This window comes from uncultured Arthrobacter sp. (genome assembly GCF_964021775.1).
Taxonomy (GTDB): Bacteria; Actinomycetota; Actinomycetes; order Actinomycetales; family Micrococcaceae; genus Arthrobacter.
In genome coordinates, this window is sequence record NZ_CAXHZI010000004.1 from 226,338 (window position 1) to 281,793 (window position 55,456).

General features: G+C 68.2%; 54 protein-coding genes (1 of these 54 running past the window's edge). 30 read left to right on the forward strand and 24 right to left on the reverse strand.

Annotated features, from left to right (window positions below; all coding sequences use genetic code 11):
* Positions 1–165 precede the first annotated feature (165 nt).
* Complete coding sequence (locus tag ABIN76_RS06275) at positions 166–1,260, forward strand: Gfo/Idh/MocA family oxidoreductase (RefSeq protein ID WP_346958850.1); 1,095 nt, start codon at positions 166–168, stop codon at positions 1,258–1,260.
* Positions 1,261–1,430: 170 nt separating this feature from the next.
* Here ABIN76_RS06275 and ald read toward each other — a convergent pair whose 3' ends face one another.
* Positions 1,431–2,549, reverse strand: coding sequence for an alanine dehydrogenase (gene ald, locus ABIN76_RS06280; RefSeq protein ID WP_346958851.1), 1,119 nt, complete (start codon positions 2,547–2,549; stop codon positions 1,431–1,433).
* Between the two features lie 244 nt (positions 2,550–2,793).
* Here ald and ABIN76_RS06285 point away from each other — a divergent pair, with 244 nt between their 5' ends.
* On the forward strand, positions 2,794–4,014 hold the full coding sequence (locus ABIN76_RS06285) for a helix-turn-helix domain-containing protein (RefSeq protein WP_346958852.1): 1,221 nt from the start codon (positions 2,794–2,796) through the stop codon (positions 4,012–4,014).
* Positions 4,015–4,042: 28 nt separating this feature from the next.
* Here the strand turns inward: ABIN76_RS06285 and ABIN76_RS06290 are convergent, their stop codons facing one another.
* From ABIN76_RS06290 to ptsP, 3 genes are all read right to left on the reverse strand, one after another.
* Positions 4,043–4,312, reverse strand: coding sequence for a hypothetical protein (locus ABIN76_RS06290; protein WP_346958853.1), 270 nt, complete (start codon positions 4,310–4,312; stop codon positions 4,043–4,045).
* Between the two features lie 74 nt (positions 4,313–4,386).
* Positions 4,387–4,824, reverse strand: a complete 438-nt coding sequence (locus tag ABIN76_RS06295; RefSeq protein WP_346958854.1) for a helix-turn-helix domain-containing protein — start codon at positions 4,822–4,824, stop codon at positions 4,387–4,389.
* A gap of 42 nt (positions 4,825–4,866) precedes the next feature.
* A complete protein-coding gene (ptsP, locus tag ABIN76_RS06300) occupies positions 4,867–6,552 on the reverse strand; it encodes a phosphoenolpyruvate--protein phosphotransferase (RefSeq protein WP_346958855.1) in 1,686 nt (561 codons plus the stop codon).
* A gap of 176 nt (positions 6,553–6,728) precedes the next feature.
* Between ptsP and ABIN76_RS06305 the strand changes: the two genes are divergently transcribed.
* Genes ABIN76_RS06305 through ABIN76_RS06315 form a run of 3 tightly spaced genes read left to right on the forward strand, consistent with a single transcriptional unit; the run spans position 6,729 to position 10,628 of the window.
* The gene (locus tag ABIN76_RS06305; protein WP_346958856.1) at positions 6,729–7,457 is read left to right on the forward strand and encodes a TetR/AcrR family transcriptional regulator; all 729 of its coding nucleotides are present in this window, start codon (positions 6,729–6,731) and stop codon (positions 7,455–7,457) included.
* A 58-nt stretch (positions 7,458–7,515) separates the two neighbouring features.
* A complete protein-coding gene (locus ABIN76_RS06310; protein WP_346958857.1) occupies positions 7,516–9,480 on the forward strand; it encodes a PTS mannitol transporter subunit IICBA in 1,965 nt (654 codons plus the stop codon).
* Positions 9,480–10,628: a mannitol-1-phosphate 5-dehydrogenase gene (locus ABIN76_RS06315; RefSeq protein WP_346958858.1), complete on the forward strand. Its 1,149-nt coding sequence runs from the start codon at positions 9,480–9,482 to the stop codon at positions 10,626–10,628. Before ABIN76_RS06310 ends, ABIN76_RS06315 begins: the two co-directional genes overlap by 1 nt.
* Before the next feature lie 192 nt (positions 10,629–10,820).
* Here the strand turns inward: ABIN76_RS06315 and ABIN76_RS06320 are convergent, their stop codons facing one another.
* On the reverse strand, positions 10,821–12,287 hold the full coding sequence (locus tag ABIN76_RS06320; protein ID WP_346958859.1) for an amino acid permease: 1,467 nt from the start codon (positions 12,285–12,287) through the stop codon (positions 10,821–10,823).
* Positions 12,288–12,539: 252 nt separating this feature from the next.
* Between ABIN76_RS06320 and ABIN76_RS06325 the strand changes: the two genes are divergently transcribed.
* Together ABIN76_RS06325 and ABIN76_RS06330 are read left to right on the forward strand one after the other, a co-directional pair.
* Positions 12,540–13,013 carry a MarR family transcriptional regulator gene (locus ABIN76_RS06325; protein ID WP_346958860.1) on the forward strand — a complete coding sequence of 158 codons (474 nt, stop codon included), beginning with the start codon at positions 12,540–12,542 and terminating at the stop codon, positions 13,011–13,013.
* Positions 13,014–13,094: 81 nt separating this feature from the next.
* Complete coding sequence (locus tag ABIN76_RS06330) at positions 13,095–14,321, forward strand: MFS transporter (protein ID WP_346958861.1); 1,227 nt, start codon at positions 13,095–13,097, stop codon at positions 14,319–14,321.
* A gap of 138 nt (positions 14,322–14,459) precedes the next feature.
* Here the strand turns inward: ABIN76_RS06330 and ABIN76_RS06335 are convergent, their stop codons facing one another.
* From ABIN76_RS06335 to rraA, 3 genes are all read right to left on the reverse strand, one after another.
* On the reverse strand, positions 14,460–15,899 hold the full coding sequence (locus ABIN76_RS06335) for a sugar porter family MFS transporter (RefSeq protein ID WP_346958862.1): 1,440 nt from the start codon (positions 15,897–15,899) through the stop codon (positions 14,460–14,462).
* Positions 15,900–16,035: 136 nt separating this feature from the next.
* Positions 16,036–17,688 (reverse strand): MDR family MFS transporter, encoded by a 1,653-nt coding sequence (locus tag ABIN76_RS06340; protein ID WP_346958863.1) that lies wholly within the window; start codon positions 17,686–17,688, stop codon positions 16,036–16,038.
* Between the two features lie 157 nt (positions 17,689–17,845).
* The gene (gene rraA, locus ABIN76_RS06345; protein ID WP_346958864.1) at positions 17,846–18,331 is read right to left on the reverse strand and encodes a ribonuclease E activity regulator RraA; all 486 of its coding nucleotides are present in this window, start codon (positions 18,329–18,331) and stop codon (positions 17,846–17,848) included.
* A gap of 104 nt (positions 18,332–18,435) precedes the next feature.
* Here rraA and ABIN76_RS06350 point away from each other — a divergent pair, with 104 nt between their 5' ends.
* From ABIN76_RS06350 to ABIN76_RS06375, 6 genes are all read left to right on the forward strand, one after another.
* Positions 18,436–19,770, forward strand: coding sequence for an MFS transporter (locus ABIN76_RS06350; RefSeq protein WP_346958865.1), 1,335 nt, complete (start codon positions 18,436–18,438; stop codon positions 19,768–19,770).
* 127 nt (positions 19,771–19,897) lie between these two features.
* On the forward strand, positions 19,898–20,494 hold the full coding sequence (locus ABIN76_RS06355; protein ID WP_346958866.1) for a TetR/AcrR family transcriptional regulator: 597 nt from the start codon (positions 19,898–19,900) through the stop codon (positions 20,492–20,494).
* A 239-nt stretch (positions 20,495–20,733) separates the two neighbouring features.
* Positions 20,734–21,939, forward strand: a complete 1,206-nt coding sequence (locus ABIN76_RS06360; RefSeq protein ID WP_346958936.1) for an NADP-dependent malic enzyme — start codon at positions 20,734–20,736, stop codon at positions 21,937–21,939.
* Between the two features lie 372 nt (positions 21,940–22,311).
* On the forward strand, positions 22,312–22,647 hold the full coding sequence (locus tag ABIN76_RS06365; RefSeq protein ID WP_346958867.1) for a hypothetical protein: 336 nt from the start codon (positions 22,312–22,314) through the stop codon (positions 22,645–22,647).
* 121 nt (positions 22,648–22,768) lie between these two features.
* The gene (locus ABIN76_RS06370; RefSeq protein WP_346958868.1) at positions 22,769–23,266 is read left to right on the forward strand and encodes a DUF456 domain-containing protein; all 498 of its coding nucleotides are present in this window, start codon (positions 22,769–22,771) and stop codon (positions 23,264–23,266) included.
* A gap of 40 nt (positions 23,267–23,306) precedes the next feature.
* The gene (locus ABIN76_RS06375) at positions 23,307–24,272 is read left to right on the forward strand and encodes a hypothetical protein (protein WP_346958869.1); all 966 of its coding nucleotides are present in this window, start codon (positions 23,307–23,309) and stop codon (positions 24,270–24,272) included.
* Positions 24,273–24,298: 26 nt separating this feature from the next.
* On the opposite strand, the gene ABIN76_RS06380 is transcribed toward ABIN76_RS06375, so the two are convergent.
* Positions 24,299–24,955: a LysE family translocator gene (locus ABIN76_RS06380; RefSeq protein WP_346958870.1), complete on the reverse strand. Its 657-nt coding sequence runs from the start codon at positions 24,953–24,955 to the stop codon at positions 24,299–24,301.
* Between the two features lie 105 nt (positions 24,956–25,060).
* Here ABIN76_RS06380 and ABIN76_RS06385 point away from each other — a divergent pair, with 105 nt between their 5' ends.
* Complete coding sequence (locus tag ABIN76_RS06385) at positions 25,061–25,516, forward strand: Lrp/AsnC family transcriptional regulator (protein ID WP_346958871.1); 456 nt, start codon at positions 25,061–25,063, stop codon at positions 25,514–25,516.
* 9 nt (positions 25,517–25,525) lie between these two features.
* Here ABIN76_RS06385 and ABIN76_RS06390 read toward each other — a convergent pair whose 3' ends face one another.
* Positions 25,526–25,984: an Lrp/AsnC family transcriptional regulator gene (locus ABIN76_RS06390; protein WP_346958937.1), complete on the reverse strand. Its 459-nt coding sequence runs from the start codon at positions 25,982–25,984 to the stop codon at positions 25,526–25,528.
* Between the two features lie 328 nt (positions 25,985–26,312).
* Here ABIN76_RS06390 and gluQRS point away from each other — a divergent pair, with 328 nt between their 5' ends.
* On the forward strand, positions 26,313–27,209 hold the full coding sequence (gene gluQRS / locus ABIN76_RS06395) for a tRNA glutamyl-Q(34) synthetase GluQRS (RefSeq protein WP_346958872.1): 897 nt from the start codon (positions 26,313–26,315) through the stop codon (positions 27,207–27,209).
* Positions 27,210–27,218: 9 nt separating this feature from the next.
* On the forward strand, positions 27,219–27,836 hold the full coding sequence (locus ABIN76_RS06400; RefSeq protein WP_346958873.1) for an HD domain-containing protein: 618 nt from the start codon (positions 27,219–27,221) through the stop codon (positions 27,834–27,836).
* Here the strand turns inward: ABIN76_RS06400 and ABIN76_RS06405 are convergent.
* The 6 genes from ABIN76_RS06405 to ABIN76_RS06430 form a co-directional block, all read right to left on the reverse strand.
* Positions 27,833–29,161: a GNAT family N-acetyltransferase gene (locus ABIN76_RS06405; protein WP_346958874.1), complete on the reverse strand. Its 1,329-nt coding sequence runs from the start codon at positions 29,159–29,161 to the stop codon at positions 27,833–27,835. The two genes, ABIN76_RS06400 and ABIN76_RS06405, sit on opposite strands and share 4 nt — an antisense overlap.
* 191 nt (positions 29,162–29,352) lie before the next feature.
* Positions 29,353–30,918: an amino acid permease gene (locus tag ABIN76_RS06410; protein ID WP_346958875.1), complete on the reverse strand. Its 1,566-nt coding sequence runs from the start codon at positions 30,916–30,918 to the stop codon at positions 29,353–29,355.
* 26 nt (positions 30,919–30,944) lie between these two features.
* Complete coding sequence (locus ABIN76_RS06415) at positions 30,945–32,360, reverse strand: aspartate ammonia-lyase (protein ID WP_346958876.1); 1,416 nt, start codon at positions 32,358–32,360, stop codon at positions 30,945–30,947.
* A gap of 11 nt (positions 32,361–32,371) precedes the next feature.
* The gene (locus tag ABIN76_RS06420) at positions 32,372–33,412 is read right to left on the reverse strand and encodes an asparaginase (RefSeq protein ID WP_346958877.1); all 1,041 of its coding nucleotides are present in this window, start codon (positions 33,410–33,412) and stop codon (positions 32,372–32,374) included.
* Between the two features lie 71 nt (positions 33,413–33,483).
* Positions 33,484–34,191, reverse strand: coding sequence for a FadR/GntR family transcriptional regulator (locus tag ABIN76_RS06425; protein ID WP_346958878.1), 708 nt, complete (start codon positions 34,189–34,191; stop codon positions 33,484–33,486).
* Positions 34,192–34,356: 165 nt separating this feature from the next.
* The gene (locus ABIN76_RS06430; protein WP_346958879.1) at positions 34,357–34,854 is read right to left on the reverse strand and encodes a DUF305 domain-containing protein; all 498 of its coding nucleotides are present in this window, start codon (positions 34,852–34,854) and stop codon (positions 34,357–34,359) included.
* 501 nt (positions 34,855–35,355) lie between these two features.
* Between ABIN76_RS06430 and ABIN76_RS06435 the strand changes: the two genes are divergently transcribed.
* Together ABIN76_RS06435 and ABIN76_RS06440 are read left to right on the forward strand one after the other, a co-directional pair.
* Positions 35,356–35,691 carry a metalloregulator ArsR/SmtB family transcription factor gene (locus tag ABIN76_RS06435; RefSeq protein WP_346958880.1) on the forward strand — a complete coding sequence of 112 codons (336 nt, stop codon included), beginning with the start codon at positions 35,356–35,358 and terminating at the stop codon, positions 35,689–35,691.
* Positions 35,688–36,830, forward strand: a complete 1,143-nt coding sequence (locus tag ABIN76_RS06440; RefSeq protein WP_346958881.1) for a cation diffusion facilitator family transporter — start codon at positions 35,688–35,690, stop codon at positions 36,828–36,830. The genes ABIN76_RS06435 and ABIN76_RS06440 overlap by 4 nt, the downstream gene beginning before the upstream one ends.
* Here the strand turns inward: ABIN76_RS06440 and ABIN76_RS06445 are convergent.
* The 3 genes from ABIN76_RS06445 to ABIN76_RS06455 form a co-directional block, all read right to left on the reverse strand.
* The gene (locus tag ABIN76_RS06445; protein ID WP_346958882.1) at positions 36,816–37,772 is read right to left on the reverse strand and encodes an L-lactate dehydrogenase; all 957 of its coding nucleotides are present in this window, start codon (positions 37,770–37,772) and stop codon (positions 36,816–36,818) included. The genes ABIN76_RS06440 and ABIN76_RS06445 overlap by 15 nt on opposite strands.
* 22 nt (positions 37,773–37,794) lie before the next feature.
* Positions 37,795–38,538 carry a glucose 1-dehydrogenase gene (locus ABIN76_RS06450; RefSeq protein WP_346958883.1) on the reverse strand — a complete coding sequence of 248 codons (744 nt, stop codon included), beginning with the start codon at positions 38,536–38,538 and terminating at the stop codon, positions 37,795–37,797.
* A 173-nt stretch (positions 38,539–38,711) separates the two neighbouring features.
* Positions 38,712–39,329: a uracil-DNA glycosylase gene (locus ABIN76_RS06455; protein ID WP_346958884.1), complete on the reverse strand. Its 618-nt coding sequence runs from the start codon at positions 39,327–39,329 to the stop codon at positions 38,712–38,714.
* Positions 39,330–40,100: 771 nt separating this feature from the next.
* On the opposite strand from ABIN76_RS06455, the gene ABIN76_RS06460 reads away from it, so the two are divergent.
* Positions 40,101–41,417 carry a hypothetical protein gene (locus ABIN76_RS06460; protein WP_346958885.1) on the forward strand — a complete coding sequence of 439 codons (1,317 nt, stop codon included), beginning with the start codon at positions 40,101–40,103 and terminating at the stop codon, positions 41,415–41,417.
* Here the strand turns inward: ABIN76_RS06460 and ABIN76_RS06465 are convergent.
* The gene (locus ABIN76_RS06465; protein WP_346958938.1) at positions 41,395–42,774 is read right to left on the reverse strand and encodes a DUF222 domain-containing protein; all 1,380 of its coding nucleotides are present in this window, start codon (positions 42,772–42,774) and stop codon (positions 41,395–41,397) included. The two genes, ABIN76_RS06460 and ABIN76_RS06465, sit on opposite strands and share 23 nt — an antisense overlap.
* Before the next feature lie 165 nt (positions 42,775–42,939).
* On the opposite strand from ABIN76_RS06465, the gene ABIN76_RS06470 reads away from it, so the two are divergent.
* A complete protein-coding gene (locus tag ABIN76_RS06470) occupies positions 42,940–43,464 on the forward strand; it encodes a hypothetical protein (protein WP_346958886.1) in 525 nt (174 codons plus the stop codon).
* A gap of 26 nt (positions 43,465–43,490) precedes the next feature.
* On the opposite strand, the gene ABIN76_RS06475 is transcribed toward ABIN76_RS06470, so the two are convergent.
* The gene (locus ABIN76_RS06475; protein WP_346958887.1) at positions 43,491–45,068 is read right to left on the reverse strand and encodes an amidohydrolase family protein; all 1,578 of its coding nucleotides are present in this window, start codon (positions 45,066–45,068) and stop codon (positions 43,491–43,493) included.
* 359 nt (positions 45,069–45,427) lie between these two features.
* On the opposite strand from ABIN76_RS06475, the gene ABIN76_RS06480 reads away from it, so the two are divergent.
* The 10 genes from ABIN76_RS06480 to ABIN76_RS06525 all read left to right on the forward strand — a co-directional run bounded on the left by ABIN76_RS06480 (position 45,428) and on the right by ABIN76_RS06525 (position 53,182).
* Positions 45,428–45,808 (forward strand): hypothetical protein, encoded by a 381-nt coding sequence (locus ABIN76_RS06480; protein WP_346958888.1) that lies wholly within the window; start codon positions 45,428–45,430, stop codon positions 45,806–45,808.
* Complete coding sequence (locus tag ABIN76_RS06485) at positions 45,805–46,860, forward strand: zinc-dependent alcohol dehydrogenase family protein (protein ID WP_346958889.1); 1,056 nt, start codon at positions 45,805–45,807, stop codon at positions 46,858–46,860. Before ABIN76_RS06480 ends, ABIN76_RS06485 begins: the two co-directional genes overlap by 4 nt.
* The gene (locus ABIN76_RS06490) at positions 46,857–47,306 is read left to right on the forward strand and encodes a flavodoxin domain-containing protein (protein WP_346958890.1); all 450 of its coding nucleotides are present in this window, start codon (positions 46,857–46,859) and stop codon (positions 47,304–47,306) included. Before ABIN76_RS06485 ends, ABIN76_RS06490 begins: the two co-directional genes overlap by 4 nt.
* Complete coding sequence (locus tag ABIN76_RS06495; protein ID WP_346958891.1) at positions 47,303–49,078, forward strand: DUF4389 domain-containing protein; 1,776 nt, start codon at positions 47,303–47,305, stop codon at positions 49,076–49,078. The genes ABIN76_RS06490 and ABIN76_RS06495 overlap by 4 nt, the downstream gene beginning before the upstream one ends.
* 135 nt (positions 49,079–49,213) lie before the next feature.
* Positions 49,214–50,050 carry a DUF4397 domain-containing protein gene (locus ABIN76_RS06500; RefSeq protein WP_346958892.1) on the forward strand — a complete coding sequence of 279 codons (837 nt, stop codon included), beginning with the start codon at positions 49,214–49,216 and terminating at the stop codon, positions 50,048–50,050.
* A 399-nt stretch (positions 50,051–50,449) separates the two neighbouring features.
* Positions 50,450–50,905 carry a class F sortase gene (locus tag ABIN76_RS06505; protein ID WP_346958893.1) on the forward strand — a complete coding sequence of 152 codons (456 nt, stop codon included), beginning with the start codon at positions 50,450–50,452 and terminating at the stop codon, positions 50,903–50,905.
* A 50-nt stretch (positions 50,906–50,955) separates the two neighbouring features.
* Positions 50,956–51,414: a sigma-70 family RNA polymerase sigma factor gene (locus tag ABIN76_RS06510; protein ID WP_346958894.1), complete on the forward strand. Its 459-nt coding sequence runs from the start codon at positions 50,956–50,958 to the stop codon at positions 51,412–51,414.
* On the forward strand, positions 51,384–51,530 hold the full coding sequence (locus ABIN76_RS06515; protein WP_346958939.1) for a sigma factor-like helix-turn-helix DNA-binding protein: 147 nt from the start codon (positions 51,384–51,386) through the stop codon (positions 51,528–51,530). Before ABIN76_RS06510 ends, ABIN76_RS06515 begins: the two co-directional genes overlap by 31 nt.
* Positions 51,517–52,323 carry an anti-sigma factor domain-containing protein gene (locus ABIN76_RS06520; RefSeq protein ID WP_346958895.1) on the forward strand — a complete coding sequence of 269 codons (807 nt, stop codon included), beginning with the start codon at positions 51,517–51,519 and terminating at the stop codon, positions 52,321–52,323. Before ABIN76_RS06515 ends, ABIN76_RS06520 begins: the two co-directional genes overlap by 14 nt.
* Before the next feature lie 79 nt (positions 52,324–52,402).
* A complete protein-coding gene (locus tag ABIN76_RS06525; RefSeq protein WP_346958896.1) occupies positions 52,403–53,182 on the forward strand; it encodes an SDR family oxidoreductase in 780 nt (259 codons plus the stop codon).
* A 15-nt stretch (positions 53,183–53,197) separates the two neighbouring features.
* Here ABIN76_RS06525 and ABIN76_RS06530 read toward each other — a convergent pair whose 3' ends face one another.
* From ABIN76_RS06530 to ABIN76_RS06540, 3 genes are all read right to left on the reverse strand, one after another.
* On the reverse strand, positions 53,198–54,295 hold the full coding sequence (locus ABIN76_RS06530) for a sulfite oxidase (RefSeq protein ID WP_346958940.1): 1,098 nt from the start codon (positions 54,293–54,295) through the stop codon (positions 53,198–53,200).
* A 129-nt stretch (positions 54,296–54,424) separates the two neighbouring features.
* The gene (locus tag ABIN76_RS06535; RefSeq protein ID WP_346958897.1) at positions 54,425–55,279 is read right to left on the reverse strand and encodes an SDR family oxidoreductase; all 855 of its coding nucleotides are present in this window, start codon (positions 55,277–55,279) and stop codon (positions 54,425–54,427) included.
* Between the two features lie 3 nt (positions 55,280–55,282).
* Positions 55,283–55,456: the final stretch of an aldo/keto reductase family protein gene (locus ABIN76_RS06540; RefSeq protein WP_346958898.1), read on the reverse strand. Its footprint extends 831 nt past the window's final position; only the last 174 of its 1,005 coding nucleotides appear in the window; the start codon falls outside the window, past its right edge; it ends in the stop codon at positions 55,283–55,285.

A 55,456-nucleotide genomic window follows, 5' to 3' on the forward strand; every position in this document is an offset into this window, starting at 1 on the left:
CACATCTAGCGGCTTTTCGGGCGACGCTCCCTCACCTCGTGTGGGAGCGTCGCCCGAACTGTTTCCGGATCTGAGGGAGCGTCGGCATGTTTGGCGCCGGATCTGGGGGAGGGTCGCCTGATTTGTTGCCGGACCTGAGGGAGCGTCGGCGGGTAGCGTGGAGCCATGACCTCCGAACCCGCCAGCTCGTCCCGCAGCCGCACCGCGCCGGCGCCCATCCGCACCGCGGTCGCCGGCTTCGGCCTCTCCGGCAGTGTGTTCCACGCGCCGCTGATTGCCGCCAACCCGGCTTTTTCGCTCGACGTCATTGCCACCTCCGACGCCGGCAGGAAGGCGGCCGCTGCCGCCAGCTACCCGTCGGCCAGGATTGTCGACACCCCTGCCGCGGTCCTGGAACTCGCCGGTGAGCTGGACCTGCTGGTGCTGGGAACACCGCCGGCCACCCACTACCCCCTGGCCAAGGCTGCGCTGGAGGCGGGGCTCGACGTCGTCGTAGACAAGCCCTTCACAGTGCGCAGCGCCGAGGGCGCGGAACTGGTGGAACTCGCCGCGCGGCGTGGCCGGGTGCTCACTGTCTTCCAGAACCGGCGCTGGGACGGGGACTTCCTGACCGTCCGGACCTTGCTGGCCGGCGGTGCGCTGGGCACTGTCACGCGGTTCGAATCACGCTTTGAGCGCTGGGCGCCGACGGTCACAAAAGCGTGGAAGGCGGCGGCCACCCCCGACGACGGCGGCGGGGTCCTGTTCGACCTCGGCACCCATCTGCTGGACCAGGCGCTGCAGCTCTTCGGCCCCGCCGCCGTGGTCCACGCCGAACTGGCGGCCCGCAGGCCCGGCGAACGGGCGGACGACGACGTGTTCGTCGTTCTGCGGCACGACTCCGGGGTCACGAGCCACCTCTGGATGAACCTGCTCTGCGCCCAGCAGGGTCCGCGCTTCCGGGCCGTGGGCAGCGACGGCGGCTTCACCAAACACGGCGTCGACCCGCAGGAGCCCTATCTGGCCGCCGGCGGGGGCCCGCTGGACGCCGGCTACGGGGTGGAGGACCCGGACTGGGCCGGGCTGCTGGGCCGCGATGGCCACCTGGACCGCCTGCCCACCGAACGCGGCGCGTACCCCGAGTTCTACCGGATCCTGGCGGAAAAAATCGCCGACGGCGGCGCGTCCTCGGCCCTCCCCCTCCCGGTGGATCCCGCTGGCCCGGTGGAAGTCCTCAAAATAATCGAAAAGGTGCGGGAACTGGCCGCTAAGGGGGCTTAACGCACGCAACGCTGGACGACAGACATCCGGCAGCGTGCGTCAAAGCGACGAAGTGGGCCCACACCGTTCGGGTTCCCTGGCCGAGCTTGCGAGGCGAGGGGAACGGTGGGGAGCAGCACGCAGAGGATGTGTGTCGTCCAGCGCAGCAGGACGATGCCGGGATCGGCTAGTTACGCGGAGACCAGCTCATGCCAGTCGGCGACGAGGGGCAGGTTGTGCGCCTCGGAAACCGACTTGTGGGCGACGCGGCCGCCGGCGATGTTGAGGCCGGCAGCGAGAGCGGCGTCGCGCTCGAACGCGGCCTTGACGCCCAGGTCGGCCAGCGACACCGCGTAGCGCAGCGTGACGTTGGTCAGGGCGTAGGTGGAGGTGTTCGGCACCGCGCCGGGCATGTTGGCGACGCAGTAGAAGATCGTGTTGTGGACCTTGTACGTCGGTTCCTGATGGGTGGTGGGGTGCGTGTCCTCGAAGCAGCCGCCCTGGTCCACGGCGATGTCCACCAGCACGGAGCCGGGCTTCATCCGGGAGACGAGTTCATTGGTGACCAGCTTCGGGGCCTTCGCGCCGGGGATCAGCACGGAGCCGACCACGAGGTCGGCGTCGACGACGGACTTCTCGATCTCGTAGGCGTTGGAGGCAACCGTCTTCAGGCGGCCCTGGTACTGGGCATCGAGTTCGCGCAGCCGGTTGATGTTGATGTCCAGGATGGTGACGTCGGCGCCGAGGCCCAGGGCCATGGCGGCGGCGTTGGTACCGGCCACGCCGGCGCCCAGGACAACGACCTTGGCCGGGCGGACGCCCGGGACGCCGCCGAGCAGCACGCCCTTGCCGCCGGCCGGAGCCATCAGCGAGGTGGCGCCGACCTGCACGGACAAACGGCCGGCCACCTCGGACATCGGGGCCAGCAGCGGCAGCGACCGGCCCTCCTGCACGGTCTCGTAGGCGATGGCCGTGACGCCGGAGTTGATGAGCTCCTGGGTCAGTTCCGGCTCGGCGGCCAGGTGCAGGTAGGTGAAGAGGATCAGGCCCTTGCGGAAGCGGTGGTATTCGGCCTTGACCGGCTCCTTGACCTTCATGACCATGTCGGCGCGGGCCCAGACGTCGTCGGCCTCGGCGACGATCTCGGCACCGGCAATGGCGTATTCCTCGTCCGTGATGCCGGAGCCGAGGCCTGCGCCGCGCTCCACCAGGACGGTGTGGCCGTGGTGGCGGAATTCGTGCACGCCGGCGGCCGTGATGGCCACGCGGAATTCGTTGTTCTTGATCTCTTTGGGGACACCGATGATCATTTTTTGGCTCCAGGAGTGGCGGCCGTGCGGGCCGGGGTGTGCGGGGAAGTCGTAATTCCAGAATAGATCCGGCTGTGAGGCAGGCGACAGCGGCGGCGGTCCGGAAGCCCCGCCCGCCCGCGTGGTTCCGGGGTTCTGCCAAACCTCCGTGCGACAAATGTCGAGTGCGGAAACGTCAGGTGTCGCCTGATGTCCGTTGCGGCCCTGTTCGTCGCCGCGGCCGTCCGGGCAGTAGTGTGGCAGCATGCAGCAGCAGGACGTGGAGCAGCTCGTGGAGCGCGTGGCCCTCAGGCTTGGCCGCGGCCTCTCGCTCGAAGACCTCGACGGCGTCCTGCTCGCCTACAGCTCCAACCAGTCCCACGCGGACCGGGTCCGGGTGAACTTCCTGCTCAGCAAGCGGGTTGCGGCGGACGTCAGCGCCTGGCAGCTCTCGCACGGCATCGCGACGGCGGTGCGCCCCGTTGTCGTTCCAGCCAACGAGGAGCTGGGAATGCTCGGACGTGTGTGCGTCCCGTTGCTGGTCCGCGGGTTCCGGGTGGGCTACCTCTGGGTGCAGCTCGACGCCGAGGAACCCACCGCGGGCACCGTCCTGGCCCAGCTGCCGGACGTGGCGCGCGAGTTGGAGGAGCTCTCCGCCCTGCTCCTGGACTCGAACACCGCCGAATCCGAGTTCCGCCGCCGGCGCGAGCAGGAGTTCCTCGCTGCCTGCCGGGGCGAGGCGAACGCGGTGGCCGCCGTCGCGGGCTGGAAGGAAGTGCAGGGCCGCGGGCCGTGGCAGTTGGTCACCGTCCTCGACGCCGACGGCTGGGCCGAGGGCTCGGACCCGATCGCGTCCACGCTGATCCACCGTTCCGCCGCGCTGCAGGCGACCATCGGCGTGGACGCGGCCCTGTTCAGCGCCGGGACCGAGACGCACGCGGTGGTGCTGTTCAAGGAATCTACCGGCCGGGCCGACCACGCCCAGGTGCTGGTCCACTACCAGCTGGAACTGGCCAAACGCGCCGGCCGCCCGGTCCGCCGGATCATCCTGGGCACCTCCGAAGGCTTCTCCCGGCCGCGTGAACTTGCTGAGGCGTACCGGCAGTCCCGCCAGGCGGCGCAGGCCGCCGCCGTCGACCCCCAGCTCGGCGAACTGGTGGACTGCCGCGCCACCGGCCTCTACCAGTTGCTGGCCTCGGCGGGCGGCGGCGCGGGCGCCTGGGCGGACGCGGGTTCCGTATACTTCCGGATGCTGGAGGACCATGACCGCAACGGTGAACTCCTGCCGGTACTGGAACTTTTTTACGACAACGACAGCTCGGTCCAGGAGGTAGCGGCCAAACTGCACCTGCACCGCAGCAGCATCTACAACCGGCTGGGCCGGATCCGCCAGGTGCTGGGCATCGATCCGCTCAAGGGAATGGTCCGGTTGGAACTGCATGCGGCGCTGAAGGCGCGCCGCTGGGCCGAACGGCCGAGGATCTAGGTTGCCGAGGATTTGGGTGGCCGCGGGCCTAGCAGTCGTCGCGGACGGCGGAATCCTGCTCGCTGTCCGGGCGGGTGGCCAGCGGCCGCGCCGCGTCCCGCGGTGTGTTCCGCGCTCGCTCCGCGTCCCGCCGGTGGCGTGATAGCCGGCTGTCGGTCCACAGGGCCACGGCCACGAACGCGACGCAACTGGCCATGAAGGCCGCCGTGTTGTTCAGCCCCATCACGGTTCCGAGGATGCCCGTGAGCACCATGGCGGCGATGCCGGCCAGGATGTGCCACCCTCTGAACTTACCCACAATTCAAGCGTAACCCCGGCCTCTGCCACGTTTCCGCGCCGGGCCCGGATCGTTGTTTGATCCTTATCACGCCGTCACGAAGCATCCGCGCCGCCGTCATCTTCACCGCCGCCGGCCGCCGCGGGGGAGGCGTTTTCCGCGGCCGTTTTCTTCTTCTGGGTTTCCAGCCAGGCCATGATGTCGGCCAGCCGGATCCGGCGGTGCGTGCCGCGGTATTCGACCGGGATCTCGCCCCGGTCAGTCATGTTCCGCAGATAGGTATGCGAGATGCCCGCCAGCTCGGCCGCCTTCGAGGTGGTGAGCATTTCTTCCACGCTGCTGACCGTGACCGATTCGCCCCGGCTGAACCGGCCCAGCAGGTCCACGACGGCGTCTCTCGCCGCGGGCGGAAGCCGGTGCACGGTGCCGTCCACAAAAACCGTGATGTCATTGCTGCCGTCGAGCGCGTACTGGAGCTTTTGTGCATCCTCGGCCGGGAGCCCTGCGGTCACCCGGGGAGCAATCAGTGTCATGGAGTGCATCCTAGCGCCCCGGGTGTGCGCCACGCCCTCCGGTTACAGGCCCAGTTCTTCCAGCACCGGCAGCTTGGCCCGGACCCAGGCCCGCGCCTCGGTGGCACTCGGCGCGGACAGGGCCAGCTTGGCGAGCTCCTGCGCCTCGGCCAGGGTCACGGTCTTCAGCACCGCGGCCACGGCCGCGATGGAACGTGCGGTCATGGACAGGGTGGTGACGCCCAGCCCGGTCAGCACGACGGCGAGGGCCGGATCCGCCGCGGCCTCGCCGCACACACCGACCGGCTTGCCGTGGCCCTCCGCGGCGGAACCCTCCACGGTGAGGCCCACGAGCCGCAGCACCGCCGGCTGCCACGGGGTGTTCAGCGCTGCCAGCGGTCCCAGCTGCCGGTCGGCGGCCATGGCGTACTGGGTGAGGTCGTTGGTGCCCAGGCTCGCGAAGGACACCTCCCGCAAGATGGCCTCCGCCGTCAGCGCGGCGGACGGCACTTCGACCATGACACCGGGGGTCTTGATCCCGGCCGCCGCGCACAGGGACGCGAACCGGGCGGCCTCCTCCGCCGTCGAAATCATCGGCGCCATCACCCAGACGTCCGCCTCGGATTCCTGCTCGGCCTGAGAGATCGCCTGCAGCTGGCGTTCCAGCACCCCCGGCGTGGTGAAGTCGGTCCGGAAGCCGCGGACGCCCAGGGCCGGGTTCGGCTCGGTGGCATCGGTCAGGAACGGCAGCGGCTTGTCCGCGCCTGCGTCCAGGGTGCGGAGCACCACCTTCTTGCCGGGAAAGGCGTCGAAGACACCCTTGTAGGCGGCGGCCTGCTCCTCGACGGAGGGCTCGGTATCCCGCTCGAGGAAGCAGAACTCGGTCCGGAACAGGCCCACGCCCTGGGCGTTGAGACCGGCGGCGGCCACCGCGTCCTTCGCGCCGCCGACGTTGGCCAGCAGTGGAACCAGGTGGCCGTCCGCCGTTGCGCCGTTGCCGTCAAAGTCCGCCAGCAGCGACGCGGTGGCGGCCCAGTGCTCCGCGGCGGCGCGCTGGGCCTCGTCCGGCTCCGCCGTGATGGTGCCGGCGGCGCCGTCGACGTAGACCTCCGTGCCGTCCGGCAGGGCGTCCACGCCGGCCGCGGCGACGACGGCGGGCAGGCCGAGGGACCGGGCAATGATGGCGGTGTGGGACTGCGGGCCGCCGCCGGCGGTGAGCAGTGCGAGCACCTTCTCCGGATCGAGCGTCGCGGTGTCCGCCGGAGCCAGGTCCTCGGCAATCAGGATGAACGGGCTGGTGGAAGAGGGGATGCCCGGGGCGGGAACACCGCGCAGTTCGGCCACGATCCGGGCCCGCACGTCCAGCACGTCGGTGGCGCGCTCGGCCATGTAGCCGCCGAGGTTGTGCAGCATTTCCGAGACGGAGGCCCCGGCTTCCCAGATGGCGCGCTGGTTGGACGTGCCGCGGCCGATCAATTTGGCGGCGGACTTCAGCAGCATGGTGTCCGTGGCCATCAGCGCCGTGGCTTCCAGCACCGCCTTGCCGTCGCCGCTGACCGTCTCGGACCGGGCCTTGAGCTCATCGTGCACGGCCTTGGCCGCCGCCTTCAGTGCCGCCGTCGCCTCCTCGGCGGAGACACCGGCTGGCAACTGCTCGCCCGCCGGCGGCTCACTGACCGGTTTCGGCATCTGGCGGATGATGCCGATGATCCGGCCGGGGCTGACGCCTACTCCTTGGAAGTTCTGCACTGAAAGTCCTCATTCTCTGCCGTGAGCCAGTAAGTCTGTTCAGGTGCCGCCACTGAACGCCTAGATCCTAGATTTCCTGCGGCTGTCCGCTACGTCAACCGGCAGATTGCGGTACCTGAAAAAAGTGTATGTGATGCACTTCATATAGCGTTGCTATAGGTGCTAGGGTAGCGGTTATGAGTATCGATGGCCAGCTACCACCCAAAACCCGGCTGCTTCGTGCAGCGGCCGGATTGCTGGCCAAGTCCGGGGGAGCGGCAGTCTCCACTCGCCAAATCACGCAGCTGGCGGGCGTTACCGCCCCCACCCTCTATCACCACTTCGGTGACAAGGAAGGGCTGTTTGACGCCGTCGTGGCGGCCGGCTTCGAGGAATACGTGGCCGGCGAACGCGACATTGCGCCGTCCGGGCAGCCGCTGGAGGACATCCGGCGGATGTGGGACCAGCACGTACAGTTCGGGCTGAAGCAGCCGGAACTGTATCTCGTCATGTTCGGCAACATCCGCCCCGAGAGCCGTCCCGCCGTCGTCGCCGACGCCGAGGCGCTCATGGAGGAGATGCTGAACAAGGCCGCCGTCGCCGGCCAGCTCAACGTCCCGCCGAGGGAGGCGGCCCGCAGCATCCTGGCCGCCAACGTGGGCGTGACCCTGATGCTCATCACGGAGAAGGCGCCGGAGCGCAACCTTGAGCTCTCCGCCATGACCCGCGACGCGATGATTTTTGCCGTCGCCACCGATCAGGCCCGGGAAAGCGGCCCGGAGGATTCCGGGAAATCCCCGGTGGTGGTGGCGGCGATCGCCCTGAATGCGGCGCTGCAGGCCTCGCACTCGGACCAGCTGTCCAGCTCTGAACTCAAGCTCTTTCTCGAATGGCTTCACCGGATCTCCATTAGTTCCACCAGCTAGCTCGTCGAAAATATCGGACAATCCTGCGGTGCAGCAGGAATCACGGTTAGGAAATCACATGGCAACAGAGACAGTTGCAAAACCCCGGACCAGCGTGCGGGTCGGCGTCCAGAAATTTGGCACGTTCCTGTCCGGCATGATCATGCCCAACATCGGCGCCTTCATCGCCTGGGGCATCATCACCGCCTTTTTCATCCCGGCAGGCTTCACCCCGAACGAGGAACTGGCCAAGCTGGTCGGCCCGATGATCTCCTACCTGCTGCCGCTGCTGATCGGCTACACCGGTGGCCGCATGGTCTACGGCGTGCGCGGCGGCGTGGTCGGCGCGGTAGCCACGATGGGCGTGATCGTAGGAACTGACATTCCGATGTTCATCGGTGCCATGATCATGGGCCCGCTGACGGCGTGGCTCCTGAAGAAGCTCGAGAGCCTCTGGGAGAACAAGGTTAAGCCCGGCTTCGAGATGCTGATCGACAACTTCACCGCGGGCATCGTCGCCGCCGTCATGGCCATCTTCGGCATGCTGGTGATCGGCCCGGTGGTGAAGGCCTTCAGCAACGGCGCCAGCGCCGTCGTCGAGTTCCTGGTCAACAACGGCCTGCTGCCGTTCACGAGCATCTTCATTGAGCCCGCCAAGGTCCTGTTCCTGAACAATGCCGTGAACCACGGGATCCTGACCCCGCTGGGTACCGAACAGGCGCTCGCCCAGGGCAAGTCCATCCTGTTCCTGCTGGAGGCCAACCCGGGTCCGGGCGTCGGCGTCCTGCTGGCCTACATGATCTTCGGCAAGGGCATGGCCAAAGCCTCGGCCCCCGGCGCCGCGCTGATCCAGTTCGTCGGCGGCATCCATGAAATCTACTTCCCGTACGTGCTGATGAAGCCGATCATCATCCTCGCCGCGATCGGCGGCGGCATGACCGGCATCTTCACGCTGGTCCTCACCGGCGCGGGCCTGCGCTCGCCGGCCGCCCCGGGCAGCATCCTCGCGGTGTTCGCGGCGACGCCGCCGGACAGCTACTTCGGCGTGGCACTGTCCGTCCTGCTGGCCGCGACCGTGTCCTTCCTGATTGCCTCCGTCATCCTCAAGTCCAGCAAGGACGTCGAGGGTGATGAGCTCGGCGCCGCCACCGCCCGGATGGAAACCATGAAGGGTAAGAAGAGCTCCGTCTCCTCCGCCCTCGTCGGTGCCGGCGCCGGAGCAGGCGGCGTCGCGGTGCTGGCCGGTCCGGTCAAGAACATCGTTTTCGCCTGCGACGCCGGCATGGGCTCGAGCGCCATGGGCGCCTCGGTGCTGCGGAACAAGATCAAGGCTGCCGGCTACCCGGATGTCAAGGTCACCAACTCCGCCATCGCCAACCTGAGCGACACCTACGACGTCGTCATCACGCACCAGGACCTGACCGAACGGGCCAAGCCCGCGACGTCCAGCGCGGTCCACGTCTCGGTGGACAACTTCATGAACTCGCCGCGGTACGACGAGATCGTGGAGCTGGTCAAGAGCAGCAACGCGCCGGCGGACGCTTCCGGTGCCGTGGGCGCGTCGGAAACCGTGGCCGCGCCCGACGCCGGGACCGAGGCCGGGTCCGGCCCCTCCGGGATCCTTGTGGCCGACAGCGTGGTGCTCAGCGGCACGGCAACCACCCGTGACGCCGCGATCGACGAGGCGGGCCGGCTCCTGCTGGACCGCGGCGCCGTCGACGCCGGCTACCTGGACGCCATGCACGAGCGCGAGGAATCCGTCTCCACCTACATGGGCAGTTACCTCGCGATCCCGCACGGCACCAACGCCGCCAAGGACCACATCATGAAGTCCGCGGTGTCGGTGATTCGTTACCCGAACGGCATCGACTGGAACGGCAAAGAGGTCAAGTTCGTCGTCGGCGTCGCCGGCATCAACAACGAACACCTCCAGATCCTGTCCTCGATCGCCAAGGTCTTCACCAACAAGGCACAGGTCGCGCAGCTGGAGGCGGCCACCACCGTCGACGAAGTGCTCGACCTGTTCGGAAAGGTTAATTCCTAGTGAAGGCTGTTCATTTCGGAGCCGGAAACATCGGCCGCGGGTTCGTCGGGCTGCTGCTGCACGATGCCGGGTATGAGGTGGTGTTCGCGGATGTCGCGGATGCCCTCATCACCCAGCTCGCCGCCGCGGACAGCTACCAGGTCCACGAGGTGGGGGACAGCCCCGCCGTGCGGACGGTGGACAACTTCCGCGCGCTGAACTCCGGCACCCAGGAGGCCGACGTCGTCGCGGAAATCGCGACGGCGGACATCGTCACCACCGCCGTGGGCCCGCACATCCTCAAGTTCGTGGCGCCCGTGATCGCCAAGGGGATTGCGGCGCGGGCGGCGGGGCTGGCGCCGCTGCAGGTGATGGCCTGTGAGAACGCCATCAACGCGACCGACATCCTGAAGTCCGAAATCGCTGCCCAATGGGATCCGGCCGCCGGCTCCCTGGACGACGCCGCCGTGTTCGCCAACACGGCGGTGGACCGGATTGTGCCCAACCAGGAGGCCGGGCAGGGCCTGGACGTCACGGTGGAGACGTTCTACGAATGGGTCATCGACCGCACCCCGTTCCTGGGCAGGGAGCCGGTCATTCCGGGGGCGACCTTCGTGGATGACCTGGCGCCCTACATCGAGCGGAAGCTGTTCACCGTGAACACCGGGCACGCCTCGGCCGCGTACTTCGGGTTCGACGCCGGGCTGGCCAAGATTTCCGAGGCCATGGCGGATCAGGACGTCGCCGCCGATGTGCGGGCCGTCCTCGATGAGACCAAGGAACTGCTGGTGGCCAAGCACGGCTTCAACCGCGAGGAGCAGGAAGCCTACGTGCAGAAGATCCTTGGCCGGTTCTCCAACCTGCACCTGCCGGACACCGTGAACCGGGTGGGGCGCGCGCCGTTGCGGAAACTCAGCAGGCACGAACGCTTCATCGGACCGGCGGCGGAGCTGGCCGAACGCGGGATTGTCCCGGAGGCGCTGCTTGGCGCGATCGCCGCCGCGCTGCGCTTCAACGACCCCGCCGACGCCGAGGCCGTGGAACTGGCGCAGATCCTGAACTCCTCCACCCCGGAGGACGCAACGACGAAGATCACCGGCCTGGAGGCGGAGCATCCGCTGTTCCCGGCCGTCTGCGCCCTCGTCGAGGAAGCCAAGGCCGCCGTCTAGCCGGACGCTCCCTCACCTTTGGCGAGATACCGCTCGACGCTCCCTCACTTTTGGCGGAAAAATGACGGGCCCTCCCTCACATCATGTGAGGGAGGGCCCGTCATTTAAGCCGCGGATCTGCGGGAGCGTCGGCCCCGGACCGGCAGGATCTGAGGGAGCGTCGGCCCCGGACCGGCAGGATCTGAGTGAGCGTCAGACGCGGCTGGCCGCGGCCGTCTCGGCGTCGGACATCGCCTTCCATTCGGCCACGCGCGCCTGGTGCAGCGGCGAGCGGCGGATGAGTGCGAACGCGACACCCAGGACCGCGAACCAGAGCGGGGTGACCAGCAGGGCCACGAGGGTGTCCGGCTGGGTGGTCAGGGCCCAGATGAGGAACGCGAAGAAGGCAAAGACCACCCACACCATCGGGATGCCGCCGGGCATCTTGAACGTCGAAGCCGCGTGCAGCTCAGGCCGGCGCTTGCGGAACACCAGGTAGCTGGCCAGGATGATGCTCCAGACAAACATGAAGCAGACGGCGGACACGGTGGTGACCATGTCGAAGGCCACGCCCACGTCCTTGCCCGCGTACAGCAGCGCCACCCCGGCGAGCAGCAGCACGCAGGACAGGAACAGGGCGTTCTGCGGGACCTTGCGGCTGGAGAGGCGGCCGAAGAGCTTGGGGGCGTCGCCGTCGTTGGCCAGGCCGTAGACCATCCGGGAGGTGGAATAGATGCCGGAGTTGGCCGAGGACATCGCGGAGGTCAATACCACCAGGTTCACCACCGTGGCGGCCATCCCCAGGCCGGCCAGGGAGAACATCGCGATGAAGGGGCTCTCGCCGGCCTTGAAACCGGTCCACGGCGTGACGGACATCAGGATGATGAGTGCGCCCACGTAGAAGAGCATGACGCGCAGCGGGATCGCGTTGATGGCGCGGGGCAGGTTGTGCTCCGGATTCTTGGTCTCGGCCGCGGCGGTCCCCACCAGCTCGATGCCCACGAACGCGAACACGGCGATCTGGAAGCCGGCCACAAAGCCCATGAATTCCTTGGGGAACAGTCCGCCGTGGCTCCACAGGTTGCTGAAGCCCGCCGTGCCGGCGTTGGACTGGAAACCGGTGAAGATCATGACCAGGCCCACCGCGATCAGCGCCACGATGGCCACGATCTTGATAAGGGCGAACCAGAATTCCGTCTCGCCGAAGGCCTTCACGGTCGGCAGGTTCAGCAGCAGCAGGATGATGATGGTGGCGATCCCCGGGACCCACAGCTGGATGCCGGGCCAGAGCTGCTCGGCATAGCCGGCAATCGCGATCACGTCGGCCACGCCGGTGACCACCCAGCAGAACCAGTAGGTCCAGCCGGTGAAGAAGCCCGCCCACGGGCCCAGCAGGTCGCCGGCGAAGTCGCTGAAGGACTTGTAGTTCAGGTTGGACAGCAGCAGCTGGCCCATCGCGCGCATCACGAAGAACAGCATGAAGCCGATGATCATGTACACGAAGATCACGGAGGGCCCGGCGACGGAAATGGTTTTGCCTGAGCCCATAAAGAGGCCGGTGCCAATGGCGCCGCCGATGGCCAGGAGCTGGATGTGCCGGTTGCTCAACGAGCGTGCAAGGTGGGGCTCGGTGTCCCGGCTGGAGGCAGTTCTCTGCTCCGCGGTTGTCTGTTCGGGCATGTCAACAATCCTTAGTGTGGTCCGCCGAAGGTGACGGCGGTTACAAATCAGCCTTTCTAAAATACAGCTTCGGGGAGCTGGCGGCCTTGTCGGGTCACCCATGCGTCATGGCAGGCTGGGCCGGTGACGTCGAATTCAGCCGACCCGGCCGCCCTGCTAACATTCGGCGTCGGCGCCGGGACGTTCCGGCTGCGCCCCGCAGCGTCACCGGCCGTTGACTCTTAGGTGACCTAACTGTTAGGCTCCCTAACTATGAGCGACTACCCGCAGTCGGACGATTTCCTCCTTTCCCTCTCCCGCGATTTCCGGGAAGCCCTGCGCCACAGCATCTACCTTGTGCGGCGCCTGGATGCCGACGGCGAGCTCAGTGCCGCGCAGCTCAGCACGCTCAAGATGCTGCTGGACAGTGCCGAAGCCGGCACCGAGGCCGGCGGCGTGCGGGTTGGCGAGATCGCCCGCAACCTCGGCGTCAAGGTGCCCAGCGCCACCGAGCAGATCATCAAGCTGGAACGGGCCGGGCTGGTCCGGCGGGAGGCGGATCCGGCTGACTCCCGGGCGGTCCGCGTCAGGCTCACGCCGGAGGGCTACGCCGCCGTCGAATCGGCCAACACCCGCCGCAACGCGGTAATGGCGGGGATCCTCGACTCACTCACGGACCAGGAACGGCAGGCCCTCGCGGCTGCCATTCCGGTGATCGGCAAGATCAACGAGACCCTGCAGCCCTGACAGTCAGGAGCCCCTGACAGCCAGGCCCCGGTCCGGCAGGAACAACGACAGCACGAACCCACAACCTTAGGAGCGCCCTCCATGGACGGCCAGCTCACGGCGCCCGCGCCGGAAGCAGAATCAACCCTCGAGGCCGAGAAGGCCTCACTACTCAAGCAGCCAAAGGCGGTCTGGGCCACGGCCCTGGCGGCGGTGTTCGCCTTTATGGGCATCGGCCTGGTGGACCCCATCCTGCCCGCCATCGCCAAAAACCTGGACGCCACCCCCAGCCAGGTGTCCCTGCTGTTCACCAGCTACTTCATGGTCACCGCGATCGCCATGCTGATCACCGGGTTTGTCTCCTCCCGGATCGGCGGCAAGCGCACCCTGCTGGCCGGCCTGGCCATCATCGTGGTGTTCGCCTCGCTGTCCGGCCTCTCCGGCAGCGTGAGCGAACTGGTCGGATTCCGTGCCGGCTGGGGACTGGGAAACGCGCTCTTCGTGGCCACCGCCCTGGCCGTGATCGTCGGCGTTGCCAGCGGCGGCGCCGGGACCGCCATCATCCTCTACGAGGCGGCGCTGGGCCTGGGCATCTCGCTCGGCCCGCTGCTGGGGGCCCTGCTCGGCGGCTGGCAGTGGCGCGCACCCTTCTTCGGCACCGCGGTGCTGATGGCCTCGGCCTTCATCGCGCTGGTCGTGCTGCTGCCCAAGACCCCGCTGCCGGAGCGGAAGGTCCGGCTCCGGGACCCGTTGCTGGCGCTGGGCCATAGGGGATTGCGGACGACGGCGGCCAGCGGACTGTTCTACAACTACGGCTTCTTCACCATCCTCGCCTTCACACCGTTCATCCTCGGGATGGACGCCTACGGGATCGGCGGCGTGTTCTTCGGCTGGGGCGTCGCCGTCGCGGTCTTCTCCGTCTTCGTGGCACCCGCGCTGCAGCGCCGCTTCGGGGCGGTCCGGGTGCTGGCCGGCACGCTGGCGCTGCTGCTGGTGGACCTGGCCGGCCTCGGCCTGGCCGCAGGGCACTCGGTGCCCGCCGTCGTCGTCCTGGTGGTGGCCTCCGGCGCGCTGCTGGGGATCAACAACACCATCTACACGGAGCTGGCCATGGGCGTCTCGGATTCGCCGCGACCGGTGGCCTCCGCCGGATACAACTTCGTGCGCTGGATGGGCGGTGCGCTGGCACCCTTCGCCGCCGCCCAGCTGGGCGAGCATTTCGGACCGCAGGTCCCCTTCTTCGCCGCGGCGGGCGCCATGGCGCTGGCAATCGCGGTGGTCCTTGGCGGGCGCCGGTACCTGAGCTCGCACGAGCCGCACCTGGTCTAACCCCGCCCGCCCCTCAAAGCGCGAACGTACACTTGAGGCCCATGTCTCCGCGGAAACATGGGCCTCAAGTGTACGTTCGCGCCCCTGCCGGGACAGTGCAATGCACCTAGGGGCGCGCCAGCTAGGGGTGCGCCGGCGCTACTTCTTGGCGGAGCCCTTCGGAACGAAGAGCGTCTCCGCGTGCTCCAGCGCCATGCCGTTGGTTTCCGGCACCTTGAACATCACGAAGAAGAACGACGCCGCGGCGAACAACGCGTACATTGCGTAGGTCAGCGGCAGCGAAGCCGCCGCCATGACCGGGAAGCTCAGCGTGATGGCGAAGTTCGCGATCCACTGGGCGGCCGCGGCCAGGCCCAGGGCGCGGGCGCGGATGCGGGACGGGAAGATCTCGCCCAGCAGCACCCACACAAGCGGACCCCAGGAGGCGCCGAAGCTGATGACGAAGACGTTGGCCGCCACCAGGGCGGCCGGGCCCCAGGCGCCGGGCAGGGTGATGGCGTCGCCGCTGCCGGTCGCCGAACCGAAGGCGAAGGCCATGGTCGCCAGCGAGACAGCCATGCCGATCGAACCTGCCAGCATGATGGGTCGGCGGCCGATCCGGTCCACCAGCGCAATGGCCACGAGCGTCACCAAAATGTTGGTGATCGCGGTGGCCACGGAGATGGTCAGCGAGTCCTTCTCCTGGAAGCCCACGGCCTTCCAGAGCGTCGTGGAGTAGTAGAAGATGACGTTGATGCCGACAAACTGCTGCAGCACGGACAGGATGATGCCGATCCAGACCACGGGCTGCAGGCCCAGGGCCTTGCCGCGCAGCGACCCCTTCTGGCCCGCGAGCTTGTCCTCCTCGATGGCCTTCTTGATGTCGCGCAGGTGGCGGTCGGTGTCCTCGTCCGGGGCGATCGAGGCGAAGACCTTCAGGGCTTCCTCGTCCTTGCCCTTGAACACCAGGAACCGCGGCGATTCGGGGAGGGTGAAGGCGATCCAGCCGTAGACGACGGCGGGGACGGCGCCGGCGATGAACATCCAGCGCCAGGCTTCGACGCCGAACCACAGATCCTGGTCGGCGCCGCCGGCAAAGTTGGCGAACACAGCGTCGGAGAGCAGCGCGGCGAAGATACCGGTGGTGATTGCGAGCTGCTGCAGCGAGGCCAGGCGGCCCCGCACGTGGCGCGGCGAAATCTCCGAGATGTAGGCCGGGGCGATCACCGACGCGAGGCCGATGCCCAGGCCGCCGACGAGACGCCAGAAGATCAAATCCCACACGCCGAAGGCAAAACCGGTGCCGAAGGCGCTGACCAGGAACAGCAGGGCGCCGATTTTCATGGCGGGGATGCGGCCGTAACGGTCCGCGACTTTGCCGGCCAGGTAGGCGCCGGCCGCGCAACCGAGCAGGGCGACGGCGACGGCGAAGCCGGTCACGGCCTCGCTGAGGGCGAATTCGTCCTTGATGGCGTCGACTGCGCCGTTAACAACAGAGGAGTCGAAGCCGAAGAGGAAGCCGCCAACGGCGCCCGCCACGGCCAGCCAAATGACCCGCTTGGGGATCTTGGCGACGGTCTGGTCCTGGGTGGTGGTCATATGGCTCCCTCGGCAATTCGTGGTCCACGGCTCACGCCGCAACTACCCAGTCTTACACCGGCACCGCCGCGGCGCATGTCACGGGACAGCTAAATGAGAGCAAGCTTACAATTCCGCCCCGGCCCGTCGGGCGCGCCTAGTGCGCGGGGACCGACTCCTTGGCGGCCGCCTTCGGATCGGTGAGCTTCTTGTTCGGCAGCGCGAAGCTGATCAGGAAGGCGACGCCGGTGAGGGCGGCGGCGGTGAGCATCACGGCGTCGATCGACTGGGCGAAACCCTCGGTGATCGGCCGTGTCAGGGTGGCGTTGGCGGTGTGCAGCCAGCTGGTGTCGTTCAGCGAGTCGTTGCCGGCGCCGTTCTTGAAGAACTCGTACAGCTTGGCGTTCGCCGGGTCGGCCGCCACGGCGGGGTCCTTGAGGACCTTGAGGTAGTCGGCGTTCTGTGCCGCGTCCTTCATGCCGGCGGCAATCTTGTCCGCAGCGAGGCTGAACAGCATCGAGATGAACACCGCGGTGCCCACGGCGCCGCCCATGGAGCGGAAGAAGGCGGCGGAGGAGGTGCCCACGCCCATGTCCTTGGCCGGAACGGAGACCTGCATGGCCAGGGTGAGCGGCTGCATGCAGAAGCCCAGGCCCAGGCCGAAGAACACGGCGATCGCGCCCGGAACCCAGAGCGGCGTGTCCGCGCCGAGTGAGAGGCCCATGACGACGGCGGCCGCGGTCAGCACGGCGGTGCCCAGGATCGGGAAGATCCGGTACGTGCCGGACGCCGAAATGGTCCGTCCGGCGGTGATGGACCCGGTCAGGATGCCCACCGTGAAGGTGATCATCATCAGGCCCGCCTCGGTGGGGGTGAGGCCCTTGACCAGCTGGAGGTACATCGGCAGCATCGCGATCGCGCCGAACATGCCCACGCCGATGATGAAGTTCAGCAGCGAGGACAGCCCGAACGTGATGTTCTGGAACAGCCGGAGCGGGATCAGGGCGTAGTCGCCGGCACGCTTTTCGGCGAGCAGGAACGCCACGATGCCAACGACGCCGAGCCCGTAGCAAAGGAAGGCTTCGGTGGAGGCCCAGCCCCAGGTGCGGCCCTGTTCGGCGACAAGGAGCAGCGGCACGATCGCCAGGGTGATGGCGGCGGCACCCCAGTAGTCGATTTTCTGCTTGAGGTGCTTGGCCGGCAGGTGCAGGTACAGGAAGACGACGGCGAGGGCGGCCAGGCCGATCGGGATGTTGATGAAGAACACCCAGCGCCACCCGTCGAAGCCCAGGATGTTGGCGGAGCCGGCGAACGCACCGCCGATCACCGGTCCCAGTACGGAGGAGATGCCGAACACCGACATGAAGTAGCCCTGGAACTTGGCTCGGTCCTTCAAGGCCACGATGTCGCCAATGATGGTCAAGGCGAGGGCCAGCAGGCCGCCGGCGCCCATGCCTTGGATGCCGCGGGCAATCGCGAGTTCGGTCATCGAGTGGACCGAGCCGGCGTAGAGCGAGCCGGCCAGGAAGATCAGGATCGCCGCGAGGTAGAGCGGGCGGCGGCCGAAGATGTCGCTGAGCTTGCCGTAGAGTGGCGTGCTCACCGTGGACGTGATCAGGTACGCCGTCGTCGCCCAGGCCTGCAGCGAGAGGCCGTCCAGGTCGTTCGCAATGGTGTAGATCGACGTGGACACGATGGTCTGGTCGAGCGAGGACAGGAACATGCCGAGCATGAGGCCCACCATGACGGTGATGGTCTGGCGGTGGGTCAAGACCTCTCCGGGCAGGCGGGAGGAGGTGGTTTTGGACATGACTGCTCCGAGGGGAAGTTTAGGGGTCAAGCAGGAAGGTTGCTTTCAGTAACTATCTTACGGCCTGCTTTGTTCCCGCCGCCCGCTCTCGCCCGCCGGACGTCGGTCGCCCCCGGCGCCAGACCGACGGCGGACCGGCGCCGGCGGCAGACGCCGGTCAGCGTTCCAGCAGGATCCCGTCCGGGTCGCACCAGATCAGCTGGCCCGGCCGGATGGCCACACCGTCGATTTCCAGCTCCACGTCGGTCTCCCCGGCCCCGGCCTTGGCGCTCTTGCGCGGGTTGCTGCCAAGGGCCTTCACCCCGAGCGGCAGCCCGGCGACCGCCACCCGGTCCCGGATGGCCCCGTTAATCACGACGCCGGCCCAGCCGTTGTCCACGGCGCTCGCCGCGATCAGGTCACCCATCAGCGCGGTGCGCAGCGAGCCGCCGCCGTCGACCACCAGGACGGCGCCGTTCCCCGGAGTGGCAAGGGTCGCCTTGACCAGGGCATTGTCCTCCAGGCAGCGGACGGTCCGGACCGGGCCGCTGAAATGCGTGCGGCCGCCCAGCGACTGGAACTGCAGGGAGAGAGAGTCCAGCTCTTCGCCCCGCTCGTCGTAGAGGTCGGCGGTGTTGACGGGGATTGAGGGGGTATCTGGCATGGGTTTTCCTCCTGCTGGGCAAATAGCTGATGAGCGTTGAAGCCCACGATAGTCTGGGCCCACACTGATCATCAGCTTCAGTCATCAGTTCCGGGGGGAACCACATGAGCCTGTCCGATCTGCCCGGCGCCGTTCCGGCCTCCGCTGCCAGCCAGGGCGCTGCCGGCGACGGCACTGCCGCGGGGGCACCCGCCGCGGTGGCCCTCGCCGAACCGGAGCGCCGCGTCGGCCCGGCGTGGACGGCGGGGGTGGTCCTGGTCAATGTGGGCATCAACGCGGCGTTCTTCGGCCCGCTCCAGGTGCTGCTCGGCCAGCAGGCGGCAGCCTTCAACGAGGGGGAGAAGGAAGCCATCCTGGCCCTCGTGACCGGGGCGGGAGCGGCCGTCTCGCTGGTGGCCAACCCCCTGTTCGGCGCGTTCAGCGACCGGACCACCGCACGCCGCGGCCGCCGGGTGCCGTGGGTGCTCTTCGGCGCCATCCTCGGCGCCGCCGCGCTGACCGCCCTCGCCGGCGCCCAGAACGTCGCCGTGATGACCATTCTCTGGTGCCTCGTGCAGGCAGGATGCAATGGCGCCTATGCCGCCATCACCGCCGCGATCCCGGACCGGGTGCCGGTGCCGCAGCGCGGCACCGTCGGCGGGCTGGCAGCGATGGGCCAGACGGTCGGCATCCTGATCGGCGCGGTCATCGCCGCCGTCGTCTCCGGCAACTTCGCGCTGGGCTACGCGTTCTGCGCCGCGGCGCTGCTGGCCGGCGTCGTGCTCTACTTCTTCAAGAACGACGACGTCGCGCTGCCGCGGCACGCGCGGCCGCCCTTCCGGCTGGGCGAATTTGCGCGCAGCTTCTGGATCTCCCCGGCCCGGTACCCGGACTTCGCGTGGGCGTGGCTGACCCGCCTGCTCGTGAACATCGGCAACCACATGGTGACGCTGTATCTGCTGTTCTTCCTCACCGATGCCGTGCGGCTGCCCGAGACGCAGGGCATGAAGGCAGAGTTCGGCGTCCTGATCCTGACCGGCCTGTACGCCGTCATGGTCATCATTACCAGTGTGATCGGGGGCCCGATCAGCGACCGGATGGGCCGGCGCAAACCGCTCGTCATCCTTTCTTCGGTCATCATTGCGCTGGCCGCACTGATCCTGGCCTTCGCACCGACGTGGCCCGGCGCCCTGGTGGGGGCAGCCGTACTGGGCATCGGCTTCGGGTCCTACCTGGCCGTGGACTTCGCCCTGATTACCCAGGTGCTGCCCACGGCGCTGAGCCGGGGCAAGGACCTGGGGGTCATCAACATCGCCAATTCGCTGCCGCAGGTGATCGCGCCCCTCATCGCCTACCCCTTCGTGGCCCTCTGGGGCGGGTACGTTTCGCTGTACGTCGCGGCCGCGGTGATCGGCCTGCTGGGTGCGGTCTTCGTGGTCAAGATCAAGGGCGTGGACTAGGCCGACGGGGCCGCCCGCTTGACTGGCAAACCGCCCGGCAGGGTGCCGTATAGTGGACGGGATTGCCGCGGCAGCGCTGTGGACTAACCCTCCCGGTTGCCGAGAAAAACGACCCGGAACGCTGCTGATGCCTGAATTCCCTTCGGATCTTCCGCCAATGGCCCCGCCACCCACGCTGCCCCGGCAGCGACGGCGGTATGCCCGGATTCTCGAGGTCGCAGCCGGCTTTGCCCGCAAGGGGATCGACTCCGTGGTCCTCTCCGAGGTGGCGGCCAAGGCGGACGTGCCGCTGGGCACCCTGTACCGCTATTTCCCCTCCTCGACGCAGTTGATGCTGGCCCTCTACCGCAAGCAGCTCGGCGAGCTGCACCTCGGCGACCGGCCGGCCGGCGCCAGCGTCCCGGCGCACGCCCTGGTGGGTGTGGTGATGGAAATCTTCCACATGCGCCTCATGCAACCCGCAGTGGAGCAATGCCTGAACCGCGCGGTGTATGCCAAGGACACGGACACCACGCACCTGCTCCGGGACATCGACGCGACGGCGGAGAAAGCGGTGACGGAAGTCAGCGGCGACACGGCCGTCTCCAGGGTCCTGCTGCTGACCGTCACCGGCCTAGTTCAGTCCGTCCGCTGCCGCCGGCTCTCGCTGTTCGAAGCCGAGGAAGACCTGAAGAAGGCCTGCTCGCTGCTGGCCCGGGGCCGCGAAGCCGCGCAGCCGGTCTAGACCAGTTACCCGAATAAGTCCGCCCGAATCCACCAGCGGGAACGGCATTGTTTACCATGGCAGAACCGGAGCGGCGCCAGCGCCAGCACTTCCGGGAGCTTCACCGCAGGCCTGCCACCCCCGGGCCCGCCCGGAAGTTCCTTCCCAGACCATCTCGGGCACCCCCTGTGCCCCAGCAGCCAAGTGCCGTACGCCCACGGTGAGCCCCAGGAGACAACGACGTGTCCATTGAAACGATCATTCCCGCCGACCCGACTTCCCCCGACGGAGCCGAAGAGGCGCCGGTAACAGCGCTCAGCGACGAGGAGATCTTTGCCTCCCACCAGGGCGGCAAGCTCTCAATCGCCAGCACCGTCCCGCTCGCCAGCAAGCGCGACCTGTCCATCGCCTACACGCCCGGAGTCGCGCAGGTCAGCCGCGCCATCGCCGCCAACCCGGAACTTGCCAAGACGCTCACCTGGGCACAGCGCCTCGTAGTCGTGGTCAGTGACGGCACCGCCGTGCTGGGCCTGGGCGACATCGGCGCCAGCGCCTCGCTGCCCGTCATGGAAGGCAAATCCGCCCTGTTCAAGGCGTTTGGCGACCTCGACTCCATCCCGCTGGTCCTCAACACCACCGACGTCGACGAAATCGTCGAGACGCTGGTCCGGCTACGGCCCAGCTTCGGCGCGGTCAACCTCGAGGACGTTTCGGCGCCGCGTTGCTTCGAACTCGAGGAAAAGCTGATCGAAGCCCTCGACTGCCCGGTCATGCACGATGACCAGCACGGCACCGCCGTCGTCGTCCTCGCCGCACTGACCGGTGCCGCGAAGGTGACGGCCCGCGAGCTCGAGGGGCTCCGCGTGGTGGTTTCCGGCGCCGGCGCCGCCGGGATCGCCGTCGCCGAAATCCTGCTTGCCGCCGGAATCGATGACGTCGTGCTGCTGGACTCCCGCGGTGTCATCAACCGGGACCGCGCGGACATTGCCGCGGACCCGGCCAGCAAGAAGGCCCAGCTCGCCGCGCGCAGCAACCCCCGCGGCGTGTCCGGCGGCCCCGGAGAGGCCCTGCTCGGCGCGGACGTCTTCATCGGTGTCTCCTCCTCCCGGCTGGACGAGGAGCACCTGAAACTGATGAACCACAGCGCGATCGTCTTTGCCCTCTCCAACCCGGACCCCGAAGTCCTGCCGGAGGTCGCCTCCAAGTACGCGGCCGTCGTCGCCACCGGCCGCAGCGACTTCCCGAACCAGATCAACAACGTGCTGGCTTTCCCGGGCATCTTCCGCGGCGCCCTCGACGCCGGCGCCCGCCGGATCACTCCGGCGATGAAGCTCGCCGCGGCCCGCGCCATCGCCGATCTGGCAGAGAACGACCTCTCGGCCGACTACATCGTGCCGAGCCCGCTGGACCCGCGCGTCGCCCCGGCCGTCTCGGCCGCCGTCGCCGCGGCGGTGGAGGCGGAGTAGCCTTCGCTCACGACCGATGACGGCGCTGCATCCAGGGGGTGCGGCGCCGTCGTCGTTGCGCTCCCGAACAACGCCAGCAAGGAACAGGTAGCTCCCGCCCGAATGTCCGGGAAACCCAAGTAGCGAATACTCGGGCTGTGCCGCACCGCCGCAACCTACGCTGGGCCCAGCGGTCCAACCCAGGCAGGCAACCGATCCTGCGGGGAGGTCTGCAAGCTGGGCGGGGGAAATTCGAGTCTTACTTCACACCAGGAATCCGGAGGTTTCGGACCGTGGCTGTGGACTTTTCCGTGGCCCAAAAACCGGTGCCGCGGAGAGCCTCGGCAGGACACGGCGCCGGGACCGATTCCATTCAGTGAGAAGGAGCAGGACATGAAGAGGTTGCTAGCTGCCGGTGCCGTCGCAGGACTCGTTCTTCTGGGCGGCGGGCTGGCCCCGGCCCACGCCGCCCCGCCGGAGGGGCAGATCTGCCCGGCATGGGACTCCGGGAAGATCGATGTGGCCGACGGCATCAAGTCGATAGAGATCACCGCTCCGGCCGGTGTCGAGATCACCGCCGTCTGCGTCAAGGCCGGCTCGGCTAACCAGGGGCTCGGCACCCAAATCACTTATTACAGCCCCAGCCAGTTGACCGTGACAATCTCCCACTACTCCGGCAAGGACATTTCGCACTACTCCGTCATGTACGGCGCGCCCTCCGGAAGCTAGGCACTGCAGGCCGGTCCGGGACGCCAAGGATGGCGCCCGGCCCGGCCCCGGCGCCCCCGGGGCCCCCGGGGCCGGGGCACCCCCGGCGGGCCGGGCACCCGCCCGGCCATAGACTGGGGCGATGAACCCCGAAATCGTCGTGACGATCCTCTGCGGCCTGGCCATCTTGGTGGGCGTGGCAGGCATCATCATCCCGGTCCTGCCGGGAAGTATCCTGATCGGCCTCAGCCTGCTGGCGTGGGCCCTCTGGGGAGGCGCCGGAACCACCGGCTGGGTGGTCTTCGGGGTCGGGCTGGTGCTGGTCCTGGCAGGGATGGCGGCCTCCGCCGTGCTGACCGGCCGGAAGCTCAAGCAGCACAGCATCCCCGGCCGTTCCGTCGTGACCGGTCTGGTCCTCGGCGTCGTGGGCATGTTCCTCATCCCGGTGGTGGGGCTGTTCCTTGGCTTCGCGGCCGGCCTGCTGCTCAGCGAACTGCACCGCACCCGCGTCTGGCGCACGGCCGTGGCCTCCAGTTGGGCCGCGCTGAAGGCCACGGGCCTGGGCATGATCGCCGAGTTCGTCCTGGCCTGCCTGGCCGCGAGCACCTGGTTGATCGGCGTGTGGGTGGCGGCCACTTAGTCCCCACCGGCAGCCAAAGGTGCACTACTAGCATGGAAGAATGAGCGCCGGCCAGTCCCCAGGACCCATCTATCGCGACACCCGCGACCTCACCCCGTTCGGCGGCGCGCAGGTCCGCACCCCGGTGCGGGACATTGCAGACGGCGTCGGCGGGGTCCTGCACACGGCCCTCGGCGGCCGGAACGGTGCGCTGCTCAGCGTGGACGGCGCCGCCCCCCGGCTTAAGCGGATGCCCGGAAAAGCGGCGAAGGCGGTGTACGAGGCGACTTTCAACAACACCGACCCCAACCGGCTGATCGCCCTGGGCCGCGCCTACCCCGGGTGGGCCGGGCTTTGCTATGTGCTGGCCGGGCTCTTGGCGCACAAGCAGGGCGGCTACCTGCGGGCCTCGGAGCTCCTCCAGCGCGGACTCACCACCGGGAACGACGACGACGCCAACCAGTTCGCGTCCGGCTATCTGACCCGTGTGGTCACCCGCGTCGAAGTAGCCGAGCGCATCGAGGTTCCGGTGCTATTTAGTGAGGAAGCGGTGTTCCTGGCGCTGTCGCACTCCCTGCGGGAGACAGGCCACCTCGAGGCAGCCCTGCAAACCGTAACCTCGCTTCCGCCGTCGTTGCCCGCGGCCCTGGCCCGGTGCTCTGTGGCATTCTCTATGGGCCGGGACGAGGAAGTGATGCTCTGGACGGAGGGGCTGCTGAACGCCGATGACCTCTCCGCCGCGCTGCTGCTGATCCGCGCCCGGTCGCTTCGCCGCCTTGGTGCGGCTACGGCCTCCCAGGCGGCGTTGAAGGAGGTTCTCCGGCGGCGGAAGACGCATCTTGCCCTCCGTAATGATGCCCTGACGGACCGCGCCTTGCTGCTCCTGGATAACGGCCGCAAGTCACTTAACCCCCGGGACTGGCTGCGCGGCCGGCCTGCCCAGCTCGAAACCTTCGAAGTCATCCGCAAAGACGTGGAAGAACGCAGGCTCTGGGAACAGGAATGGAAGCAGTTGAACGGGGAATGATCCCCGTCCTGGCGGGTGCTTAAGGGCTACTGCCAGGCGATCCCTGCGGCCAGCGGCACCAGCTGCTCCGCCAGCAGCACCAGGCCCAGTGCCACCATGATGATTCCGCTGGCCAGGGTGACCCGCCGGGCGGCGCCGGGCCGGGAGTGCAGGAGCTTCCGGGACAGCAGGGCCACGCAGCTGTAGACGACGGCCACCAGCAGGACGAAGGTGAGGCCGAGCAGGCCGGACTGCAGTGGCACCGGAAGAGCGGCGTCCGGGCTGACGAACTGCGGGACCAGGGCGACGAAGAAGAGCAGCCCCTTCGGATTGATGCCGCTGGTGCCCATGCCCTGCAGGAACACCCGGAACTGCCGGGCAGCCAGTTGCGGCTCCGCGGCAGACTGCCCGCTAAAGCTGGCGCCCCGCCACGAACGCACCGTGCTGACGCCCAGCCACAACAGATAGGCCGCACCCGCCACGGTGAGCCACCCGAGGAGCCCGGGCAGGCCGGTGATCACGGCGGCCAACCCGGCGGCCAGCAGCGCCGTGTGCACCACGTACCCGCCGCACAACCCGGCAACGGCCGGTACGAAGCTGCGGTCCCTGAGCCCCGCGGCGATGGAGTACGCCCAGTCCACCCCCGGCGTGCAGGCGAGTGCCACGGCGACGCCGACGAAAGCGAGAAAGAGCTGGGGGTTCATGGCGGTCTCCTGACACGGGGGCTACAGAAGACAGCCTAGGAATTCCCAAGCCATAAGTGTTCACTGATTTCGCCCGGATAGCCGCGCTGACGGTAAGGTTATTGCGTGATTGACCATATTGACAGAAATATTTTGCGCCACCTGCGGGAGGACGGCAGAATGACTGCCACGGCGCTCGCCGCAAAGGTCGGACTGACCGTTGCCCCGTGCCACCGCCGGCTCCGCGAGCTGGAGGCCTCGGGCGTGATCCGCGGTTACCGTGCCGATATCGACCCGGCTGCCGTCGGGCTCGGCTTCGAGGCGATCGTCTTTGTGACGCTGCGGCAGGTCGACCGTGCCACGATGGAAATCTTCGAGAACCGCGTGGCGGAGAACCCGAACATCGTTGAAGCCCAGCGGCTCTTCGGCGAACCGGACTATCTGCTCAAGGTCATTGCGGAGGACCTGCCGGCGTACCAGCGTTTCTACGACGCCGAACTGACCTCGCTGCCCGGGGTGGAGCGGCTGACCTCGACGCTGGTCATGAAGAGCCTGAAGGCAAACGCCGGGCCGCCGGTCTGATCCGGGCGGTTAGCCTTCCAACAGGCCCGTGGTCCGGTAGGGGATGACCTCGCGCAGGAACATGCTCGTGGAGGTCCGCACAATGCCCGGGCACAGCCGGATTTCCTCGGAGACCCGGTAGAGATCGTCCGGGCTGGTTGCCACCACGCGGATCAGCAGGTCGGTGTCGCCGGCGGGCGCGTGGCACTCCAGCACTTCCGGGATGTTCCGCAGCGCGGCGATCGCCTCGTTCAGGTGGCTCTGGTCCAGTTCGGCGCTCACCGCCGCAGCCACCCCACGGCCCAGTGCCGACGGCAGCACCCGGCTGCTGTTCGGGCGGAGCGCGCCCGACGCCGTCATCCGCTCCAGGCGGGACTGGACCGTGCCGCGCGCCAAGCCGAGTTTCTGGGCGAGCACCATGATGGGAACCCGCGGATCCGCATCCAGGGCCAGGAGGATCCGGCGATCCGTCGAGTCGAGCTGCTGCAATCTGACCACTTCCTGCCAATAGCCACGGCCCGTAATGGTCAATCTGACCACCGAGCGCAGTGTCCGTTGCACCAACTGTATGACCCCTGCTCAAATAGTGGCAACAAGGGATGCGGGCCACCGCCAGCTCCCGAAGGCTACAGATCCCCCGGCACACCTCCCGGACTCTGGATGAGGCACCCGCAAGGAGCCCGCCGCTGATTGACTCTTGTTCACGCATCGTCTTTCCGCACACCTTTTCGGCAAGAGCCCCTGAGCCCCCGACGTCGGTTGTCCGAAGTCATCGGTGGCTGAGGGGCTCTTGTGTTGCCCGGCATAGGCTTGTGCCATGACACCCGCCGGACGCTTCGCCCCCAGCCCCTCCGGCGTGCTCCACGTTGGCAACCTCCGCACCGCCATCCTCGCGTGGCTTTTTGCCCGGTCCACCGGCCGGCGCTTCCTGATGCGGGTCGAGGACCTGGACCGCGCCCGCGCGGGTGCCGAGGCGGAGCAGCTCCGCGATCTGGCGGCGATCGGCGTGGACTGGGACGGCGGCATCGTCCGCCAGACCGACCGGGAGCACCTCTACGCCGCCGCGATCGACCGGCTGACCGCGGCAGGGCTGACGTACGAATGCTTCTGTACGCGCCGCGAGATCCATGAGGCGCCGTCGGCGCCGCATGCCCCGCAAGGTGCCTATCCGGGCACCTGCCGGAACCTCAGCGACGCCGAGCGCGCCAGCAGGCGTGCCGTGCGGCCGGCCGCAGTCCGGCTCCGCGCCGCCGCTACGTCAGCCACCGTGCAGGATGTGCTGCACGGCGGCTTTACCGGGGTAGTGGACGACTTTGTCCTGCGCCGGAACGACGGGGTCACCGCCTACAACCTGGCCGTGGTGGTGGATGATGCCGCCCAGGGAATCGACCAGGTGGTCCGCGGGGACGACTTGTTGCCATCCACCCCGCGGCAGGCCTATCTGGCCTCGCTCCTGCATATTCCGGTTCCGGAATATGCCCATGTACCACTCGTGGTGAACGCCGACGGCGCCCGGCTGGCCAAGCGCGACGGCGCGGTCACGCTCGCGGACCTCGCCGCCGCGGGGGTGCCCGTCGAGCAGGTGCGCGACGCGCTGCTGGTCTCGCTGGGTTTGCCGGCGGGTCCCCTGGACCGGGCGCTCAAGGTGTTTGATCCGGCGTCCCTGCCGCGGGAGCCGTGGGTGTGGCCCGGGCTGGGCTTACCCGGCGCGTAGGCTGGAATCATGTCAGAACCAGAATTCATGGAAGCGCACGCCCCGCGGCCGGGCTTTACCGTCGAGACCGCGAAGGTCCTCGCCGAGGTCGCCCACAACCGGCAGAAGGACAAGCTCAAGCGGCCCTACCGCGAGCACGTGATCGCCGTCGGTGATGCGCTGGCCGACTTCGATGACGACATCCGGATCGCGGGATACCTGCACGACATCGCCGAGGACACCCCGATGACCCGGCAGGCGCTGCTGGAGATGGGCGTTTCCGAGCGGGCCGTGGACATCATCGAACGCGTCACGAAGCGCCTGCACGAGAACCCGGACGACTACCAGGCCGGCATCCGGTACATCGCCGAAGACCACGACGCCACCCTGGTCAAGATTGCCGACAACGCGCACAACTCCCTGCCCGAGCGGGTCAGGGCGCTGGCCGAGAAATGGCCGGACAAGCCGCCGGTCACCCGCTACGACGACGCCCGGCCGGTGCTGTACGCCGCCGTTCCGGTCGAGGAGACCCGCAAGATCCTGGCCCGGATCAACCCGTGGCTGCTCGAGGAGCTCGATGACATGCTCGACGAGGCCGACGACACCGACTACGAGAACCTCTCCTACGACAGCACCCCGGAGGGCTAGACCCGGCCCAGCAGGTCGATGTCCTCCAGGAACTCCTGCTGCACTTCCGCGCTGACGGTGGTCCGGGTGTCCGCGATCGCGTCGAGGTAGTCCTGGGTCGCCGGGCCCTTCCGGACCGCCTCCCGGAGGGAATCGCCGTCGGACGCCCCACCCCCGGAAGCCGCCCCGCCGTCGTCGTACACCGCTTTCTCCAAGGCGCGCTGGGAGGCGCTCCGGGCCGCGTATTCGATGTCCGCCGGGGAGAATCCCTCGGTGCGGTCCACCAGCAGCTCCACGTCAACGTCGTCCACCACGGTGGCAGGAATGAAGCGCTGCCACATGGCCTCACGGGCCAGGCGGTCCGGCAGGCCGATCGGGATGACGTAGTCGAAGCGGCCGTGGCGCAGGAACGCGGAATCCAGGGCACGGATGAAGTTGGTGGCGCAGACCAGCAGCCGGCCGGGCTGTTCACGGAACGCCGGAATGATCTTCAGCAGCTCGTTGGTGACGCCCTGCAACGGGGACGGGGGTTCGCCGGAACGCTGTGAGGCGATCTCCTCCACCTCGTCGATGAAGACGACGGCGTGCTCCAGCTCGGCGATCTCCAGGAACGTCTCGCGCAGCGCGCCGGCCAGGCCCATCGGATCGGCGGCGAGCCGGGAGGGGAAGACCTCCACGAAGGGCCACTCCAGCCGGGATGCAATCGCCTTGGCGAACGTCGTTTTGCCGGTACCGGGCGGGCCGAACAGCACGACGGCGCGCGGCGGCACCACGCCGTACTCATCGGCGAGGTCGGCTTCGGCCAGCGGCAGCACCAGGCGGCGCTCCAGCAGTTCCTTCTCGTTGCGCATCCCGGCGACGTTTTCCCAGAGGTCGCGGGCCAGGATGCGGCCGCCCAGCTGACTCAGCGGCTCCAGCTCCTGGCGCTGCACCGGGATTTTGCGTTCGAAGTAGCGCAGGTTCTTCTTCAGCACGAACCCGCGGCTCAGGAACGCCTCGACGCGGGTTTCGGACTCGGGCATCAGGGCGGAGAGCTTGTTCAGCCCGTGCGGGGCCATCCGGTTTTCCACCGAAGCCAGCAGCGAGGTGCCGATCCCGCGGCCTCGGAACTCCGGGAGCGTGGCCAGGAAAACGATCCAGCCCTGGTCGTGCGCGGCCCGGCCGACGGCGGCACCCACCACCTGTTCGCCCTGCACCGCCACGACGGCGTGGTCCTTCTCGCACGAGGCGAGGACCTCGGAGAGGGCGTAGACCGGCTCAACATTCGTGGCCTTGAGGGATTCCCACAGGTGCAGGATCCCGTCAAGGTCGGCCGAATGGAAATCCCTGATGCGCCAGTTGGTCATGTGGTGTCTCCCGGGTGGTTCGTCGCTGAGCCAGGTGGAACTGTTCCTCCGAGCTTAGGCGAACCGGGCGGGACCGGAGCGCCCCGGGGCCCTCCATTACGCCGCCCGTCCACCCAACCAGCTCGCAGTTATTGTCGTTTTGAGCCCTGAAAACGACAACAACTGCGAGTCAGTTGGGCGGGGGCCAGGGGCTATTTGCCGTCCGGCGAGGCGGCAGTTGGCCGGTTGGCCACCAGCGGGGCCGGGCCGGTAAAGCCGTCACGCACCGCGGCGATCTCCAGGATGCGGTGCCGGCAGAGGCGCCAGCCAAGCATCAGCGCCGGAATGATGATGACCAGGGACGCGATGGTCCAGGTCCCCACCGGCGAGTCGAATGCCATCAGGACCAGCACCGCCAGCAGGAAGGCGAGCGTGATCCAGCCCGTGACGGGTGCGCCGGGCATCCGGAACGCGGGTCGGAGCAGTTCCCCGCGGGCCGCAAGCCGGGCCAGCTGCATCTGGCACAGGACGATCATGGCCCACGTGCTGATGATCCCCAGCGACGCGACGTTCAGGACGATCTCGAAGGCCTCGGCCGGGACTATGGCGTTGAGGATGACGCCCAGCACGGCCACGCCGGCGGTCAGGGCGATACCGCCGTAGGGGACGCCGGCTTTGTTCATCCGGGCTGCGAATTTCGGTGCGGACCCCGAAACGGACATGGAGCGCATGATCCGGCCGGTGGAGTAGAGGCCGGCGTTGAGCGAGGACAATGCCGCGGTCAGGACCACGAGGTTCATGATGGCGTCCACGCCGTCCACCCCGATGGAGCCGAAGAACGTCACGAACGGGCTTTCGCCGGCCTTGTAGGAGCTGTAGGGAAGCAGCAGCGAGAGCAGCACGAGCGAGCCGACGTAGAACACGGCGATGCGCACGATTACGGTGTTGATGGCCCGTGGCATGATCTTTTCCGGGTTTTCCGTCTCGCCGGCGGCGGTGCCGATCAGCTCGATCGAGGCGTAGGCGAACACGACGCCCTGCATCACCACGATGGCCGGCAGCAGGCCGTTGGGGAACAGGCCGCCGTTGTCCGCGATGAGGCTGAAGCCGACTTCCTGGCCGGCGACGGGGGTGCCGAAGATGACGAAGTAGATGCCGATGAGCAGGAAGGAGACCAGCGCCACCACCTTGACCAGGGCGAACCAGAATTCGAGCTCGCCGAACACCTTGACGCTGATCAGGTTCAGGCCAAGCACCAGAATCAGGGCGGCCAGGGCCCAGGTCCACTGCGGTACGTCCGCGATCGGCGCCCAGTACTTCTTGAAGAAGTTCATGTAGAGCGCGACGGCGGTGATGTCCACAATCGCGGTCATGGCCCAGTTCAGCCAGTACAGCCAGCCGGTGACGAACGCGGCCTTCTCGCCGAAGAACTCGCGGGCGTAGGAGACGAACGAACCGGAGGACGGCCGGTGCATCACCAGTTCGCCCAGGGCGCGCAGGATCATGAAGGCGAAGAAGCCGCAGAGGGCGTAGCTGATGATCAAAGCCGGGCCGGCGGCGGCCAGGCGGCCGCCGGCGCCCATGAACAGGCCGGTGCCGATGGCGCCGCCGATCGCGATCATCTGGACCTGCCGGGGTTTCAGGCCCTTATGGTAGCCCTGGTCCTCAGCGTGCAGCGCGGCCTCGGAGGCATGCGCGTGCGCCGGGATGGTGTGGTCCGAGATGGCGGACTGTGCGGCGGGCGGTTTCTGGGCGCGGGCAGTTTCGGGATAAGTCATGGTGATCCTTCGGGGGTGGGGGTGCGCTACTTGCTCAGGTTGGCCAGACGCTGCGGGCTAAGTAGCTCGGTGAGCTGCTCGGCGGTGAGCAACCCGTGTTCGAGCACGAGCTCCGCGACACCCTTGCCCGTGGCCAGGGCTTCCTGGGCGATGGCGGTGGCGGTGGCGTAGCCCAGGTGCGGGTTGAGTGCGGTGACGAGGCCGATCGACTGCTCCACGGTGAGGCGGAGCCGTTCGGTGTTGGCGGTGATGCCCCGGACGCAGCGTGCCGTGAGGGTGCGGCAGGCGGCTTCCAGGTGGGAGATGCTCTTGTGGAGGCTGTGGACAATGATCGGTTCGAAGGCGTTGAGCTGGAGCTGCCCGGCCTCGGCGGCCATGGTGATGGTGACGTCGTTGCCGATCACCTCGTAGGCGACCTGGCTGACCACCTCGGGGATGACGGCGTTGATCTTGCCGGGCATGATCGAGGAGCCGGACTGCACGGCGGGGAGGTTGATTTCGCCGAGGCCGGCGCGCGGGCCGGAGGAGAGCAGCCGGAGGTCGTTGCAGATCTTGGACAGTTTTACGGCTACCCGCTTGAGCACGCCGGAGAGGTGCACGAAGGCGCCGACGTCCTGGGTGGCTTCGATCAGGTCCACCGCGGTGACGAGCGGCAGGCCCGTGATCTCGGCCAGGTGCCGGCAGGCGGCCTCCGCGTACCCGGCCGGGGCGTTCAGGCCGGTGCCGATCGCCGTGGCGCCGAGGTTGATTTCGTGGATCAGCAGGTCGGCCTCGGCCAGGCGGAGCCGGTCCTCGCCGATGGTCACCGCGTAGGTGCCGAATTCCTGGCCGAGCGTCATGGGGACGGCGTCCTGCAGCTGGGTGCGGCCCATCTTCACCACGGTCCGGAACTCAACCGCCTTGGCGGCGAAGGCCTCTTCCAGGTCGGTCAGCGCTTCCAGCAGCTCCCGGGCGGCGAAGATCGTGCCGAGCTTGACCGCGGTGGGGTACACGTCGTTCGTGGACTGGCTGAGGTTGACGTGGTCGTTTGGGTGCAGGCGCGCGTAGTCGCCCTTCGGATGTCCGAGGATTTCCAGGGCCCGGTTGGCGATCACCTCGTTGGCGTTCATGTTCGACGACGTTCCGGCGCCGCCTTGGATGACGTCCACCACGAACTGCTCGCTGAGTTTGCCGCTCATAACATCGGTGCAGGCGTCCTCGATGGCCCGGGCGCGCTCGGCGTCGAGCAGTCCGAGCTCGTGGTTGGTGCGGGCGGCGGCCAGTTTCACGGCGGCCAGTCCGCGGACCAGGTACATGTTGGAGGACAGCGGCTGGCCGGTGATGGGGAAGTTCTCCACGGCCCGGAGGGTGTGGACACCCCAGTAGGCGTCGGCGGGAACGTCCCGGTCGCCCAGGAGGTCATGTTCGGAGCGGAAGGCGTCGGAATCGTCGAGCGGGGTCATGGCGGTGGTCCTTAGCGGGCGTTGGGGGCGGTGAAAGTTTCGGCGGAAGCGAGGAAGTCGGTGGCCTGCAACAGCCCGACGGGCCGGCCGCCGCCCAGCACCGGGATCTCGGCGAGGCGCGCCAGGGGAGAGGTGTCGACGTCGAGCGCGTCCAGGAGCCGCACGGTGGCGGGCATCCGGGCGCGGTCTCCGCCGTCGGAGATCTTCACGGCGGCGGCGCGGCCGTCGGGCAGGCCCACCAGCTGGACGCCCTCGAAGCCGTCTTTTGCGAGCAGTCCCGGGACCAGGCGCATCAGCGCGGTGACATCCCGGTCCTCGCCCGCCACCATCCGTGGGTGGCGGCGCATGGCGTTGGCGACGGCGGCTTCCGCACTGCCGGTTCCCGTGGCCGAGGCCAGCGTGCCGAAGGCGCGGGCCATGCCGCGCAGGGTGAGGGCGAAGAGCGGGGTACCGCAGCCGTCGGTGGACGTGCGCTCCGGCTGCTCGCCGGTCAGCTCCGCCACGGTGCGGGCCACGAGTTGCTGCAACGGGTGCGCCGGGTCCAGGTAGCCGCGGACCGGCCAGCCGTTGATCAGGCAGGTGGCGGCCATCGCGGCGTGCTTTCCGGAGCAGTTCTGCGCCAGCCGGGTGGCCTGCCCGCCGCCGCCGAGCCATTCCTCGCGTTCGCGGACGCCGTAGGGGAGGTCGGTGCTGTTTTCGAGGTCTCCGGGGTTGAGGCCGTGCAGCTCCAGGATCCGCAGCGCGCCGTCGCGGTGGATGGCGGCGCCGGAGTGGCTGGCGGCCGCGAGGGCTAGGAGGTCCTCCGGGAGGTCGAGGCCGGCGCGGACCATGGCAACGGCCTGCAGCGGCTTGAGGGCGGAGCGCGGGTAGAACGGGGCGAGCGGCTCGCCGGCGGCCAGGAGGGTCCGGCCGTCCGCCGCGGTGGCGATGGCCGATCCGTAGTGGACGCTCTCGGCCAGGCCGTCGCGGGTCTGGACCGCAAGCGGAACGTGCTGCGGGAGCCTCGCCGGGGCCAGGGGAGTCGGGATGTGCGCGACGGCAGGGGAAGTCATTGCGTCCTTAGCGGTGGAGTTGTTTGTTGCTGGTCAAGCTGCTGTTTGCGGAATCAGGCCAGGGGCCGGGATCACACGTGGGCGCGGGGGTGCAGAATCGAGGCGAGGGCAACGCCGACGGCGTGCAGGTGCTGGCTCATCGCGATGCGCGCCGTTGCCGCGTCGCCGGCTTCGATGGCAGCCAGGATCCGCCGGTGCTCCTCATCGGAGGCGTGCTGGCGGTCCGCCACCATATTCAGCGTCTCGGACTGATGGGCCAGGGCCTCGCGGATGTCCGCGACCACGTTCTCGAAGACCTTGTTCCGGCTGGCCTTCGCAATCAGGGCGTGGAAATTCGAGTCCAGGCCGACCCACACTTCGGGGTCGTCCTCGGCTGTCATGGCGGCGACGATGTCACGCATGGTGTCCAGTTCCTCGGCTGACCGGCGTTCCGCGGCGAGCCCGGCGGCCGGAACCTCGATGTGGGGACGGGCCTCGGTGAGATCCAGTGCGGAGTACTGGCCAAGGACCAGGTCTTTGGCCACGTGGTCGGCGACGACGAACGTGCCCCGGCCGGTCCTGGTGACGGTAAGCCCCAGGGCGTTGCAGGAGCGCAGGGCCTCACGGACCACGGAGCGGCTGACACCGTATTGCTGCGCAAGGGTGGCCTCGGAGCTCAGTTTGGCGCCGATACCGAGCTTGCCGGATTCGATCTCGGAGCGCAGGACGTTGAAGACCGCTTCGGCCGCGCTGAGGCGGGCGAGGGGTTGTCCGGCTGTCCGGCTGTCTGACAGGTTCACGCTTCAAATATGGCAGAGGTCACACTGCAGTGTCAACCGTCCTCCCGCCCGGAAGTCGCCCGAACGGACACTTGGGGCCCAAAAAGTGCGCCTCGGGGCGCCCGAACGGACACTTGGGGCCCAAAAAGAGGGCCCCAAGTGCCCGTTCGGCCTCAGCCCGCGAGCTTAGAGCCCGGCCAGCAGTTCCTTCATTTCCTTGATTTCGTCCGTTTGCGAGGCCGCGACGTCCTTGGCCAGGCTGATCGCCTCCGGGTCCTTGCCGCCCCGGACCTCCGCGTTGGCCATCTCGACGGCACCCTCGTGGTGGGCGATCATCTGGGTCAGGAACAGCCTGCTCGCCTCGGTGCCGGCGGCGGCGTCGAGCTTCTTGAGTTCGTCGTCGCCCAGCATGCCGGACATGGCGTGGCCGCCCGGCATTTGGGTCGGTTCATTCCAGCGCTGGAGCCAGCCCGTCATCCGGTCGATCTCCGGGCCTTGGGCAGCTTTGATCCGGCCGGCCAGTGCGGTCACCTTGGCGTCGATGCCCTGCTTCTTGAGCATCATCTCGCTCATCTCCACGGCTTGGGCGTGGTGGGGGATCATCCCCTGCGCGAACATGGTGTCCGTGCCGTTGTGGTCCGCGGGTGCGGGAGCGGAGCTTGGGCCGGTGCTGCTGTGGTCCATGCCAGGCATGCTGCCGCCGCTGGCGCCCCGGAGGGCGCAGGGGTGCAGGCCGCGTGCGCAGCGTGCTGGTCGCCGCAGTCTCCGCCGCAGACGCACGACGACGTCGACTCCGGAGTTTGGTGGAGGGCCGCCGGGCCAGGGTGGCCGGACTCGGCGCGGCTGGACGCCGGGTGGCCGGACGCCGGGTGACCGGACGCCGCGTGGGTCCCGGCGGCGGAGGGCCAGGCCGAGGCGTGGGAGGCGTGCGCGCCGGCAAAAACATGCATGCCGAGTAGCCCGGCGAGTATGGCGAGAATGGCGCTCAGCAGGGCGGCGCGTGTGAATCCGGCTGCCGGTCTGCGCATGGGTGCTGTGACCATCGCTGCCTCCCCTCCTCCCGGCTGTAGTCCCGCACTTCAGGCTACCTGTGTTCAACGATGGCACCGGGCATTGTGTTCCAGCGTTCCAGGTCCGGCTGTGTCATCAGTTGGTCGACCGCGGGAGATATGAAAGTATCTGCGTATGAATGCAGATATGCAGGTTGAGGTCGACAGCCCCCATGTGGAGCTTGCGGTCGAGGTTTTTTCCATGCTGGCCGACGCTACGCGGGTCCGTTTGATCCTCGCTCTGGGGGACGGCGAGCTGCCGGTCAACGCCTTGGCGGAGCAAGTCGGGAAACCGGCCTCCGCCGTCTCGCAGCACCTGGCTAAGATGCGGCTGGGCGGTATGGTCGCCACCAGGCAGGAGGGCACAAAAGTCTTCTACCGACTGCAGAATGACCACGCCCGCCAGCTGGTGATGGATGCAATCCACCAGGCCGAGCACGCGCTCGGCACTGCCCCGGGACACGGCGCGTGAGCGGGCCGGGCAGCGCCCTGGGCCAGCACGGCCACGGCGAACACGACGACCATGAGCACCCGCACGACCATGACGACCACGTCCACAGTCACGGCCACGAGGCCCACGACCACCCGCATGATCATGACCACCCGCACGATCACGGCCACCCGCATGATCATGACCACCCGCACGGCCACACCCACGCCACCGGGCTGAAGGGGTGGCTGCACGAGCTTTTCGTCCCGCATTCCCACGACGCCGCGGACTCCATCGATGAGGCACTGGAATCCAGCGCCCAGGGCATCCGCGCCGTCAAGGTCTCGTTGCTGGGCCTGGGTGCCACCTCGCTCTTCCAACTGGCGATTGTGCTGATCAGCGGCTCGGTGGCGCTGCTGGCGGACACCGTCCACAATTTCTCCGACGCGCTGACTGCCGTGCCGTTGTGGATCGCGTTCCTACTCGGCCGGCGGAAACCCACCCGCACCTACCCGTATGGCTTCGGCCGCGCCGAGGACCTTGCCGGACTCTTTATCGTCGCCATGATCGCCCTCTCCGCGGTGGTAGCCGCCGTCGAGTCCATCCGCCGCTTCTTCGAACCCCAGCCGGTACAGAACCTCGGCTGGGTGCTCGCCGCCGGCCTCGTGGGCTTCGCCGGCAACGAGCTGGTCGCGATCTACCGGATCCGGGTTGGCCGGCGGATCGGTTCGGCGGCGCTGATCGCCGACGGCGTCCATGCCCGGACCGACGGCTTCACCTCGCTCGCCGTGGTGGCGGGTGTGATCGGCGTCTGGCTCGGGTTCCCGCTGGCCGACCCGATTGTGGGGCTGTTGATTTCGGTGGCGATCATGGTGCTCCTGTGGGGCACCGTACGCGACGTCGGACGGCGGCTGATGGACGGCGTCGACCCCCAACTGAGCGACGCGTTGGCCGCCGTCGTCCGGGAGCGCGCGCAACCGGGCGGGACCTCGCGGCTGCGCTGGTCCGGCCACCGGCTGCACGCGGAGATCACCGTCCCCCTCGATCCTGAGGCCCGGCTGGCCGACCTTGCAGCGGTGGCCGCGCACCTGGAGGAAGGCGCCCGGGCCGCGCTGCCGCACCTTGGCTCGGTGACGGTGGTGCCGTCGGTGACTCGGCCCCTGGGGTTAGATCCCCAGTGAGGCGAGGCTCTGCCGGAGCGTCTCGGCCGAGTGGTGGAGCGAAGCGAGTTCGCCCTCGTCCATAGGCGTCTCGAGGACCGCGCGCACGCCGCCCTGGCCCACGATGCTGGGCAGCGACAGGGCGACGCCGTCGATCCCGTATTGCCCGCCCAGCACGGTGGAGACCGGCAGCACCGCGTTCTCCGAGCGCAGCAACGCCTCCACGATCCGGGCGCCGGAAAGCCCGATCGCGTAGTTCGTGGCGCCCTTGCCGGCGATGACTTTGTAGGCGGCCTGGGTGACTTCGCGGGCGGTCTCGGTGAGGTAACCGGGGGTGAAGATGCGCTCGCCGTCGACCTTCCAGTCGCGGATCGGTACCGGGCCGATGGTCGCGCCGGACCACACCGGGAACTCGGTGTCGCCGTGTTCACCGACCATGCTGGCGTGCACGCTGCTCACGGATACCCCGGCGCGGTGGGCCAGCAGCCAGCGAAGCCGCGAGGTGTCCAGCACGGTGCCGGAGGAGAAAATCCGGGAGGCCGGCAGGCCGGTGATCTTCTGCGCGGCGACGGTCAGGACGTCGCAGGGGTTGGTGACCAGGACGTAGACCGCGTCCGGGGCGTGTTCCAGCAGTTGCGGCATGAGCTGCTCAAGGATGCGGACGTTGGTGCCGGCCAGGTCCAGCCGGGTCTGGCCGGGCGCCTGTTTGGCACCGGCGGTGATGACCACGACGTCGGCGCCGTCGGTAACGCTGATGTCCGCGCCGCCGTTGACGGTCGCCGCCGCCGCGGTGAACTGGGTGCCGTGGGCCAGGTCCAGGACCTCGGCCTCGGCTTTGGCCGCGTTGACGTCGAAGAGCGCCACGTGGCTGGCCGAACCGCGGATCAGGGCGGCGTAGGCCAGGGACGTGCCGACGCTGCCGGCGCCGATGACGGCCAGTTTGGTGCCGGAATGTGCGCTCATGGGCCTCTCCATCTTCTGCCGGTCAGCCGGCGGGCGTTCCGACGGTGCCGGCTGTTTCGCCGCCGTCGATGACGAATTCGGCGCCGGTCACGAAGGAGGATTCCTCGCCGGCCAGGTAGACGGCAAGGTCCGCGACCTCCGTTGGCTGGCCGATCCGGTGCAGCGGCACATGACCGGTGTCAAAGGTCATGCCCTCGGTCATGGGGGTCTGGATGACGCCGGGGTGCACCGAATTGACCCGGATCCCGTCCCGCCCGAGGTCCAGCGCGGCGGCTTTGGTCAGTCCCCGGACACCGAATTTCGACGCGGTGTACCCGGCGAGGTTCTCATAACCGCGCAGTCCGGCAATGGAGGAGACATTGATGATGGAGGCGGAGCCGGCTCTGGCCAGTGCGGGGGTGGCGGCCTTGATGCCGTTGAAGACGCCCGTGAGGTTCACCTCGATGATCCGGGCCCACTCTTCGTGCGGGTAGGCGTCGATCCGGCCAAAGTTCACGATGCCGGCGTTGTTGACCAGGATGCTCAGGCTGCCGAACGCGGTGACGGCTTCGTTGACTGCGGCGTCCCAGTCCGCCGGGCGGGTCACGTCCAGGTGCACGTACCGGACGGCGTCGCCGAGTTGGGCCAGCAGCTGCGCGCCGTCGTCGTCCAGGACATCGCCGACGACGGCCCGTGCCCCTTCGTCAAGGAAGCGCCGCGCGATCGCGGCGCCGATGCCGCGGGCGCCGCCGCTGATCAGGGCAACTTTGCCGTCCAACCGTCCCACGCTGGTTCCCTTCCAAGGCGCAACCGTCAGCGCTGTATCCGTCTGCGACGGGCCGGCCGTGGTCCGGTCGGCTCTCCCAGCTTGGCCGCGGGGGGACGGGGTTGGGCAGGGCCGTTGGGCCCAGCCCACCCCGGCGGCAACGGGCGGCGGGGAGGCCGACGTCGGGAGTCCCCTTAGAGGTGCTGGATCCCTGCCCGCTGCATGGCGTCTTTGTAGACCGCGACGTTTTTGGCCAGGAGTTCTTCCTGCTTGGCCGCCGAGACGGCGAAGGCGCGGCCGCCGAGGGCGGTGGCCTTGTAGATCTTCACGCCGCGGTTCTTCAGCGAGGAGTGGTAGGTCTTTTCGAATAGCGTCAGGAAGGCGTGGGCGTCGGCGCCGTGCGCGATGATCGCGGAGGTGCGCTTGTTGATCTTCATGAACTGGCGGAAGGGGCGCAGGCCGTCGGTCTTTTCCTGGACGTTCAGGGCCGAGGGGAGCTCCGGGTCGCGAACCCAGGGGTAGGCGTTCCACGGCATCACGTAGCGCGCGTCCAGTTCGACGGCTTCGTAGATGGAGGTGGCGCGGCGTGCTGCCTCATCCTCGTTGAAATGCGAGACGAACCCCGATTCGCAGCCCTTGCCGGGCGCAATATGGAGACTGACGATCCGGCACTCGTCCTCGTCGTGGACGGGGTCGATGTAGGGGACCACGGACCCCGGCTTCTTCTCCATCAGTTCGTCGCAAAGTTGTGTCACGGCCGCGATGTTCGGTTCCTGCAGCAGGGTCTTCTTTTCGTCCCAGTCAATCGTCACGATTTCTCCCTCAGCACTCGGCGTCCAGAATCAGGCGTCTTGTTCCACTCTACGCTTCTGTTTCCGGGCGCGTTCCCGGGCGTCGCGGAAGAGGCGGCGGACCCCTAGTCACGGCTCCGGGGCCGGGCGTACGCTTAAAGCGCCTGCAGGTAACCACTTGATTAAGCCGGGTCGTTCTGGACATGAAAATGTCCGAGCCGTCTCATAGCGAGATCGCGAAGGTACCTGCAGGTCCTGTGTTTAAGGGGCCTGGGCGGGCGGTCAGCCTGGGCGGGCGCAAATGGTCGGAGCCGCGGCCGCGGGACCTTCACTTCCGCGCGTCTTCTTCAAGAATTCAAGCCCGTCGGTAGGCTTCCTTCGCCTCCGACGTGTTGGCTGCGCGGTAAATTTTGCGCCAGTCTCCGCGACCCTCCGCGCCTTCTCGTGCACAACCGGGTCGGTAGCTAGGTCATGGACCTTGGCAGCGGCTTTTTTCGCCGTTGTGCCGCCAGCCATAATCGCTGCTGCGACTTTGTCCGCTTTTACTGCCACAGTCTTCTCCACACTTCGTTTGGTCTGTCCCGCGAGATCAGCACTGTGTGAGATTGTGCCAATCAAAAGCGAGCCAACTGCGAACAGACGTCCCATGTCGACGGCGATAGACGCAATGATCTAGGCGATGAGTCCGACCTTTGTATCGTATGGCGGAGGGTCACGATGCTCGGTCACACATGCCTGGGACTCCGAAGTGGCGCCCGCCCTGTCATAACCAGCGCGTGTGAAGATGATGGGATGACCGACAATGACCGTGAACTTTCCCTGTACGTCGATGGCAGAAATGCTTTGGTAGCAGGCGACCCTACAGCAATTGTCGAGCTCTTCCGCAAGCTTGACGTCAAAGAGGAGAGCCGCTCAAACCTAGGCTCTGGGGTGGCAGAGCTGCTCGCCGGACTGGCTGGGGCGGCTGCGATGGCCATGTCGGCAAATGTCCCGGGCAACTCTTTTCACATGACTCCCGAGTCCTACGCTCGGTTCCTGGAACTCGTCGGGTCCACCGAGGAAAAGCTCGGGATTGTCAGCGGTGTACTACGACAGTCGGATGGCAGGATCGACACGATCATCGAATTGGTGAGCTCCTCGCCGGTCAACCCTGCCGCAGCCGCGAACGTGCACATCATGGCCGCAACTTTGGCGATTCGCGTGGCCCTCAAAGAACTCGATGACCTTGTTCAGGCTGTGGACGCGAAACTGGACACAATCGTCCGCGATAACCGCGACGAGGCTCTCGGGAACGTGCAGGGCACAACCCACGTCCTGGATAAGGCATTTGGGTATTTCGAGGAGACCGGCCGGCTAAACGACGCTCTTTGGGACCAAGTGTCGGGGCAGGCTGCAGCCCTTGCCCAGGCGCATGCCGTCGCCCTCAACCACCTCAACACCATTGCCGACGGTCTGGCCGTCAAGAATCTGGGCAAGCGGGTGAGCAGCGCCGAGGCAGCGGCCAGAGGCGAACTGAAGCACTGGCTGGTTGTCGCGGCTGTGGCTCTCACGAACATGGTTCGAATGGACTCCTTGGAAGCTGTACGCAGCGCGAATGACGGATCGGATTCCACTGCTCACTCCCGGCACATCGCTAAGTCGCGGGAACGGCGAATGGCAAGCACTACCGCGGCACTTCAAAATCTGTCCGACGCCGTTGCGGCGGCAGTGGACGTTGATACGTTCACCCGCGTTACGAATCCCATGGAGATGACTAGGCTCTACACCGCCGCCGAAGAGCTACAGCGGTTGCTGAGGATCTTTAGTTCGAACTTCGGTATGCCGGAATCCGCGTCCATCAAACGCACCCAGTGGCATGAATCGGTCATGCGCCTTGGCCAGAAGGCCAGTGGGGCGGTGGCGGGCGCGGCCGTAGCTATTGCCGAAGGAGTGGCCTCAGTGCCCAAAGCCATCGGTGATTCCGTCGAGGACACCATCCTGCATGTTGCCAAGGGGATCGAGGCGCGGCGCGTTCCGGTTGATCAGCAGCACCCGGAAACGGATGCTGCACCTGACGCGGTCCCGGCAATCGAACCGCAAGAACCGGCTACGCCGCTGCCCCAGCCCTGACCCTGCAGGCCCTCATCAGCTTGGCGAGGTGACGAAGTTTTCGACGACGGTGGGATGACAACGTCGACCGATACCTCGTTCCCGGCAACGGCGGTGCGGTGGAGTGGTAGGTGTGGCCGGTAGACGTCGTGACTTCCAGCGTATGTCTGGGTCCGGGGCGTGGTTGGGCGCTCCAGCCGGGGGATTCTTTTGTGTGGTTGCAGGCTTCGCAGAGTCCAGCGCCGTTGCTGAGGCTGGTGGTTCCGCCGTTGCGCCAGGGGACTATGTGGTCGAGGTGGCGGATGGGCGCGTCGCAGTACGGTGTTCGGCAGGTGTCGTCCCGGGCCTGGATGAACCGGCGGAGCCCGGCGGGGAAGAGCCTGGCGCGGGAGTCCATGGCGACGAGCTCGCCCGTGGCCGGCGCGGTGTAGAGCCGGCGGATCCAGGTCGCGAAGGCGCGGTCGTCGCCCGGGCCGCCTGGGTCGCCGGTGCCCGAAGTTGGCTCACCGCCTGGGCCGCCTGCTGCACCTGCGGCGCCGGTGTCCGGGTCCCTAAGTAGTGTGCGTGCCCACCCGGCGGGGACGGTGCCGTAGCCGGGGAGGCGGGCGGGTTCGCTGTCGGCCTGGAAGAGGGTGCGGTCGGTCATGACGAGCTGGATTTCGATCCCCGCTATCCCGCCGGGGGTTCCGGTGGTGCGTTCGACCAGTGTGTCGGCCATCAGCTGGCCGCGGGAGCGGGTGTCCCCGCCGGAGCGCAGCGCGTCCGCGGCCCGGGTGAGGGCGGCGTGAACGGCGACGCCCTGGCTGACCGGCAATAACGCGGTCAGGTAGCACATGGTGTCCGGGGCCGGACGGAGGCTGACGTGGCGTTCGGTTTCGGCGTGGGCGGCGCGCTGGGTGATGGAGCGCGGGTCGCGCCGGTAGGCGGCGGCGCGGGCCGCGGCGATGATGGCGCGGTCCCCGGCGCCGGCGAAGGTTCCGGCGTCGGGGGCCAGTTCTTCGTCCACGGCGGCCCGGTCCGCGGCGGAGAGGGCGGCGGTTTCGCGGACCAGCAGGGTGGCGCGCCATTCGTTGAGCTGGCCGGTTTCCAGGGCGGCGAGGGTGTGTGGCATTTCGGTGACGAGGGCTTTGGCGAGGCCCAGGAGCCGTCCGCCCTTGGCCGGGGACTCGCGCCGGGCGAGGGCGATCTGCGCAGCGACGCCGGTGCCGAGCTGGTCCGCCTGTATCCCGGCGTCGGCTTGTTCGCGGCGCTGGGACAGGTCGAAGGCGACGGCGTCCCGGGCCTGGCGGGCAGCCAGGGCTGACTTCAGGTCCTCCAGTTCGCGTGTTTCGTCGATGAGGGCCGCGGCGCCGGCCGGGGCAGGGATTCCGGCCAGCATCCGCGCAAGGTCCGCGACCGTTACGCTGTCCGTCAGAGCCACGTCGGGCCCTTGCTTGCCGTCCATGGAAACACGCTATCGCGCAGCTGTGACAATTAAAGCGGCCGCAGAACCAGCGATTCCGTAGGCTTCAAAAGGACCGCAGCGCCCCGAACCAAGGAATCCATGCCAATCAACAGACAGTCACTGAAGCAAGACGGCTTCACCGGGTTCCGGCCGCTCGCCGAGCTGGACATCAACCGGATCCCGCAGAAGCCTGGCGTCTTTGCCCTGCTGTTGCCCGAGAGCCCCGGGACGGGCAACGCCCGGCCACAGTTCCTCGCCAAGAGCACGGCGGGCGTTTTCAAGAAAAAGGACCCAACCCTGAAGGTCGAGGCGCTGGACGCCGAATGGGTCGACGGCGCCGACGTCCTCTACGTGGGCAAGGCCGGTCCCGGGAGCAAGGGCAACCGCGGGCTTCGCCGGCAGATCCAGGAATTCGTCGACTTCGGCAAGGGCAAGCCGCCTGGTCACTGGGACGGGCGGTTGATCTGGCAGCTCGCCGCCGCCAATACGCTGGTCATCGCCTGGAGGGAGCTGCCCGTTGAGCAGCTCGCCGCGGCGGAAGCCGATTACCACGCCGCGTTTGTCGAGGAGCACGGCCGGCTGCCGTACGCCAACCTGGTCCGGGCCCGGGTCAAGGGCACCTAGGGGGCAACGCGGCCAGAAACAACCAGCTACAACCCGCCTCCATGCGTGAAACGCCCCGAAACCAGCGTCGCGGCCACCGGCATCGCGGCAAATTCGGCGTCGGAAACGGCCAGCGGGTCGGCGTCGAGCACGACGACGTCGGCGGGGTCGCCGACGTCGATCCGGCGCCGCCCGCGCGAGGACGCCGCCATCGCCTCCTGCCGGGTTAGGGCCTGCTCCGGGTGCCACGGACCGCGGCCGTCCTGCCGCGCCCGGGTGGTGGCCGCCGACATCGCGGTCCAGGGTTCCAGCGGCGCCACCGGCGCGTCGGAGCCAAGCGCCAGCGTGGCCCCGGCGTCGAGAAGTGAGCGCAGCGGGAATGCCCGCTCCGTCCGGCCCGCCCAGTTGGAGTCGGCGGCGTCGCGGTCATCAAGGGCGTGGGCGGGCTGCACGCTGGCGGTGAGGCCGAGGTCGCCGAACCGCGCGAAGTCCTCCTGCCGGACAAACTGGGCATGCTCAACCCGGCCCGGGATGCCGGCCGCTGCGAAAGCGTTCAGGGCCACCTCGTTGGCGCCGTCGCCAATTGCGTGCACTGCCGGGACAAACCCCGCCCCGCCGGCCTTGACCAGCAGCTCCAGCAGTTCCGCCTCGCTGACCGTGAGCAGGCCACGGCCGCCGTGCGGATACGGGTCCACGCAGTAGGCAGTGCGCGTGTTCAGCGAGCCGTCAATCAAAACTTTCAAAGGCCCTACCCGCAGGAGCCCGCCGCCCCCCGGAACCAGCTGTCCGGTCCGCATTCCCTCACCGACGGCACGGTCCAGGTCCTGAGGGTAGACCCCGGCGTCCACCCGCAAGGAATCGAAGCCGGCGGTGATCCGCCGGAGCCAGGGATCCCGGTTCCAGACCATCTCGAAGTCGACAATCCCCACGACGCCGCGCGCCGCGGCAGCCTCTCCGGCGTCGCGGACCATGGCGTCGACTGCCTCGTCCGGCAGGCGCCCGAGCTCCCGGGTCAGTTCAAAGGCCGGGTCCTCGCGGAGCAACCCGTCCGCGCCCACCGCCACTCGGTAGCGTGCCGCCGCCGCACTGTTAAGCCAGACGCAGTGCAGATCATGGCTGATCAGCGCCGCGGGGAGGCCCCCCGTCGCGCCATCGAGCAGGTCAAGACTGGGCATGTCTCCCCACACGGCATCGCGGAATCCGACGCCGACCACCGTCGGTACGCCCGCGCTGTCTTCGCCGGCAGTCGCGCCACCGGACCTCGCGGAACCTTGGTGCCCGGCCGCGGTCGCGCGCCTTTCTTCCAGCCGGGAACGCACGACGTCGGCCGCCTCCTGCGCGGAGGCGGCGCCGGACAGGTCGATGCGGCCGGTGGCCAGGGCCCACTGGGTCATGTGGACATGCTCATCCCAGAGCCCCGGAATCACGAAGTGTCCGTCCAAGTCCACCACCCGCAGACCGCCCGCCAGCGAGCCTGATGGCAACCCTGCCATCGAACCCGCAGGCACGATCTGTGCAACCACCCCATCAGTTATGAAAATGTCACACAGCGTCATTTCACCCGGTTGCCGGACCGAGGCGAGAACGAGGCCGGAATGGGCGGCAGGAATGGCGTTTTTCGGCATGGGAACAAGGCTAGGGGCGCACTGCTGCTGCAGCAATTCACGCCACTTTGGCCACTGCCGACACACCGTTCCCAAGCCCGGGGAAGCCCGGCCGGGCAAGGGACCTTCGCCCCCTTGCCCGGGAACCACGGTGAGGTCATTCTGGAGTTGGGCGGTTCCTGCACGGTTCTTTGGGGGATGAACCGCCTTTAGGAACTATCGGTCTCGCTATGACCCTGGGGTGAGGAAATGGCATTTGCACTTTCCAGCTTGGGCAGGAAAGGCAGGAGACCATCCATCATGGCTATTCATTCACCGGCAGCAGCTACGGACGCGCGGGCGACCGCAGCGTCTTCGCTGCGGGGGAGCTCTGAGGACGCATGAGCCCGCTGCGCCACCTGAACCATGCCAACCGCGCCCGATCGTTCCAGGCGCACCCATCCCACGGAGATCCGCGGCTCAAGGTCGTTATCCGGATCGATCCCGCGGAGGAGTCCGCGCGGGTGGAGGTCCGCGGCGTCGTGACCTCCGCCAATATCAGGGCGCTCTATGTTGTCTGCCGCCGGGTCACCTCCAAACTCGCCGGCTATGAGCTCATCGTGGACCTCGCCCATGCCCGGGTCACCGCGGCGGCGTTCGAGGAGCTCCGCGAGCATGCCCGCCAGTCCATCGTCTCTTCCGGCATTGACTCCTCGGTCACCCCGTGCCGCCTGCGGATCGTCGATCCGCACGTCATCCTCAGAACCAAGGAGCTCGCATGAAAGCACTCGTCTACGGCGGTCCGGGACAGAAGTCCTGGACGGAAGTTCCGGATCCGAAGATCCAGAATCCCACCGACGTGATCGTGAAGGTGGACACCACTACCATCTGCGGCACGGACCTTCATATCCTCAAGGGCGACGTGCCCGCCGTCACCAAGGGCCGGATCCTCGGCCATGAGGGCGTAGGAACCATCACCGAGGCCGGTTCCTCCGTGACCGGCCTCAAGGTGGGGGACCGGGTCATCATCTCCTGCATCAAATCCTGCGGCCACTGTGCAAACTGCAAGACCGGCCTGTACTCGCACTGCATGGGCGACGAAGGCCAATCAGGCATCGGCTGGGTGTTCGGCCACCTGATTGACGGCACGCAGGCCGAATACGTCCGTGTCCCCTACGCCGAAAATTCGCTGCACCTGTTGCCGGCGGGCGTCAGCGATGAGCAGGCCGTCATGCTGTCCGACATCCTGCCCACCGGGTTTGAGATCGGCGTGCAGTATGGCCGGGTCAAGCCCGGCGACACGGTGGCCGTGATCGGCGCCGGGCCGGTCGGCCTTGCTGCGATCGCCACCGCGGGCCTCTACGGCGCCGCCACCATCATCGCCGTCGACCTCGATGCGAACCGGCTGGAAAAATCCCGCGAATTCGGCGCTACCGACGTTGTGCTTTCCGGCGACGCCGACTGGAAGGACCAGGTCCTCGCGCTCACCGATGGCCAGGGTGTGGATGTGGCGATCGAGGCCGTCGGCATCCCGGCCACCTTCAGCATGTGCACCGCCATCGTCCGGCCGGGCGGCAACGTGGCCAATGTGGGGGTGCATGGCAAGTCGGTGGAGCTCCACGTGGAGGACCTCTGGATCCAGAACATCAACATCAGCATGGGCCTGGTCAACGCCAACACCACTCCGATGCTGCTGAAACTCGTGGCCCAGAACAAGGTGCCGGCCGAGAAGTTCGCCACCCACCACTTCACTTTCGACCAGTTTATGGACGCCTATGACACCTTTTCCCGCGCCGCGGAAACGAAGGCGCTGAAAGTGGTGATCACCGCATGAAAGCCCACATTGTCTACGACTCGGCCTTTGGCAATACCAAGTCTGTCGCGGAAGCCGTCGCGGGCTCGCTCGGTGAACTCGACGCCACCTCCGTCCCGGTCGGCGACTTCCGGCCCGACGACCTGGCCGCCGGTGACCTCCTCGTCCTCGGCAGTCCCATTAATGGCTGGCGTCCGACGCCGAAAATAAGCCAGCTTCTCTCCACGCTCGGGGACGGTCATCTCAACGGGGTCAAGGCCGCCGCTTTCGATACCCGCGTCCGGATGTTCGTCCACGGCGACGCGGCGAAGAAAATGGCGCACACGCTCCGTGACAGCGGCGCCGACATCATCTCCGAGCCCATGCCGTTCTACGTGCAGGGCAGTGAGGGACCGTTGCGCCCCGGCGAAATCGAGAAGGCAGCTCGATGGGGCAAGTCACTGTTGGAGGCGTTGGAACGGCCATGAAACCGGGCCGGATTGTCATGCTGGTGCTTGGCACGCTTGCAGCGCTGCTGGGACTGGGACTCTTGGCCGGCGCCGGTTTCACCGGATGGGCCAACTATCAACAGCGCGACGGCGGCTACTTCACCACCCCGTCGGAGCGCTATACGGTGGACTCTTACGCCCTGACGTCGCCGCGGCTGAACGTTATGACCGACGCCGGGCCCTCCGGCGTCGACCCCGCCGCGATGGCCGGCAGCGTAATGCTCCGGGGATCCGCTGCCGACTCAGCGCAGCAGATCTTCATCGGCATCGCGCCCCAGAGTGAGGTGGCCGCCTACCTCAGCGGCGTCAGGCATTCCGAGCTGACCGAGGTCCGCTTCTCGCCCTTCCGGGCGCAGTACCGGGACGTGTCCGGGACCAAACCGCCGGCCCGGCCGGCGGAGCAGACCTTCTGGACGGCGTCCGCCACCGGAACCGGCACCCAGGAGCTCAGGTGGGACCTGCGCTCCGGGGACTGGGCCGTGGTGATCATGAACGCCGATGCAAGCAGCCCTGTTTCCGTTGATCTGCGCGGCGGCGCACGGTCGGACCTCCTCTGGCCGGTCTTCATCGGCCTTCTGATCGGAGGCATCGTGCTGCTGGCGGTAGGTGTCCCGCTGATTGTGGCCGGCGCCGCCGGGCTGGGCCGCGGGGGACCGCCGCAAGGCCCCGGCCAGCAGCCGCAGCCCGGCACGCCCTACACCGGCACCCCTTACGCCGGCGGTCCCGCCGGTGCGGCTCCCTATGGCGCCGGTCCTTACGGCGGTGCTCCGCCTGGGGTTCCGTATGCCGCGGGGCCGCCGCCTGCGGCGCCGCCAGGGAGCGCCCCGCCGGGGGGATACGTCTACCCGGCGCGGCTTAGCGGCTACCTGGACCCGCAACTGTCCCGCTGGCTGTGGCTGGTCAAGTGGTTCCTGGCCATCCCGCATTACATCGTGCTGTTCTTCCTGTGGTTCGCGTTCGTCGTGACCACGATCGTTGCCGGGTTTGCGATCCTTTTCACCGGCCGTTATCCGCGCTCGCTGTTCAACTTCAACGTGGGCGTGATCCGTTGGAGCTGGCGGGTGGCGTTCTACTCGTACGCCGCGATCGGCACGGACCAGTACCCGCCGTTTACGCTGGCCCGCACCGGCTACCCCGCGGATTTCGACGTCGACTACCCCGAGAAGCTCTCGCACGGGCTGGTGTTGGTCAAGTCCTGGCTGTTGGCCATCCCGCACCTGCTCATCGTCGCTGTCCTCACGGGGACCGCGCGCAGCTGGGGCGACCGCGACCGTTACTGGGCTGACGGGCAGTGGGTCCAGCAGAACGTCGGCATCTCGCTGATCGGGCTTCTGGTGCTGATCGCCGGTGTCATCCTGCTGTTCACCGGGCAGTACTGGCGCGGCCTGTTCGATCTGCTGATGGGCCTGAACCGCTGGATCTACCGGGTGATCACCTATGTTGCCCTCATGCGGGACGAATACCCCCCGTTCCACCTGGACATGGGACCGACCGACCCGGGGGACCTTCAGCCCGTGACGCCCGCCGGACCGCCGCCGGCCCCCGGAACGCCGCCGGCCCCCGGATACGGCCAGACGGCCCCCGGGTACGGGCAGCCTGCGCCCGGCGTGGGCCAGCCAGCGCCCCAAGCCGGGACGCCCGGCCCGCAGTCCGGGCCGCGGGGCTTCTATGGGATCGGCGGACCGCCCGCGTCGGTTCCTCCGGAAATACACGAGGGGAGGGACGGCCCGGAGACCCCGCCGCGCCCCTAAGCCACCCGTCCCCCTGACATTTGTCCTCCTTCACAAACATTTCTACATGCATGTGCATCCAAACGGGCCCGCGCGCCGGTAGTAGGTGTGTAAGCAAAGAATCGCCCGCTAGCCGGGCCGTTGAAGGAGATGTAAATGCGTACCAGCCTTTTCACTGCAGGCGCCGTGGCAATCGCGGCAGCTCTCACCCTTGCCGGCCCCGCCCAGGCGGCAGAGCCCGACGCCCAGCTTTCCGTCCTCCACGGAGTGCCGGGACTGACCGTTGACGTCTGGGTCAACGGCGAACGAACCCTCGACGACTTCGCCCCCGGCACCCTGGCGGGACCGCTGGCCCTGCCCGCCGGGGACTACGACCTTGCTATTACCGCCGCGGATGCCGCTGACGCTTCCGACCCGGTGATCGGTCCCGTGAAGGTCACCCTCGCCGCGAGCGGCAACTACACGGCGGTGGCCAACCTCGGCGCAGACGGCAAGCCGACGGCGAACTTCTTCACCAACGATGTTTCACAGATCGGTGCAGGCAAGGGCAAACTCACCGTCCGGCACACAGCCGCGGCGCCGGCGGTGGACATCCTGGCCGGCGGCAACGCCGTCGTTTCCGGCCTGGCCAATCCCAAAGACAAGACGCTGACCCTGGATCCCGGCACCTTGTCCGTTGCGGTGGCCGCTGCCGGCACCACCGCGCCGGTGATCGGACCAGCCGATGTGACGGTCACGGAAGGCACCCACACGGTGGTGTACGCCTGGGGCAGCCTCGCTGACAAGAACCTGCAGCTCGCGGTGCAGACCATTGACGGCCTGCACTCCGCCCCCGCCGGCGTCCCCGGCGGACGTTCGGGAGCCGCTGACTCCGGGACGGGATCTGCCGACCAGACAGCCGTCACGGTAGGCATCGGCGCCGCGGCCCTCCTCCTGCTTGCCGGCGGGATCGCCGCAACCCGCAAGCAGCTGGCACCTCGCCGCATCCGCTAACCCGCACCAGCTGAACGGCCGCCCGGCGAACCGCCGGGCGGCCGGTCCCTTGAGGTCCACCACGGCAGGAGGACGAACATGTTGCGCACGACGACGGCGGAGTCCCCCGGGCGCCCCCCGGCTCCCAGTCTGAGGATTGAAGCAAGGCGACCTGCCGCAAGGCGGACCGCTGCGCGGATTGCGGCCGCCGCCATCACGGTGGTGCTGCTGATCGGAGGTTGCGCTGCGCCCCGGGGGCCCGACGCCCCGCCAGCTCCGGCGGCGGAGCGAACCGCCGCGGACCCTACCCAGCCGCCGGATCGAACCGCCCAGCAGCCGCTCAAGCCGCCGGCGCGGACCGCTGCCCGCTCCATCCCGAAGTCCGGCATCACGGTTCGCCCGGCAGCCCCGCCGGCACAGGTGGCCAAGAACCCGGCTCCGCGCTTCCTCAGCGTGGCGGGCACCACCATCACCGACATGGCGGTCGTCGAAGTCGGCGTGAGCCCGACCGGGGCCATGGAGATCCCGGAGCCTTTCAACCAGGCAGGGTGGTACCGCTTCGGACCGGCCCCTGGAGCCGCTGCCGGCACCGCCGTGCTGGCGGCCCATGTTGACACCACCTCCGATTCGGCGCCCTTCTCCCAACTCAAGTCGCTCCCCGCCGGCACCCTCGTGACGGTCCAGCGGCAAGGTGCCCCGCCCCTGACCTTCCGCGTGACCCGGGTGGAACTCATGGCCAAGGACGCGTTCGACGGTGACTCCGTGTTCCGCCGCGACGGACCGCCCCAGCTGAAGCTCGTAACCTGCGGGGGCAGATGGCTGGACGAACAACAGGACTACGGCGACAATGTGATTGTCACGGCGGTGCCGGCGTGATCCAGGACGCAACGCTCATCGCCGCCACCAGCAGGGGGAAGGAGCCGGGCTTGGCACCTTTCGAGTCCCCCTCCGCCTGGGACGCGCGACTGAACGATGCGTTCGCCGCCGGAGACGAAACCGCGCTGGCAGAGGCGTACCGGCAATTCTCGCCCATGGTCCACACCCTGGCGCTGCGCTCGCTGCGCGACAACGCGGCAGCCGATGATGCCACCCAGGAAGTCTTCATCCGTGTCTGGCGCTCGCGGTCCGCGTTCGACCCCACGAAGGCGCGGCTTCCGGCGTGGATCGTAGGCATCACCCGGAATGTCATCACGGACGCCCAGGCAGCCTCAACGCGGGAAACCCGGAAGGTCCTGGCCGCCGTCGAGCTCTCACCGGACCGGAACAGTCCGCCGGTCACGCCGCGGCGGAGCTGCTGGCCGACCGGCTGCTGCTGGACGGGGAACTGGAGCGGCTGGGCGAACCGCAAGGATCCATTCTTAAACTCGCTTTTTATGACGACCTGACGCACTCGCAGATCTCACAGAAACTGGACCTGCCGCTTGGTACCGTCAAGAGCCACATCCGCCGCAGCCTGTCCCAGCTCAGAAGCCGATTGGAGGTAGACCGTGCAACATCTTGACCCGGAGTCCCTCAGCCTGCTTGCCCTTGGCGAGGAGCTCGGAGACGACGCCGCGGACCACCTCCGCTCCTGCGCCAGCTGCGCAGCAGACTACGCCGGGCTCCGCCGCGCCGTGGTGGCCGCCAGGCCCGGACCGGACACCACCGCGCTCGAAGCGCCGGGGCCGCAGGTGTGGGCGGGAATCCACAGCGCGCTGGGCCTCTCCGCCGCCGTCGCCGCCGATCCGCTCGGATCCCCGGCGCCGTCGGGTTCGCGGCCGGCCTCACCGACGGATGAGCGGCCGACCCCGTCGGCTTCGGTCACGCCGCTTCAGCCCCGGGGCGAAAGCGGCGGCGGGAAGCGGGGACCCGGCGCGGGGCGTGGCTGGTTCCGCCGTCCGGGGGTGTGGCTGGCGGCCGCCGCGGCCACAGCACTGCTGGCGGCGGGAGTTTTCTGGTCCGTGCAGCAGAACCAGGCGCAGGTGACCCCGCTGGCCCGCGCCGAGCTCGCCCCGGTCGACCAACACTCCGCCACCGGGTCGGCCCGCGTCGTGGAGGCGAAGGACGGACAGCGCACCCTGGAAGTCCGGGTCAACAAGAACGAGGCCAGGGGTTACCAGGAGGTGTGGCTGATCGCGCCGGACCTGTCCAAACTGGTGAGCCTGGGTGTCATGACCTCCGATTCCGGCACCTTCCCGGTGCCGGCGGGCCTGAACCTGAGCGATTACCCGATCGTGGACGTGTCCGATGAACCGGTCGACGGCAATCCCGCGCACTCCAGCGTGAGCATTGTGCGCGGAACCCTCGTGTCCTGAGCCGTTTGTCCCCTTGCCACCGGACCCCGGCGGGAACATAGTTGAGGGAATTCACCACTCCGTTGCGGGAGGCAGGGACATGCTGACGAACCAGGTGCCGGCCGGCGGCCTGTTGCAGGGCAAGACGGCGCTGGTCTACGGCGCCGGCGGCGCGATCGGCGGGGCGGTGTCACGGGCCTTCGCGGCCGAGGGCGCCACGGTCTATCTCGCCGGGCGCACCGAATCCCCGTTGGAGAAAGTCGCCCGGGACATCAGGGAGGACGGCGGAACGGCGGAAACCGCCGTCGTCGACGCCCTGGACGAGGAACAGGTGGACGGCTTCGTGGACGCCGTGGCCAAGAAGACCAAGCGGATCGACATATCCTTCAACGTCATCTCCTTCGGGGACATCCAGCAGCCGCTCATGGAGATCGATGTCAACGACTTCACCCAGCCGATCTCCCTGGCCACCCGCACGCACTTCCTGACCACCCGGGCCGCGGCGGGCTACATGATCAAGCAGAAGTCCGGCGTTGTGCTGATGTTCGGCGGCTCGGGCCCGCAGACCCTCGCCGGGCTGGGCGGCTTCAAGGTGGCCCTCGACGCAATGGAGGGGCAGCGGCGGCAGTGGGCGCTGGAGCTGGGCAAGTCCGGAGTGCGCGTCGTGACCATGGTCAGCGGCGGCATCATTGAGACCATCCCCTGGCAGGTGGAGGGGCGTGAGGAGATTGTGGTGGAGATCGCCAGGGCGGCGCACCTGAACCGCACGGCCACCCTGGCGGACGTCGGCAACGTGGCCTGCTTCATCGCCTCGGACAAGGCTGGCGCCATCACCGATGCCACCATCAACATCTCCAGCGGCGCGATCGTGGACTACTAGCGCACCGGAGCTGGCTTACTCCACCGTGACCTTGATCCGCTGGACCGCGTTGTTGCCCATGCCCTGGTAGTTCCAGACCGGCTCCAGCGGCTGGGTGGCGCCGCTGGCGTCCGTAGCGCGGCAGGACAGTTCATGTTGCCCGGGGTCCGCAACCCACGGCATGGACCAGGCGGACCAGGCGAAGGGCGCGGCGGGGTGCTCCAGCTGCGCGGGGGCCCATTTGCCGTCGATCCCCACCTCGACCCGCTGCACCGCGCCGTGGCCGGACCAGGCCCGCCCGGTCAGCATCACCGGGCCTGCGGGAAGGACCCGGTGCCGGGTGAAGAAGTCCGGGATGCCCGGCGGAACCATCAGCGCGCGGACCTTGATCCACGTGACCGGAGTGCCGGAGTCGTCCGCATCCTGCTGGTAGCGGTACGCGACGGACTGCTGGAAACCATCAAACGGCCTGGTCAGCACCTTGATCGAGGACAGCCACTTGACGCTCGCCATGCCGTACCAGCCCGGGACCACCAGCCGCAGCGGGTAGCCGTGCTGCGCCGGCAGCTCGGCGCCGTTCATCCGGTATGCCAGCACGACGTCGGGGCGCAGCGCCTCGCTGACCGGCAGGCTCCGCGCGTACTGCTGGCGCACGCCGCCCTGGATCCCGGCGTCGGCCCCGGTGAAGACCACCTCGACGGCGTCCTCGTCCACGCCGGCCTGGCTCAGCAGGTAGGCCAGGGGCACCCCGGTCCAGACGGCGGTTCCGACGCCCTCCAGCATCCAGGGCTGGCTCAGCGGCCGCGGCTTGAGCAGGGACCGGCCGTTTCCGGCGCATTCCAGCGTGACCGGGACGCTGATGCTCGGTGCGCGGCGGAGGGCGCGGAGGTTGAGTTCCAGCGACCGTTGCACGGCGCCGCCGATCCGCAGGTGCCAGCGGTCCCCGTCGATGGCCGGGATGTCGAAGTGGTCCAGCAGGTAGTGCAGTCCGGGCGGTGTGACGTCGTCCCGGAGGGCCTCGAGCGGCATCGAATGGTTCCGCACCGCAAGCTGCAGCTCTTCGGCGGTCAGCGGCCCGTGGCTGGGCTCGCCGGGATGCGCTGTCAGCCGCTGCGTCTGCCGGCGCCGTGCCATGACAGGTGAGGTGTGCTTGGACAATTGTTTGGGCATCGGACTGCGATTCTGTGCGGGGTCGCCTGCCTTCAGGTCTACGCCGCCGCCCGGAAAGCGTCAATACCGGGCCACGGGCCCCGGCCCTCCGCCTTAGAGTGAGTGGGCGTCGGCCAGGAAGTCGGCGAGTCCCAGCGGTTCCCGCCCGGTCAGTTCGTGCACGGCCGACGTTGGCCCGGCGAGCTCGCCGGCGGCGATGGCGGTATAGGTGCTGACCCAGGCGTCCACCTGCCACCGCGGCGCGCCATAGGGTTCCCGGGAGGCGTACGCCTCTTCGAGGGTTTCGTTGTGGAAGCTGATGGTGCGGCCCGTGCCGGCGGTCAGCTGCCCGGCGGCCGCGGCCAGCGAGATGTCCTCCGGGCCGGTCAGATCGTAGCTCCGGCCCACGTGCAGCGCCGGATCGCGCAGCACCGCTACGGCGGAGCGGGCGATGTCTGCCCGGGCCACCGCTGCCATGACGCCGTCGCCGGCGGGGCCGCGGATCACCCCGTCCTCCCCGGCCAGCAGCGGCAGGAAGTCCAGGTAGAAGTTGTCCCGCAGGATCGTGTAGCCCATCCCGGAGGCCTTGATCCGCTGCTCGGTGGCGTAGTGGTCCCGTCCGAGCGTGAAGGTGCAGTCGGGGGCCGCGCCGAAGAACGAGGTGTATACGATGTGCTGCACGCCGGCCTCAGCCGCGGCGTCGACGAAGGTGTAGTGCTGCTGCAGCCGGTCCTCGGCCTCCGCGGCGGAGACCATGAACAGGGTTTTGACCCCGGCAAGGGCGGCCCGCGCCTGGCCGGCGTCCGCGTAGCTGGCGACGGCGGGAACGGCGCCGTCGAGCGCCGGCGCGCGGCCGGCGTCGCGCACCAGAAGGCGCTGCGAGCTGCCCGCGCCGGCCAGCAGCCGGGCCACCTGGCCGCCGAGCTGGCCGGTGGACCCGGTGACGGCGAGTTCAGGCAGCGTCTGCATGGACTAGGCCTCGCGGGAAGCGGGGGACTTGGTCTGCGCCGGATCCCGTTCGGCAAGGGATCCGATCGCGGCGTCGATCTTGTCCATGATGACCGGGTCCAGCTTCACCCCCGCCGCTGCCACGTTGCCGGCAATCTGCTCCGGCCGGGACGCGCCCATGATCGCCGAGGCGACGTT

Excerpts from the sequence above, each read along its gene's own strand:
- ABIN76_RS06485 (WP_346958889.1), top strand. The coding sequence starts at position 45,805 with ATGAAAGCACTCGTCTACGGCGGTCCGGGACAGAAGTCCTGGACGGAA.
- ABIN76_RS06350 (WP_346958865.1), top strand. The coding sequence starts at position 18,436 with ATGAGCCTGTCCGATCTGCCCGGCGCCGTTCCGGCCTCCGCTGCCAGC.
- ABIN76_RS06495 (WP_346958891.1), top strand. The coding sequence starts at position 47,303 with ATGAAACCGGGCCGGATTGTCATGCTGGTGCTTGGCACGCTTGCAGCG.
- ABIN76_RS06430 (WP_346958879.1), bottom strand. The coding sequence starts at position 34,854 with ATGGACCACAGCAGCACCGGCCCAAGCTCCGCTCCCGCACCCGCGGAC.
- ABIN76_RS06305 (WP_346958856.1), top strand. The coding sequence starts at position 6,729 with ATGAGTATCGATGGCCAGCTACCACCCAAAACCCGGCTGCTTCGTGCA.
- ABIN76_RS06500 (WP_346958892.1), top strand. The coding sequence starts at position 49,214 with ATGCGTACCAGCCTTTTCACTGCAGGCGCCGTGGCAATCGCGGCAGCT.
- ABIN76_RS06340 (WP_346958863.1), bottom strand. The coding sequence starts at position 17,688 with ATGTCCAAAACCACCTCCTCCCGCCTGCCCGGAGAGGTCTTGACCCAC.
- ABIN76_RS06310 (WP_346958857.1), top strand. The coding sequence starts at position 7,516 with ATGGCAACAGAGACAGTTGCAAAACCCCGGACCAGCGTGCGGGTCGGC.
- ABIN76_RS06275 (WP_346958850.1), top strand. The coding sequence starts at position 166 with ATGACCTCCGAACCCGCCAGCTCGTCCCGCAGCCGCACCGCGCCGGCG.
- ABIN76_RS06410 (WP_346958875.1), bottom strand. The coding sequence starts at position 30,918 with ATGACTTATCCCGAAACTGCCCGCGCCCAGAAACCGCCCGCCGCACAG.
- ABIN76_RS06285 (WP_346958852.1), top strand. The coding sequence starts at position 2,794 with ATGCAGCAGCAGGACGTGGAGCAGCTCGTGGAGCGCGTGGCCCTCAGG.
- ABIN76_RS06405 (WP_346958874.1), bottom strand. The coding sequence starts at position 29,161 with ATGACCAACTGGCGCATCAGGGATTTCCATTCGGCCGACCTTGACGGG.
- ABIN76_RS06525 (WP_346958896.1), top strand. The coding sequence starts at position 52,403 with ATGCTGACGAACCAGGTGCCGGCCGGCGGCCTGTTGCAGGGCAAGACG.
- ABIN76_RS06475 (WP_346958887.1), bottom strand. The coding sequence starts at position 45,068 with ATGCCGAAAAACGCCATTCCTGCCGCCCATTCCGGCCTCGTTCTCGCC.
- ABIN76_RS06325 (WP_346958860.1), top strand. The coding sequence starts at position 12,540 with ATGAGCGACTACCCGCAGTCGGACGATTTCCTCCTTTCCCTCTCCCGC.
- ABIN76_RS06460 (WP_346958885.1), top strand. The coding sequence starts at position 40,101 with ATGACCGACAATGACCGTGAACTTTCCCTGTACGTCGATGGCAGAAAT.
- ABIN76_RS06320 (WP_346958859.1), bottom strand. The coding sequence starts at position 12,287 with ATGCCCGAACAGACAACCGCGGAGCAGAGAACTGCCTCCAGCCGGGAC.
- ABIN76_RS06365 (WP_346958867.1), top strand. The coding sequence starts at position 22,312 with ATGAAGAGGTTGCTAGCTGCCGGTGCCGTCGCAGGACTCGTTCTTCTG.
- ABIN76_RS06465 (WP_346958938.1), bottom strand. The coding sequence starts at position 42,774 with ATGCTGGCCGGAATCCCTGCCCCGGCCGGCGCCGCGGCCCTCATCGAC.
- ABIN76_RS06490 (WP_346958890.1), top strand. The coding sequence starts at position 46,857 with ATGAAAGCCCACATTGTCTACGACTCGGCCTTTGGCAATACCAAGTCT.
- ABIN76_RS06355 (WP_346958866.1), top strand. The coding sequence starts at position 19,898 with ATGCCTGAATTCCCTTCGGATCTTCCGCCAATGGCCCCGCCACCCACG.
- ABIN76_RS06335 (WP_346958862.1), bottom strand. The coding sequence starts at position 15,899 with ATGACCACCACCCAGGACCAGACCGTCGCCAAGATCCCCAAGCGGGTC.
- ABIN76_RS06480 (WP_346958888.1), top strand. The coding sequence starts at position 45,428 with ATGAGCCCGCTGCGCCACCTGAACCATGCCAACCGCGCCCGATCGTTC.
- ABIN76_RS06295 (WP_346958854.1), bottom strand. The coding sequence starts at position 4,824 with ATGACACTGATTGCTCCCCGGGTGACCGCAGGGCTCCCGGCCGAGGAT.
- rraA (WP_346958864.1), bottom strand. The coding sequence starts at position 18,331 with ATGCCAGATACCCCCTCAATCCCCGTCAACACCGCCGACCTCTACGAC.
- ABIN76_RS06330 (WP_346958861.1), top strand. The coding sequence starts at position 13,095 with ATGGACGGCCAGCTCACGGCGCCCGCGCCGGAAGCAGAATCAACCCTC.
- ABIN76_RS06530 (WP_346958940.1), bottom strand. The coding sequence starts at position 54,295 with ATGGCACGGCGCCGGCAGACGCAGCGGCTGACAGCGCATCCCGGCGAG.
- ABIN76_RS06470 (WP_346958886.1), top strand. The coding sequence starts at position 42,940 with ATGCCAATCAACAGACAGTCACTGAAGCAAGACGGCTTCACCGGGTTC.
- ABIN76_RS06400 (WP_346958873.1), top strand. The coding sequence starts at position 27,219 with ATGTCAGAACCAGAATTCATGGAAGCGCACGCCCCGCGGCCGGGCTTT.
- ABIN76_RS06380 (WP_346958870.1), bottom strand. The coding sequence starts at position 24,955 with ATGAACCCCCAGCTCTTTCTCGCTTTCGTCGGCGTCGCCGTGGCACTC.
- ABIN76_RS06415 (WP_346958876.1), bottom strand. The coding sequence starts at position 32,360 with ATGACCCCGCTCGACGATTCCGACGCCTTCCGCTCCGAACATGACCTC.
- ABIN76_RS06420 (WP_346958877.1), bottom strand. The coding sequence starts at position 33,412 with ATGACTTCCCCTGCCGTCGCGCACATCCCGACTCCCCTGGCCCCGGCG.
- gluQRS (WP_346958872.1), top strand. The coding sequence starts at position 26,313 with ATGACACCCGCCGGACGCTTCGCCCCCAGCCCCTCCGGCGTGCTCCAC.
- ABIN76_RS06445 (WP_346958882.1), bottom strand. The coding sequence starts at position 37,772 with ATGAGCGCACATTCCGGCACCAAACTGGCCGTCATCGGCGCCGGCAGC.
- ald (WP_346958851.1), bottom strand. The coding sequence starts at position 2,549 with ATGATCATCGGTGTCCCCAAAGAGATCAAGAACAACGAATTCCGCGTG.
- ABIN76_RS06435 (WP_346958880.1), top strand. The coding sequence starts at position 35,356 with ATGAATGCAGATATGCAGGTTGAGGTCGACAGCCCCCATGTGGAGCTT.
- ABIN76_RS06370 (WP_346958868.1), top strand. The coding sequence starts at position 22,769 with ATGAACCCCGAAATCGTCGTGACGATCCTCTGCGGCCTGGCCATCTTG.
- ABIN76_RS06375 (WP_346958869.1), top strand. The coding sequence starts at position 23,307 with ATGAGCGCCGGCCAGTCCCCAGGACCCATCTATCGCGACACCCGCGAC.
- ABIN76_RS06535 (WP_346958897.1), bottom strand. The coding sequence starts at position 55,279 with ATGCAGACGCTGCCTGAACTCGCCGTCACCGGGTCCACCGGCCAGCTC.